The 57,671-nt window shown below is 46.8% G+C and carries 51 protein-coding genes (1 of these 51 running past the window's edge); 16 read left to right on the top strand and 35 right to left on the bottom strand.

Annotated features, from left to right (window positions below; all coding sequences use genetic code 11):
• The 6 genes from accC to BCT11_RS16765 all read right to left on the bottom strand — a co-directional run.
• On the bottom strand, positions 1 to 1,054 hold the 5' portion of the coding sequence (accC, locus tag BCT11_RS16790) for an acetyl-CoA carboxylase biotin carboxylase subunit (RefSeq protein ID WP_038870929.1). The gene continues 290 nt to the left of window position 1, outside the view; the window shows 1,054 of its 1,344 coding nt (coding positions 1–1,054); it begins with the start codon at positions 1,052 to 1,054; its stop codon lies off the left edge, out of view.
• 14 nt (positions 1,055 to 1,068) lie between these two features.
• A complete protein-coding gene (gene accB, locus BCT11_RS16785; RefSeq protein ID WP_039974237.1) occupies positions 1,069 to 1,533 on the bottom strand; it encodes an acetyl-CoA carboxylase biotin carboxyl carrier protein in 465 nt (154 codons plus the stop codon).
• Positions 1,534 to 1,593: 60 nt separating this feature from the next.
• Positions 1,594 to 2,043, bottom strand: a complete 450-nt coding sequence (gene aroQ / locus BCT11_RS16780; protein WP_038882011.1) for a type II 3-dehydroquinate dehydratase — start codon at positions 2,041 to 2,043, stop codon at positions 1,594 to 1,596.
• A 305-nt stretch (positions 2,044 to 2,348) separates the two neighbouring features.
• A complete protein-coding gene (acs, locus tag BCT11_RS16775) occupies positions 2,349 to 4,301 on the bottom strand; it encodes an acetate--CoA ligase (RefSeq protein ID WP_102388785.1) in 1,953 nt (650 codons plus the stop codon).
• Between the two features lie 218 nt (positions 4,302 to 4,519).
• The gene (locus tag BCT11_RS16770; protein ID WP_005440406.1) at positions 4,520 to 5,152 is read right to left on the bottom strand and encodes a 3'-5' exonuclease; all 633 of its coding nucleotides are present in this window, start codon (positions 5,150 to 5,152) and stop codon (positions 4,520 to 4,522) included.
• 35 nt (positions 5,153 to 5,187) lie between these two features.
• A complete protein-coding gene (locus tag BCT11_RS16765; RefSeq protein ID WP_038882009.1) occupies positions 5,188 to 7,014 on the bottom strand; it encodes a DUF294 nucleotidyltransferase-like domain-containing protein in 1,827 nt (608 codons plus the stop codon).
• 241 nt (positions 7,015 to 7,255) lie between these two features.
• Between BCT11_RS16765 and BCT11_RS16760 the strand changes: the two genes are divergently transcribed.
• On the top strand, positions 7,256 to 8,446 hold the full coding sequence (locus BCT11_RS16760; RefSeq protein WP_102388784.1) for a 3-phenylpropionate MFS transporter: 1,191 nt from the start codon (positions 7,256 to 7,258) through the stop codon (positions 8,444 to 8,446).
• 142 nt (positions 8,447 to 8,588) lie between these two features.
• Positions 8,589 to 12,020: a PAS domain-containing hybrid sensor histidine kinase/response regulator gene (locus BCT11_RS16755; protein ID WP_102388783.1), complete on the top strand. Its 3,432-nt coding sequence runs from the start codon at positions 8,589 to 8,591 to the stop codon at positions 12,018 to 12,020.
• 57 nt (positions 12,021 to 12,077) lie between these two features.
• On the opposite strand, the gene BCT11_RS16750 is transcribed toward BCT11_RS16755, so the two are convergent.
• From BCT11_RS16750 to aspA, 10 genes are all read right to left on the bottom strand, one after another.
• The gene (locus BCT11_RS16750) at positions 12,078 to 13,463 is read right to left on the bottom strand and encodes a class II fumarate hydratase (protein ID WP_102388782.1); all 1,386 of its coding nucleotides are present in this window, start codon (positions 13,461 to 13,463) and stop codon (positions 12,078 to 12,080) included.
• Between the two features lie 16 nt (positions 13,464 to 13,479).
• Positions 13,480 to 13,860, bottom strand: a complete 381-nt coding sequence (locus BCT11_RS16745) for a hypothetical protein (RefSeq protein ID WP_042602256.1) — start codon at positions 13,858 to 13,860, stop codon at positions 13,480 to 13,482.
• A gap of 215 nt (positions 13,861 to 14,075) precedes the next feature.
• Entirely contained in the window at positions 14,076 to 14,561 is a 486-nt protein-coding gene (locus BCT11_RS16740; RefSeq protein ID WP_102388781.1) for a hypothetical protein, read from the bottom strand.
• A 260-nt stretch (positions 14,562 to 14,821) separates the two neighbouring features.
• Entirely contained in the window at positions 14,822 to 16,549 is a 1,728-nt protein-coding gene (locus BCT11_RS16735) for a sodium:solute symporter family protein (RefSeq protein ID WP_102388780.1), read from the bottom strand.
• A gap of 12 nt (positions 16,550 to 16,561) precedes the next feature.
• On the bottom strand, positions 16,562 to 16,825 hold the full coding sequence (locus BCT11_RS16730) for a DUF4212 domain-containing protein (RefSeq protein ID WP_005448273.1): 264 nt from the start codon (positions 16,823 to 16,825) through the stop codon (positions 16,562 to 16,564).
• Between the two features lie 200 nt (positions 16,826 to 17,025).
• A complete protein-coding gene (locus BCT11_RS16725; protein ID WP_005448274.1) occupies positions 17,026 to 17,652 on the bottom strand; it encodes a MarC family protein in 627 nt (208 codons plus the stop codon).
• 290 nt (positions 17,653 to 17,942) lie between these two features.
• Positions 17,943 to 18,578, bottom strand: coding sequence for a response regulator transcription factor (locus BCT11_RS16720; RefSeq protein WP_038870959.1), 636 nt, complete (start codon positions 18,576 to 18,578; stop codon positions 17,943 to 17,945).
• 195 nt (positions 18,579 to 18,773) lie between these two features.
• Entirely contained in the window at positions 18,774 to 20,609 is a 1,836-nt protein-coding gene (locus tag BCT11_RS16715; RefSeq protein ID WP_102388779.1) for a protein-disulfide reductase DsbD, read from the bottom strand.
• A gap of 162 nt (positions 20,610 to 20,771) precedes the next feature.
• Entirely contained in the window at positions 20,772 to 22,079 is a 1,308-nt protein-coding gene (locus BCT11_RS16710; RefSeq protein WP_038870965.1) for an anaerobic C4-dicarboxylate transporter, read from the bottom strand.
• Positions 22,080 to 22,255: 176 nt separating this feature from the next.
• Positions 22,256 to 23,707: an aspartate ammonia-lyase gene (gene aspA / locus BCT11_RS16705; RefSeq protein ID WP_038870968.1), complete on the bottom strand. Its 1,452-nt coding sequence runs from the start codon at positions 23,705 to 23,707 to the stop codon at positions 22,256 to 22,258.
• A gap of 424 nt (positions 23,708 to 24,131) precedes the next feature.
• On the opposite strand from aspA, the gene BCT11_RS16700 reads away from it, so the two are divergent.
• Positions 24,132 to 24,650: an FxsA family protein gene (locus BCT11_RS16700; RefSeq protein ID WP_038870971.1), complete on the top strand. Its 519-nt coding sequence runs from the start codon at positions 24,132 to 24,134 to the stop codon at positions 24,648 to 24,650.
• Positions 24,651 to 24,720: 70 nt separating this feature from the next.
• Here the strand turns inward: BCT11_RS16700 and trmL are convergent, their stop codons facing one another.
• The 4 genes from trmL to BCT11_RS16680 all read right to left on the bottom strand — a co-directional run bounded on the left by trmL (position 24,721) and on the right by BCT11_RS16680 (position 28,109).
• Positions 24,721 to 25,200: a tRNA (uridine(34)/cytosine(34)/5-carboxymethylaminomethyluridine(34)-2'-O)-methyltransferase TrmL gene (trmL, locus tag BCT11_RS16695; protein ID WP_012126507.1), complete on the bottom strand. Its 480-nt coding sequence runs from the start codon at positions 25,198 to 25,200 to the stop codon at positions 24,721 to 24,723.
• A gap of 132 nt (positions 25,201 to 25,332) precedes the next feature.
• A complete protein-coding gene (locus BCT11_RS16690; protein WP_102388778.1) occupies positions 25,333 to 25,941 on the bottom strand; it encodes a superoxide dismutase in 609 nt (202 codons plus the stop codon).
• 72 nt (positions 25,942 to 26,013) lie between these two features.
• Positions 26,014 to 27,420 carry an envelope stress sensor histidine kinase CpxA gene (gene cpxA / locus BCT11_RS16685; protein WP_102388777.1) on the bottom strand — a complete coding sequence of 469 codons (1,407 nt, stop codon included), beginning with the start codon at positions 27,418 to 27,420 and terminating at the stop codon, positions 26,014 to 26,016.
• The gene (locus BCT11_RS16680; RefSeq protein WP_038870981.1) at positions 27,420 to 28,109 is read right to left on the bottom strand and encodes a response regulator; all 690 of its coding nucleotides are present in this window, start codon (positions 28,107 to 28,109) and stop codon (positions 27,420 to 27,422) included. Before BCT11_RS16680 ends, cpxA begins: the two co-directional genes overlap by 1 nt.
• 191 nt (positions 28,110 to 28,300) lie before the next feature.
• Between BCT11_RS16680 and BCT11_RS16675 the strand changes: the two genes are divergently transcribed.
• The 3 genes from BCT11_RS16675 (at position 28,301) to pfkA (ending at position 31,090) form a co-directional block, all read left to right on the top strand.
• Positions 28,301 to 28,810 carry a CpxP family protein gene (locus tag BCT11_RS16675; RefSeq protein WP_038870983.1) on the top strand — a complete coding sequence of 170 codons (510 nt, stop codon included), beginning with the start codon at positions 28,301 to 28,303 and terminating at the stop codon, positions 28,808 to 28,810.
• A 123-nt stretch (positions 28,811 to 28,933) separates the two neighbouring features.
• The gene (fieF, locus tag BCT11_RS16670; protein ID WP_038881483.1) at positions 28,934 to 29,842 is read left to right on the top strand and encodes a CDF family cation-efflux transporter FieF; all 909 of its coding nucleotides are present in this window, start codon (positions 28,934 to 28,936) and stop codon (positions 29,840 to 29,842) included.
• 285 nt (positions 29,843 to 30,127) lie between these two features.
• The gene (pfkA, locus tag BCT11_RS16665) at positions 30,128 to 31,090 is read left to right on the top strand and encodes a 6-phosphofructokinase (RefSeq protein ID WP_038870987.1); all 963 of its coding nucleotides are present in this window, start codon (positions 30,128 to 30,130) and stop codon (positions 31,088 to 31,090) included.
• Positions 31,091 to 31,153: 63 nt separating this feature from the next.
• Here pfkA and BCT11_RS16660 read toward each other — a convergent pair whose 3' ends face one another.
• Positions 31,154 to 32,536: an MATE family efflux transporter gene (locus tag BCT11_RS16660; protein WP_102388776.1), complete on the bottom strand. Its 1,383-nt coding sequence runs from the start codon at positions 32,534 to 32,536 to the stop codon at positions 31,154 to 31,156.
• A gap of 228 nt (positions 32,537 to 32,764) precedes the next feature.
• On the opposite strand from BCT11_RS16660, the gene BCT11_RS16655 reads away from it, so the two are divergent.
• From BCT11_RS16655 to BCT11_RS16645, 3 genes are all read left to right on the top strand, one after another.
• Positions 32,765 to 33,055, top strand: coding sequence for a co-chaperone GroES (locus BCT11_RS16655; protein WP_005381516.1), 291 nt, complete (start codon positions 32,765 to 32,767; stop codon positions 33,053 to 33,055).
• Positions 33,056 to 33,129: 74 nt separating this feature from the next.
• Entirely contained in the window at positions 33,130 to 34,776 is a 1,647-nt protein-coding gene (gene groL / locus BCT11_RS16650; protein ID WP_038870992.1) for a chaperonin GroEL, read from the top strand.
• Positions 34,777 to 35,251: 475 nt separating this feature from the next.
• Positions 35,252 to 35,815, top strand: a complete 564-nt coding sequence (locus BCT11_RS16645; protein WP_038870994.1) for a hypothetical protein — start codon at positions 35,252 to 35,254, stop codon at positions 35,813 to 35,815.
• 113 nt (positions 35,816 to 35,928) lie between these two features.
• Here BCT11_RS16645 and BCT11_RS16640 read toward each other — a convergent pair whose 3' ends face one another.
• Positions 35,929 to 36,426: an MgtC/SapB family protein gene (locus BCT11_RS16640; protein WP_038870997.1), complete on the bottom strand. Its 498-nt coding sequence runs from the start codon at positions 36,424 to 36,426 to the stop codon at positions 35,929 to 35,931.
• A 94-nt stretch (positions 36,427 to 36,520) separates the two neighbouring features.
• Positions 36,521 to 37,543 carry an EF-P beta-lysylation protein EpmB gene (gene epmB, locus BCT11_RS16635; RefSeq protein ID WP_102388775.1) on the bottom strand — a complete coding sequence of 341 codons (1,023 nt, stop codon included), beginning with the start codon at positions 37,541 to 37,543 and terminating at the stop codon, positions 36,521 to 36,523.
• A 32-nt stretch (positions 37,544 to 37,575) separates the two neighbouring features.
• On the opposite strand from epmB, the gene efp reads away from it, so the two are divergent.
• Positions 37,576 to 38,142: an elongation factor P gene (efp, locus tag BCT11_RS16630; RefSeq protein WP_005425036.1), complete on the top strand. Its 567-nt coding sequence runs from the start codon at positions 37,576 to 37,578 to the stop codon at positions 38,140 to 38,142.
• Between the two features lie 439 nt (positions 38,143 to 38,581).
• Positions 38,582 to 39,265, top strand: a complete 684-nt coding sequence (locus tag BCT11_RS16625) for a nitroreductase family protein (protein ID WP_039974255.1) — start codon at positions 38,582 to 38,584, stop codon at positions 39,263 to 39,265.
• A gap of 92 nt (positions 39,266 to 39,357) precedes the next feature.
• Here the strand turns inward: BCT11_RS16625 and frdD are convergent, their stop codons facing one another.
• The 4 genes from frdD to frdA are packed head-to-tail and all read right to left on the bottom strand — an operon-like array spanning position 39,358 to position 42,712.
• A complete protein-coding gene (gene frdD, locus BCT11_RS16620) occupies positions 39,358 to 39,735 on the bottom strand; it encodes a fumarate reductase subunit FrdD (protein WP_038871005.1) in 378 nt (125 codons plus the stop codon).
• Between the two features lie 12 nt (positions 39,736 to 39,747).
• Positions 39,748 to 40,131: a fumarate reductase subunit FrdC gene (gene frdC / locus BCT11_RS16615; protein WP_038871007.1), complete on the bottom strand. Its 384-nt coding sequence runs from the start codon at positions 40,129 to 40,131 to the stop codon at positions 39,748 to 39,750.
• Between the two features lie 2 nt (positions 40,132 to 40,133).
• Positions 40,134 to 40,892 carry a succinate dehydrogenase/fumarate reductase iron-sulfur subunit gene (locus BCT11_RS16610; RefSeq protein ID WP_038871009.1) on the bottom strand — a complete coding sequence of 253 codons (759 nt, stop codon included), beginning with the start codon at positions 40,890 to 40,892 and terminating at the stop codon, positions 40,134 to 40,136.
• A complete protein-coding gene (frdA, locus tag BCT11_RS16605; protein WP_038871011.1) occupies positions 40,892 to 42,712 on the bottom strand; it encodes a fumarate reductase (quinol) flavoprotein subunit in 1,821 nt (606 codons plus the stop codon). Before frdA ends, BCT11_RS16610 begins: the two co-directional genes overlap by 1 nt.
• A 450-nt stretch (positions 42,713 to 43,162) precedes the next feature.
• On the opposite strand from frdA, the gene epmA reads away from it, so the two are divergent.
• The 4 genes from epmA (at position 43,163) to BCT11_RS16585 (ending at position 46,318) form a co-directional block, all read left to right on the top strand.
• The gene (epmA, locus tag BCT11_RS16600) at positions 43,163 to 44,134 is read left to right on the top strand and encodes an elongation factor P--(R)-beta-lysine ligase (RefSeq protein WP_102388774.1); all 972 of its coding nucleotides are present in this window, start codon (positions 43,163 to 43,165) and stop codon (positions 44,132 to 44,134) included.
• A 9-nt stretch (positions 44,135 to 44,143) separates the two neighbouring features.
• Positions 44,144 to 44,518 carry a VanZ family protein gene (locus tag BCT11_RS16595; protein ID WP_042604426.1) on the top strand — a complete coding sequence of 125 codons (375 nt, stop codon included), beginning with the start codon at positions 44,144 to 44,146 and terminating at the stop codon, positions 44,516 to 44,518.
• A gap of 21 nt (positions 44,519 to 44,539) precedes the next feature.
• The gene (locus BCT11_RS16590) at positions 44,540 to 45,175 is read left to right on the top strand and encodes a TetR/AcrR family transcriptional regulator (protein ID WP_038871017.1); all 636 of its coding nucleotides are present in this window, start codon (positions 44,540 to 44,542) and stop codon (positions 45,173 to 45,175) included.
• A gap of 186 nt (positions 45,176 to 45,361) precedes the next feature.
• Positions 45,362 to 46,318, top strand: a complete 957-nt coding sequence (locus BCT11_RS16585; protein WP_102388773.1) for an acetyltransferase — start codon at positions 45,362 to 45,364, stop codon at positions 46,316 to 46,318.
• A 73-nt stretch (positions 46,319 to 46,391) separates the two neighbouring features.
• Here the strand turns inward: BCT11_RS16585 and BCT11_RS16580 are convergent, their stop codons facing one another.
• The 5 genes from BCT11_RS16580 to BCT11_RS16560 all read right to left on the bottom strand — a co-directional run bounded on the left by BCT11_RS16580 (position 46,392) and on the right by BCT11_RS16560 (position 50,807).
• Positions 46,392 to 47,537 (bottom strand): murein hydrolase activator EnvC, encoded by a 1,146-nt coding sequence (locus tag BCT11_RS16580; protein ID WP_042602243.1) that lies wholly within the window; start codon positions 47,535 to 47,537, stop codon positions 46,392 to 46,394.
• A 26-nt stretch (positions 47,538 to 47,563) separates the two neighbouring features.
• Entirely contained in the window at positions 47,564 to 48,385 is an 822-nt protein-coding gene (cysE, locus tag BCT11_RS16575; protein WP_038881492.1) for a serine O-acetyltransferase, read from the bottom strand.
• A gap of 78 nt (positions 48,386 to 48,463) precedes the next feature.
• Positions 48,464 to 49,501, bottom strand: a complete 1,038-nt coding sequence (gene gpsA, locus BCT11_RS16570; protein ID WP_102388772.1) for an NAD(P)H-dependent glycerol-3-phosphate dehydrogenase — start codon at positions 49,499 to 49,501, stop codon at positions 48,464 to 48,466.
• Positions 49,502 to 49,701: 200 nt separating this feature from the next.
• A complete protein-coding gene (secB, locus tag BCT11_RS16565) occupies positions 49,702 to 50,166 on the bottom strand; it encodes a protein-export chaperone SecB (protein ID WP_005530940.1) in 465 nt (154 codons plus the stop codon).
• Between the two features lie 206 nt (positions 50,167 to 50,372).
• The gene (locus tag BCT11_RS16560) at positions 50,373 to 50,807 is read right to left on the bottom strand and encodes a rhodanese-like domain-containing protein (RefSeq protein ID WP_038871024.1); all 435 of its coding nucleotides are present in this window, start codon (positions 50,805 to 50,807) and stop codon (positions 50,373 to 50,375) included.
• A 486-nt stretch (positions 50,808 to 51,293) separates the two neighbouring features.
• Between BCT11_RS16560 and gpmM the strand changes: the two genes are divergently transcribed.
• Entirely contained in the window at positions 51,294 to 52,826 is a 1,533-nt protein-coding gene (gpmM, locus tag BCT11_RS16555) for a 2,3-bisphosphoglycerate-independent phosphoglycerate mutase (protein ID WP_038871026.1), read from the top strand.
• 118 nt (positions 52,827 to 52,944) lie between these two features.
• On the opposite strand, the gene BCT11_RS16550 is transcribed toward gpmM, so the two are convergent.
• From BCT11_RS16550 to BCT11_RS16540, 3 genes are all read right to left on the bottom strand, one after another.
• Positions 52,945 to 53,832, bottom strand: coding sequence for a DMT family transporter (locus BCT11_RS16550; RefSeq protein WP_054824567.1), 888 nt, complete (start codon positions 53,830 to 53,832; stop codon positions 52,945 to 52,947).
• Between the two features lie 120 nt (positions 53,833 to 53,952).
• Complete coding sequence (locus BCT11_RS16545) at positions 53,953 to 55,833, bottom strand: methyl-accepting chemotaxis protein (RefSeq protein WP_102388771.1); 1,881 nt, start codon at positions 55,831 to 55,833, stop codon at positions 53,953 to 53,955.
• A 279-nt stretch (positions 55,834 to 56,112) separates the two neighbouring features.
• A complete protein-coding gene (locus BCT11_RS16540; protein WP_038871033.1) occupies positions 56,113 to 57,528 on the bottom strand; it encodes an SLC13 family permease in 1,416 nt (471 codons plus the stop codon).
• Positions 57,529 to 57,671 lie beyond the last annotated feature (143 nt).

The raw sequence follows: 57,671 nt of genomic DNA, 5'->3' as shown, positions 1-57,671 counted from the left end.
CTGGTGAAGGTAGGAAGCGCTCTGGGTCTTCTGCGTTGATACGACACTCAATCGCATGGCCGCGGATCTTGATGTCATCCTGAGTGAATGACAGTGGCTGACCTGCTGCAACGCGCAGCTGCTCTTTGATTAGGTCTACACCGGTAACCATTTCTGTTACTGGGTGCTCAACCTGAATACGAGTGTTCATTTCGATGAAGTAGAACTCACCGTTCTCGTATAGGAATTCGAACGTACCTGCGCCGCGGTAACCGATTTCTAGACATGCACGTGTACAACGTTCACCGATGTACTTACGCATCTCTTCAGTGATACCTGGTGCTGGAGCTTCTTCAACAACCTTCTGGTGACGACGCTGCATAGAGCAGTCACGTTCACCTAAGTGGATCGCGCCACCTTGGCCATCAGCAATTACCTGAACTTCAACGTGACGAGGGTTCTCTAGGAATTTCTCCATGTAAACCATGTCGTTGTTGAACGCCGCTTTTGCTTCTGCACGGGTCATTGCGATAGCTTCAATAAGATCGCCTTCTGAGCGAACAACGCGCATACCACGGCCACCGCCACCACCAGAAGCTTTGATGATTACCGGGTAGCCGATACGCTTAGCGTGGGCTTTATTTTTGTCTTCGTCGTTATCTAGTGGACCGTCAGAACCTGGTACACAAGGAACGCCAGCTTTTTTCATTGCGTTGATTGCTGACACTTTGTCACCCATTATGCGGATGGTGTCTGCTTTAGGACCAACGAAGATGAAACCGCTGCGCTCTACTTGTTCAGCAAAGTCTGCGTTCTCAGATAGGAAGCCGTAACCTGGGTGAATCGCAATCGCACCCGTCACTTCTGCTGCAGAAATGATGCGAGGGATGTTCAGATAGCTGTCGATACCACGAGCTGGACCGATACATACTGTTTCGTCTGCGAGTAGTACGTGCTTAAGATCGCGGTCAGCAGTCGAGTGTACTGCCACAGTCTTAATGCCTAATTCTTTACAAGCGCGAAGGATACGAAGTGCAATTTCACCTCGGTTCGCGATGACTACTTTATCTAGCATAAGGCAAGCCCCGCTTATTCGATTACAACTAGTGGTTGGTCGAATTCAACTGGCTGGCCGTCTTCAACTAGGATTGCAGTTACAACACCTGATTTGTCCGCTTCAATTTGGTTCATCATTTTCATCGCTTCAACGATACATAGTGTATCGCCAGCATTTACGCTCTGACCAACTTCAACGAATGACTTTGAATCTGGACTTGGAGAACGGTAGAAAGTACCAACCATTGGAGAAAGAACTTGGTGACCTGCAGGAACTGCTGCTGGTGCCTCTGCTGCCATCGCTGGAGCGTCAGCGACCGGTGCTGCCACTGGAGCAGGTGCTGCTACTGGAGCTGCTGCGTAATGAACTGGTGCTGGAGCAGCGGGTGCGCCGTGACGACTGATTCGCACCGACTCTTCACCTTCAGAAATCTCTAGCTCAGCAATGCCAGACTCTTCAACTAACTCAATTAGCTTTTTGATTTTACGAATATCCATCTTTTCTTTCTCTTTTATCTTGTGATTAAGACAACCCTAACGGGCTGCAGAGTGTTTGGTCTACTTTGCCTGCAATTTCGCAATTGCTGCAGACAGAGCAAATTCATAACCTTGCGCACCTAAACCGCAAATTACCCCTTCCGCTTTATCAGAGAGGTAAGAATGGTGACGGAACGTCTCACGGGCATGAACGTTCGATAGGTGCACCTCGATAAATGGGATGGCTACGCCAAGTAGTGCATCTCGCAGCGCAACACTGGTATGAGTGAAGGCTGCTGGATTGATAATGATGAAGTCCACCTTGCCGTACGCGGCATGAATCGCTTCAATCAGCTCGTACTCACGATTAGATTGCAGGTGTTCAAGTTCCACCCCAGACTTGTGAGCCTGTTCAGCTAAAGCGTCAACAATCTGTGCTAGGGTGTTGTTACCATAGTGTGTCGGTTCACGCAGGCCTAATAGATTAAGATTTGGCCCATTTAGAACAAGAATCCGTGACTTTGCAGACATTGTGTTGCTATCTTCCTTTATCGTGAGCAGAACGTTTATATTCTCAAATATACGATAAATCAGCACGATTTTTTTGTTAAAACCGCGCAAATTTTAAAAAATCGACCAAGATTATAGCTAATTCACAGCAATTAGCAGCAATTTACTGGTCTAATCTCCCAATAGCCCCCGCCATTTCTGTAACCCAGTTAACAAAAACAACATAATTGCCACGTTTCTTTTGTGGTTTATTTTGCATCCACACACAAAAAAGCCGCCATATGCAATGGCGGCTTTGAGACTAGCGTTTAAAACAGGGTTGGGTGTTATGCCAGTTCTGCTTTTTCTGCGATCAGCTTGTCTACTACGCTTGGATCGGCCAGTGTAGAAGTGTCTCCTAAGTTACTGGTATCACCCGTTGCAATCTTACGCAAGATACGACGCATGATCTTGCCGGAGCGAGTTTTCGGTAGCGAGTCTGTCCAGTGCAGCACGTCTGGTGTTGCGATTGGACCAATCTCTTTGCGCACCCAATTTTTTACTTCTTTATGTAATTCCGCTGATGGGAACTCACCATCATTAAGCGTGACATAAGCGTAAATTGCCTGACCTTTGATGTCATGAGGAATACCGACAATCGCCGCTTCTGCAATCTTATCGTGTGCAACCAGTGCTGATTCAATCTCTGCGGTACCCATGCGGTGACCCGACACATTCAATACGTCATCTACACGACCAGTGATCCAGTAGTAACCGTCTTCGTCACGACGAGCCCCATCACTGGTGAAGTACATGCCTTTGAAGGTAGAGAAGTAGGTTTGCTCAAAGCGCTCATGGTCGCCGTAAACGGTACGCATCTGACCTGGCCATGAATCAAGGATCACCAAGTTACCTTCTGCAGCGGTTTCTTCGATGATGTTACCCATGTTGTCCACTAACGCAGGTTGTACGCCGAAGAATGGGCGAGTTGCAGAGCCTGGTTTCAGGTCTGTGGCACCCGGTAGTGGCGCAATCAAGATACCGCCTGTTTCTGTTTGCCACCAAGTATCAACGATAGGTGAGTTCTCATTACCGATGGTCTTGTAGTACCACTCCCATGCTTCAGGGTTGATAGGTTCACCTACTGAGCCCATTACACGCAAGCTTGAACGAGATGTTCCGGCTACCGCTTCGTTACCTTTTGCCATTAGTGCACGAATCGCTGTTGGTGCAGTGTAGAGAATGTTTACTTGATGCTTATCAACCACTTCACTCATGCGAGCCGTGCTTGGGTAGTTTGGTACACCTTCGAAAAGAATAGTCTTCGCACCGTTCGCCAGTGGACCGTAAATTAAGTAAGTGTGACCTGTAATCCAACCCACATCCGCCGTACACCAGAACGTTTCACCTTCTTGGTAATCGAACACGTATTTGAAGGTCATGGTTGCGTATACTAGGTAACCACCTGTGGTGTGCAGCACGCCTTTTGGTTTACCTGTTGAGCCTGAAGTGTAAAGAATGAATAGAGGGTCTTCCGCTTTCATCTCTTCTGGTGGGCACACATCAGAAACGACAGCCGTTGCTTCGTGCCACCAAACGTCACGGTGCTCGTGCCAATCAATGTCGCCGCCCGTGCGTTTTAGAACGACAACTTTGTCGATGTTTTTTACTTCTGGGTTCGTCAGTGCTTCATCAACGTTTTTCTTCAGTGGTACTGCGCGACCACCACGAACGCCTTCGTCAGCAGTGATTACGATTTTCGCATCTGAGTCGATGATACGACCGGACAGGGCTTCTGGTGAGAAACCACCAAATACCACGGTATGAACTGCACCAATACGCGTACATGCCAGCATTGCGATAGCCGCTTCTGGCACCATTGGCATGTAAAGACAAACCACGTCGCCTTTGTGCACGCCTTGCTCTTTTAGTGCGTTAGAGAACTTACACACTTCTTTGTGTAGTTCATTGAATGTGAGGGTTTTGTCGTCAGCAGGATCATCGCCTTCCCAGATGATCGCGACTTCATCGCCACGCTCGGCAAGGTGGCGGTCAATACAGTTTGCAGATACGTTCAGCGTGCCGTCTTCGAACCAACGAATGTCGACGTGACCAGTATCGAAAGAGGTGTTTTTAACTTGAGTGAATGGCTTAATCCAATCGACAACTTTACCGTGTTCGCTCCAGAAGCCTTCAGGGTCGCTTACCGACTGCTGATACATGGCTAGGTAAGTGTCATTATCCGCATGCGTATGGTTTTTAATATTTTCTTTTACCGGATAAACGTGGGCTTCGCTCATGGCTTCTCTCCTTGTGCCTTTAATTCTCGACCTTCGTCTTTTGTAGGGCGGTTTCCGTTCTTTAGTCTGTGATTCATCAAGAACGTTGCTGTGCATATAACTGTCAGTCACAGCGCGTATTTCCACAATTAGACTTTAGGATGAGAGTGAGGAATGCGCCGCGATATTGCTGAAATAAAAGCGAATGTGGGAGGTGGACCGAAAGCTGAGTATTGAACCTATTGGGTATAAGGCACACTCAGGTTTGGTAAATCGCCTTTGGTTAGACGCACATACACCAAAGCCGCGGATTTTGCGTCTTGCAGGGCATCGTGTTTGTCTTGAATCGGCAGCTCGAGGTGCTTACAAATTGCATCAAGACTTAAGTCGAAGTAGGCGTTAGGCAAATGACGTTCGAGCTTGTCGTGATAAATCTGGCTCACTTCGATAAGCGGGTTAGGGAGTGGGAAGCCTAAATGCCTCAGACAAGCGAGGTCGAGGATCTTTTTGTCATAGCGAATGTGGTAGCCAACCAAAGGGCGATTACCGATAAAGTCGAGTAACTTGATGAGCGCTTCTTTTTCGCTGATACCATCCACCAAATCTTGGTGGCGGATATGGTGAATTTTTACCGAGCCTGAATCGAGTGATTGTGGGGCGCGCAGTCGAACTTCGAACGGTTTGCTGGTGATGATGCGATTGTCGATGATTTTTGTCGCAGCGATGGTGACCAGCTCGGCACGGTTGGGATCCAAGCTGGTGGTTTCGCAATCGAGAGAGACAAACTCGCCTTTTTGCGGCGAACAAAACAGTGGCTGATAAGGTGATCCTTTCAGCTTGTAATGCCAGTATTTCCTTTGTAGCCAATTCATCCCTGTTACCTCTCGTCTTATTTGCCTAAAAGACTCTAATCACGGATTTGATAATGGAAGCCTAAGAACTGCTTAAACTTTTTCACCACGTGTAAGCTGTGGCGTAGCAGGTCTCGTTCTGTCCTGTCTAACTGTTTGATGTCGATGTTGTTGAGTGCTTCCTGCTTACTCAATTGCTGGTTCAAACGGATCTTGAAGAACAGCTTCAGCGCCTCATTGAGGTTATCGGCGGTTTCTGGTTCTAAGATGCGTTTGTTTCTCAGTGCTTCGATACGCTCGAAGGTGTTCTTCTCTTCAATCGCGTATTCCAATGCCAAAGTGCGAATACCATGCACAATTGGGAAGATGCCGCCGCGCTTAATATCCAGCCCGTCCTTGGCACTTTTTACGTTGCCAAATAGAGTAAGAGGCACGGAAAACTGCAGAGCGGGGCGAGTGAAATCGGACAGAATCAACATGCGATCTTCCATGCTGTCTCTGAGGTGCTCGGCGATAGGTGTGAGCAACTCTCGATTGCCTGCGACCGCATGAGCGTCGCTGAAGATGGCTAAATCCATGATTTGTTCTGGCTGTGCTTTAGCAATCCAACCATCGAGCGTTTTAATCCAGTCTTGCTGCGTTCGGACCCACTTCGGATTGTTAACCATGACTTTGCCAGGGCAGAGTGGATAACCCAGTTGTTGCAAGGTATGGGTGAGGGTTTGCATCACTTCGGCGCAATGTTCCCATTCCAGCCCATCTTGGATGATCAATGCATTATCTTGATCCGTTTTAAGGATTTGCTCTCCACGACCTTCCGAGCCAAGCACAATCAGACAGCAGTGATCGTGTAGTGCTGGTGGCACCACAAGCTCAAACGCTTTTTCGATGATTTGTTCGTTTACGGCAGATATCAGCTCCATGATAAAGCGAGTACGGATGCCATTGGTTAGCAAGCTGTCCACCAACTGACGCTGTCGATTAGAAGCAAGGGCTAACTCTCCCACGCTGCTGGCTCGAGCAATACTGAGTGTCAGTACGTGTGAGTGAGTGGAAAACGCACTGAGGATTTGCGTCATGTCCAACATACCGACCGCTTGACTGCCTTCGCACACCATTAGACGCTTCATGCGATTGCGCGTCATGGTGATCATGGCGTTAAACAAGAAGTCACCATCATCCACGTGATAAACAGGGAAGGTGGCTATCTCACTTACTGGCGTATCGAGTGAGTGGTCGTCAAGCATTACGGCATGGAGCATATTGGTTCGCGTCACTATCGCGTAGGGATGCGCCGATGGATATTGCTCTAAGCGCGGGTCATCTTGGTTAAGCTGAACCAAAGCGGCATCAATGCCATTGTCTTTAAGTGTTTTGGTGACTTGATTAATTGGCATATCAGGTGCCAATAGCATCGGTGGATGATAGATGCTGCTATCTACTTTAGTCAGAATGAATTCCGCTAGGTTTTGCTGTTGTTGAGCGGCCTCAATGAGGGCTTGGCGTTTGGATAAGTTGTTATCGAAGTAGGCAGCGAACTGTCCGTTCTCGTTATACAGCTCAAGAAACACTTCTTTGGGCAGCAAGTACGAGAGGGTATCTTCCAGTGCCACATACTGATGGCGCACGCTTTCTTCAAACAAAGAGCGTACATCAAACATGTCGTCGTTAGCGTAGTGAGCAAACACTTCGTCTTGATCTTTTGAGCGCTCTTCTACAGCGCCTTTAATCAGCACGTGCAGGTGAGGGTTGTCTTGCCCACAAGCTAAGATGACATCTCGCGTTCGGTAGTACGCCACATCAAGAGACGAGCGCAGTCGATTTTGCTGTGCGTCAGTCAGGCGGTCGAACGGTGGAGATTGCATATTAAATTTGTCAGGCATGAGAGCACCTAAATTTGGTGGGAACACATTCTAAGTCTGACAAATTTCCCTGTCGAAGCCAGACGACTTTGGTCTAAATCGTCACAATCTAATTTTGCATTTCGAGACCCTGTGCCATTGAGGAAACGGTAAGTTGCCGATTCTTCCCTTTTTCTATTACGCATTGCGATCCATAATTCCGCGTCCCAAACGTTTACGTGGCGGAAGTCGTTAGTTTTTGTCGTTTTTTAGGATGTCAGTGATGTTGAAACCCTCTCCGTATGGCTGGATTTCCCAGTACTTTCTCGGATTCTTTTTTGCGTATGGCGTGTATCTGCCATTTTGGTCGTTGTGGTTTAAAGAGCAGGGCGTTTCTCCAACAGATATTGGTCTGTTAGTTGGTCTAGGTTTGGCGACGCGCTGTGTGGCGAACATGGTACTCACCCCACGTCTACATAAAGTCGAACACATCATGCCTGCCCTACGTTGGTTGAGCTTTGCTGCCCTCATTTTTGTTGGTTTCCACTTTTTCACTGGCGGCAACTTCTGGTTAATGGCGCTTGCCACCGTCTTGTTCAACTTGTGTTGTGGTCCTGTCGTGCCTCTGTCTGATGCGATGGCGAACTACTACGCTCGTTTGAAAATGCTTGATTACGGTCGTACCCGTTTGTGGGGCTCGGTTGCCTTTATTGCAGGCTCGACTGTGGTGGGTTACTTGGTGGCAGAGTTTGGCTCTGACATGATTTTGTACACGGCGATGGTCGGTGTGTTTATCTCGCTATTACTCGCGATGCGTAGCACTAACCCAATGCCTGTGACACGCGATGGTCAACATGCTGAACGTCCAAAACTTTCTACATTGCTTACGGATAAGCCGGTCGTGAAGTTCCTTGTGTTGATGGCGTTAATCCAAGGCAGCCACGCGGCGTACTACGGTTTTAGTGCGATTCACTGGAAAGCAGCGGGTCACTCAGAAGATGTGATTGGCTACTTATGGAGCTTGGGCGTGGCAGCTGAAGTTGCTGTGTTTGCTCTGAGTAAGCGTCTATTCGCTGGCTGGTCTTTACGCACTCTGTTTGTGGTTGCGGCTGGTGGTGTGATGCTACGTTGGGGCATGACTGCGTCTACGACCTCTATTTTGGCGTTGGTGGTAGTGCAAATGCTTCACGGCGTGACGTTTGCAATGGCGCACATTGCCGCGATTCAATACATCCAGAACTCAGCTGAGAACAAGATGGTGGCATTGCAGGCACTGTATAACGCAATCCCACTTGGTGCGTTTATCGCGTTGATGACGGTGATCAGTGGTTGGGGCTATGAGCACTGGGGGGCGAATATCTTCTGGTTGATGGCGGCGATGGGCTTTATTGCACTGTTTATCAAAGTTGAGCCTCAAAATGATGAAAGTAATGTGGTTGATCTCTCAGCTAATGCTCCCGAAGCACAGAATTAAGCTTCTGTGACAGAGATTAAAAACTAACCTTTGTCTCTGTTGTAAAAGCAGTGTTAAATGAAACCTCTCCATTATGGAGAGGTTTTTTATTCCTTGCTTTAAAAACAGCAAGAAAGGCAAGAAAAGTAAGAAAGGATATCGGATGCAAGGATGGCTAGTGATTCCCGTTTCTTTGGCGTATTTGGGAATCCTGTTTTTAATCGCTTGGTACGGTGACAAACAAAAGAGATGGTTAGCGCGTTGGCGACCATGGATCTACAGTTTGTCGATTGCGGTGTACTGTACGTCGTGGACCTTCTACGGCACGGTCGGGCAGGCGAGCAACAATCCTTGGTCCTTCCTACCCATTTATATTGCGCCTATAATCGTGTTTACCATCGGCTGGCGCGTCCTCGCTCGGCTTATCTTGATTGCCAAGCGCGAACACATCACTTCCATTGCCGATTTCATTGCCGCCCGCTATGGCAAATCGCAAGGCTTGGCGGTGGTTGTGACTTTAATCGCCGTGGCAGGCATCCTTCCATATATCGCTTTGCAACTGCGTGGCATCACCATGGGGTTGGAGATCATCGCGCCAGATTTAGCATCTGATCTCAGTTATCAAAACTACAGCGTGTCTTGGTTTGTGGTCGGGGCGATGGCGATCTTCACCATGCTGTTTGGTACGCGTCATATCGATAACACCGAACACCACCGCGGCATGATGATGGCGATTGCGTTTGAATCAGTGCTTAAGTTGGTGGCGTTTTTAGTGGTGGGCGTATTTATTGTTTGGCTCGCGATGGATACCGAAAGCTTCCACCTTGCCGATATTGCTGCTGAAACCTATGAGTCCCCCAACATTCCGACCTTGTTGATTCATACCATTCTGACCATGCTGGCGATTGTCTGTTTGCCACGTCAGTTTCACACCATGGTGGTCGAGAATGAACGCGCGCAAGACTTACACGTCGCTCGTTGGTTGTTCCCACTGTATCTGATTCTGATGGGCATTTTCGTTCTGCCAATCGCATGGGTAGGGCAAAGCCTACTGAGTGGCAGCCCTGCCGATACGTACGTGATCAGCGTGCCGATGGCGGTGGGCGCGAATGACATCGCCTTGCTGGCATTCTTGGGCGGTACTTCCGCGGCAAGTGGCATGGTTATCGTCTCGACCATTGCCTTAGCAATCATGGTATCTAACGATTTGGTGATGCCACTGATTCTGCGTCGGATGAAGTTATCAAAACGCAATCATCATCATTTTTCTACGCTGTTATTACGTATACGTCGCGGACTTATTCTGCTTCTTTTGATTGGAGCATGGGGCTTTTATCAGGCTTTAGATAGTATCCACTCACTCTCTGCGATAGGTTTTCTCTCGTTTGCAGCGATTACCCAGTTCGCTCCGTCTCTGCTTGGCGGTATGTACTGGCGTCAGGGCAACAAGAAAGGCGTGTATGTGGGTTTGCTGGTGGGTTTCACCATTTGGTTGATTACTTTGATGAGCCAAACCGACATGCTGGCGGGCGATGCAAGCAACAACTTGCTGATTTGGTTGATCACTCCGCCTGATTTATTGGCAGGCTTTGGTATTGCTGTTTCTGACTGGGGCATGATCCTCAGCGTGGTGGCGAATACCGCGTGTTTTGTTGCGGTATCACTAGCTACGCGCCCAAGCATAAGTGAACGCTTACAATCGGCGTCATTCGTTGGTACGCCGTTGCCTGAAAGTGAAAACATCAGCTTGTATCAGAGCCGTGTGACGGTCAGTGAACTGGAGATGTTAGCCTCTCGATTTGTCGGACGAACGCGAGTGAAATCTGCCTTCCAAACCTATTGGAGTCAGCAACGCGAAGAGCTGCTTCCCAATCAACAAGCTCCCTCTACCTTGATTCGACACACCGAGCGTGTCCTTGCTGGTGTGTTTGGTGCCTCTTCAGCTAAGTTAGTACTTACTTCTGCTTTGCAAGGCAGAAACATGCAGCTTGAGGAAGTGGCGACCATCGTTGATGAAGCCTCAGAGCTGTACGATTTCAGTCGTGGCTTATTGCAAGGTGCGATTGAACACATTGGGCAAGGCATCGCAGTGGTCGACAAGCAACTAAGGCTGGTGGCGTGGAACCAACGCTATCTGGAGTTATTTGTTTTCCCGCCGGGATTGATTCAGGTCGGGCGTCCGATTGCGGATGTGATTCGTCATAATGCTGAGCAAGGTTTATGTGGTCCGGGTGACCCTGAAGACCACGTTCGTCGCCGCGTTTATCACCTTGATCAAGGCACGCGACATACCTCTTCCCGTGTGCGTCCAGATGGTCGCGTAATTGAAGTGCAAGGTAACCCAATGCCTGGTGGTGGCTTCGTGATGAGCTTTACCGATATCACCGTGTTCCGCGATGCAGAGCAAGCTCTGAAAGACGCCAATGAGACACTAGAAGAACGCGTTCGTGCTCGTACTCGTGAGTTGGAACAATTGAACAAACAACTGGTGGCAGCGACCCAACGTTCTGAGCATGAGTCACAGTCCAAGTCGCGCTTCTTGGCTGCGGTAAGCCATGACTTGATGCAACCGTTGAACGCCGCTCGTCTGTTTGCCTCTTCGTTGTCGGAAGTTGCCAAAGACAGTGAAACCCAAAAGCTGTCGACTCACATCGAGAGTGCATTAGGCGCCGCGGAAGATTTGATTGGTGATTTGCTGGATATCTCACGTTTGGAATCGGGCAAGTTGGACGTCAATGTGCATGGCTTTGCGGTCAATGATGTATTAGCTAACTTGAATGCGGAATTCAGTGCGCTGGCGAAACAACAAGGCATTGAGTTCACCATGATCCCATCATCTTTGATGGTGAAATCTGACCCGAAATTGCTGCGCCGCGTGGTGCAGAACTTCCTTACCAATGCGTTCCGATATAGCCCGAATGGCAAAGTGGCGCTCGGTGTTCGTCGCGTACAAGGGCGAGTGCGTATTGATGTATGGGACAACGGCATGGGGATCGAAGAAGAGAAACAGCAAGAGATCTTCGAAGAGTTTAATCGTGGTACTCAAGTGCGTTCTGACCAAGGTTTAGGGTTAGGTTTGGCTATTTCGAAAGGTATTGCTCAAGTGCTAGGGCATGAAATCTCGATGCGTTCTTGGTTTGGTCAAGGCAGCGTGTTCTCGATTACCTTAGATAAAGCAGAGAAGGTGCACATTCCGGCAGTCAAAGCAGTGAAGAGTGCACAATCTGACTTGAGCCATATTCGTGTGCTGTGTGTCGATAATGAGCCAGATATTCTGGTCGGAATGGAAAATCTACTCTCACGTTGGGGCTGTGATATTCGCATTGCGACCGACATCGTTGAGAGTCTGAAAGCGATCGAAGACGATTGGCTGCCGGATGTGATTTTCTCCGATTATCGTTTAGACAATGGTCGAACAGGATTAGAAGTGTTGCAGCAATGCCGCTTGCGGCTGGGTAACCGTTTTGAAGGGGTGATCATCAGTGCCGATCGAACCGATGACATGATGGAAGGCATTAAAGCCAATGGGTTTAGTTTTATCGCCAAACCGGTGAAACCTTTGAAATTGCGTTCGGTACTCAATCGAGTCGCCTAGAAAAAAGACCTCCGTTTGGAGGTCTTTTGCTTTAAAAGGGGGTGATTAGTCGGTGGCTTATTCTGCAACGCCGCCTTGAGTCAGTTTGGCTGGATCGAGCAATCTTTCTAATGTGGCGCGATCTAAGTCCGTTTCTTCTTCCGCGACATCAATGATCGCGCGACCTTGTTTGTAGGCTTTCTTCGCAACTTCGGCAGCTTTTAGGTAGCCAATCACAGGGTTAAGTGCGGTGACCAGAATTGGGTTCTTCGCCAGTGCGACATCAAGGTTGTCTTGGCGCACTTCAAACGTCGCGATGGCTTTGTCTGCCAAAGCAACGGCGCTGTTCGACAGCAGTTCAATGCTTTCTAGTACATTGTGAGCAATCACTGGCAGCATCACGTTAAGTTGGAAGTTACCCGATTGACCTGCAACGGTAATTGTCGCGTCGTTACCAATCACTTGTGCCGACGCCATGGCCGCTGCTTCTGGAATCACAGGGTTCACTTTGCCCGGCATGATAGAAGAGCCCGGTTGTAAGCCTTGCAGTTCGATTTCACCTAAGCCGGCTAGTGGACCTGAGTTCATCCAGCGAAGATCGTTTGCGATCTTCATGATCGCAACTGCTGCTGTTTTGAGCTGTCCCGATAGGGCAACGATCGCATCCTGACTGCTGAGATTGAAGAAGAAGTTTTTGCTTGAAGCAAACTCGATGCGCGTTGATTGCGTTAGGTTGTCGGCAAAAAGATCGGCGAAGCGTGGATCGGCGTTGATCCCTGTCCCTACCGCTGTTCCGCCTTGGGCTAACGCTTTCACAACTGGCAGTGTTTGTTCGATGGCTTGTTTGGCGTGCTCGATTTGGAACTGCCAGCCACCAAGCTCTTGGGCGAAGGTAATTGGCATCGCATCCATGAGGTGCGTGCGGCCTGTTTTCACCACATCTTTTAGGGCTTGTTGCTTAGCCTCTAGTGTTTCACTTAGGTGGGACAGTGCAGGCAGTAGCTGCTTTTCAATCGCAATTGCAGAGCTGACTTGAATTGCGGTAGGCACTACGTCGTTACTGCTTTGACCCATGTTGACGTGATCATTTGGATTGACCGTTCCGCCTAGGTGCTCAGACGCCAATGTTGCAATCACTTCGTTGGCATTCATGTTTGAGCTGGTGCCCGAGCCGGTTTGGAATACATCGATAGGGAATTGATCGATGTGTTTACCATCAATGATTGCTTGCGCGGCATCGGCGATGGCATTGGCGATATCACCTTCCAGTAAGCCAAGTTGAGCATTGGTGAGCGCTGCGGTTTGTTTGATGTGAGCGAGTGCTTGGATAAAGCCCGTCGGCATGGTGTGTGTGCTGAAAGCAAAGTTATCGACAGCGCGTTGAGTTTGGGCTTGATACAAAGCGTTGGCTGGGACTTTGACTTCGCCCATGCTGTCCGCTTCGATACGGAATTCCGTGGTCATGGTAGGTTCCTTTTGTTTAATCGAGTGGCGTCTGTATCAGACGTAATTGTTGTTGTAATGAGAGAAATTTCACATCGCCATCCTCAAACTGGTAGTAGTAGCGTTTGAGACAAAGTAGCGGAGTGTGAATGGAATCGAGGCAAACTCGGCGGAAGATGCGACTACGAGTAGGGTCTTGAATCGCGTCGAGTAGATGGAAGTAGACTTGGCGCAAATACAGCTCGCACAGCAACAGATTTTCGTGCTCTGTATCGTGATCATAGATGGACGACAGCACCATGCCCCAATGGATGTAATCATGAATCACATCGGGTTCGAAGCCGCTTGGCGCATACACATGAAGGAATCGGTCTTGTGCTTTGAAAAAGGCGTTGTAGATGGCTTGGCTGCTGTCCATAGTTACCTCGATATTTAAGATAATGATAATTATTATCAATTAATTGTCGATTAGCAACCACAGCTTTTTTGAGGAAATAACACAACAAAAAAAGCCGATACTCGGACTCAGTATCGGCTGAAGTGGGTGAGCTCAATCCCTACAATTAAGCTCGGTATTCTTTCGCGAGATAAGGTTGGCTCAAATGCGTCTTCAAGCCTTATGGAGCAGGTAAGTTATTTGTCCGTAAACAGGGTTTCGTATTTCACAAATGCCGTTTGCGTTTCACCGTAGTAGAACGTGCCTTCAGATTGAATCGCAACACGCAACCAACTCTCTGCCGATGCAGGCTTAGGCAAAGTGATGGTCCAGTTTTGCCCGACTTGATCCGTAGGCGTCATATCGATTGGCTGTGCGTTTTGCTCTTGGCTATCCACCACTGAAAGCTTCACCCCTTCCAGTGGATAAGCAGCATGTAAAGACAACTCTAAGCTATCTGGCGTCAGCTTTTCTGAGCGAAACTTCACTTTAAAGTCGCCATTCTCCATATCACACAAGCCACTGGTGTAACGGCAATTCGACTTGCTGGCCAGCTTGTAGCTTTCCCCTTCTTTAGCGGCATGAGGTTTCTCACTCAGAGCCATGTCTGTACCGAAATAAGCGATTAAAGACAAAATTGGGGCGATCAACAGAGCGATAATAAAGTGCTTGTTTTTGAACATAAAATACTAATCCCATCAATTATCTGTTCATTTTTACTGGCTAAAATCGCTAATAACTTCGTTAAAGATTTTGAAGTTAGAGCAACTAGCTTGCTGCAATCTTTGCCTTGTTCTAAGCGATTTTTTCCGCGTAACCCCTGAACATATAATCAATGGCATTGGTATGCTTCCTTGCTACGGTTCAGGGAATATCTAATTATTAGAATAAGTTAAGTGAATAAAAAAGCCCCAAGCGGGGCTTTTGTGGTTTGCGTTATATTTTAGTGGTTTACCGCACCGCCAGCGCCTGCAGGTACACGTACGTGCTCGACTAGGTCTTTTACTTCTTGTGGTGTTTCTGCTGTCACTCTTGATACAGCGAACGCCACAATAAAGTTAAATACCGCACCAATTGCACCAAATGCGTTTGGCTCAATACCTAGGAACCAGTTCTGCCCCCAACTTTGTAGGTACGTCCAGTCAGCAACAAATAGGATGCCTTTATGCTGGAATACGTAGAATAGCGTGATACTGATACCTGCAATCATACCCGCGATTGCGCCTTCTTTGTTGATGCTCTTACTGAAGATACCCATCATCAACGCAGGGAAGATGGAGGATGCCGCCAGACCGAAGGCGAGGGCTACCGTTCCTGCTGCAAACCCTGGCGGATTCAAGCCCAAGTAGCCGGCGACTGCGATGGCGACCGCCATAGAGATTCGACTCGCAAGCAGCTCTTTCTTCTCGGATATATTTGGATTGATCACGCCTTTGATTAAGTCATGTGATATCGCGGACGAGATAGCCAATAGTAGACCCGCTGCCGTCGATAGTGCAGCTGCGAGACCACCTGCTGCAACCAACGCGATGACCCAATTTGGTAGTTTAGCAATCTCTGGGTTTGCTAATACCATGATGTCACGGTCAACTTTTAGCTCGTTAGTCGCTGGGCTTGATGTGTACTCAATCAGGCCATCGCCATTCTTATCATCAAAGCCTAGCAGGCCTGTTTTCTCCCAGTTCTTGAACCAGTCAGGGCGCTCGTCATAAGCAAGATGCTGACCAGGAGCTGGGTTAACCGTATCCATTAGGTTTAGACGTGCCATTGCAGATACTGCCGGCGCTGTTGTGTAAAGGATCGCAATGAAAAGTAATGCCCAACCTGCTGATGTACGTGCATCACGTACTTTAGGCACGGTAAAGAAGCGAATAATGACGTGTGGTAGACCCGCAGTACCGATCATCAGTGACATGGTGTAAACGAACATGTTTAACGTATCGCCACGAACTTGAGTAGTGTATTCACTAAAGCCGAGTTCGGTCACCACCTGGTCGAGCCGATCGAGCAGATAGACATCAGTGCCTTGGATGGTACTACCCAGACCGATCTGTGGTAGTGGGTGACCTGTTAGTTGCAGAGAGATAAAGATTGCAGGAATAGTGTAAGCCAAAATGAGTACGCAATACTGAGCAATCTGCGTGTAGGTAATGCCCTTCATACCGCCCATTACGGCGTACATGAATACGATACACATACCAATCAATAGACCGGTTGAGTAATCCACCTCAAGGAAGCGACCGAACGCCACGCCTACACCTTTCATCTGACCGATAACGTAAGTCACCGATGCGATGATAAGACATACAACCGCTACGATACGCGCTGCGTTAGAGTAGAAACGCTCACCTACGAATTCTGGCACGGTAAACTTACCGAACTTACGTAGGTATGGTGCAAGCAGAAGTGCAAGCAGTACGTAACCGCCAGTCCAGCCCATTAGGAATACCGAACCGCCGTAACCCATGAAGGCTATCAAGCCTGCCATTGAGATGAACGATGCTGCTGACATCCAGTCTGCTGCGGTTGCCATGCCATTAGCGATAGGGTTTACACCGCCGCCTGCTACATAGAATTCTTTGGTTGAGCCCGCACGTGCCCAAATCGCAATACCGATGTAGAGGACGAATGTCGCGCCAACTACAAGATAGGTAATAGTTTTCAAATCCATCTGAGTTACTCCTTACTCATCCACGCCGAATTCACGGTCGATTTGGCGCATCTTCCACGCGTAGTAGAAAATAATACCGAGGAAGGCATAGATGGAGCCTTGCTGAGCAAACCAGAAGCCCAGTTTGTATCCACCTAATTGAAATTGATTAAGTACGTCGACAAATAAGATGCCGCAGCCGAAAGACACTACGAACCAGATGACCATCAGGGTAATCATGAGCTTCACGTTCTTGTCCCAGTAGGCTTTGGCTCTTTCTTCGCTTTCAAATGCCATTGCCGTCTCCTTACGATTGGTATTGTTGTTAAAAAAATGTTTCAACATGTACATTAGCAAGGCACTGGCAAGAACTCTTTTCAACTTTAGTCGGGACGCTAAAAAGCAAAAACGCCCGTTTTTAGGGCGTTTGAGAGGAGGTGGGAATAAAAGTGTGATGTTAATTTGATGTTAAATTAGCCAAAGGTCTAAGAGTTTTATCAATTAACATAGAAATCTTTTATACCAAGCAGCAAATTATTCAGTGCAACAGCGGCAAGGATAAGCCCCATTACGCGGCTGATGATGGCTGCACCTACGTTACCAATCACTTTTTGAATCGTGTTTGCACCCAGTAACAAGAAGAGGGTAACCAGAAGTACCGCAATCATGACGCCTGCGGTCATTGCTTGGTCGACGAAAGAGTAGCGATTGTTATCGGTAAGCATCACGATGGCCATCATTGCCCCCGGCGACGCAATCGAAGGGATCGCAAGAGGGTAAACGGCTAAGTCAGCGAGATCCGAGTGGCTGACTTCTTCGCCCAGTTTTTGCTCTTGTTCTGGCTTGCTTTCACCAAAGATCATCGACAATGCAAACAGTAATAGCACTAAACCACCAGCGGCTTGGAAGGCGGGTAATGGGATTTGCATTGCTTCCAGTAACAACTGACCGGCAATAAGAAAGAACAGCAACACACCCATTGAAATGGCAATGGCTTTTAATGCGACGAGACGACGCTGTTTTGCCGTAAGGTGCTGAGTCTGTGATAGATAAACGGGTACTGAACCAATCGGGTCGATGACGGCCCAGAGTACGACGAATTGAGTGACGAGAATACTTAACAAAGTATGACCTCCCAGAGTTAGCGGTTTAACAGAGGGATGAAGAGGCTGTGTGTGACAGTCTATGCCGATCGTAGCCAGTAATTGCTTATTCTAGCTTGTGAAAACGCTCGATAACGGCGTTAAAAATTTCGATTGTAGGAGAACTACTTATCAAAAATTTTCGCCTTGTTCTCAAGCCTTTTTCCTACGCTATTTATAAGCTCTGACTCACTGTGATTGGCATTATCATTTTAACGTCTATTGTTCTTTTTGCGTCATATAAATGTGAATTGGTTATATTTATTAACACATTACTGCTCTGATTCCATTTGTTGCAGCAAAATAACGGCTTGAGTGCGATTCTTGACGCCTAATTTTCGGAATATGGCGGTCATGTGTGCTTTGATGGTGGCTTCTGAGACATTGAGCTCGTAAGCGATTTGCTTGTTGAGTAAGCCATCCGATAGCATGCCGAGCACCTTGTATTGTTGAGGTGTCAACGCAGCAATCTTTTCTGCTAAGTCATTACATGCTGCGTTATTGGTGATCAAGCCTTCAGGGAAGAATGGGTCGCCGTTCAGCACTTGGTTAAGGGCACTGACAAGTTCACGCATGTCGCTTGATTTAGGAATAAAGCCAAATGCGCCGTGGCTTTTTACTTGGCTAACCACTGCGGGTTCTTCGCTGGCAGAAACCACGACGATTGGTAGGTCTGGGTATTCTGCACGTAAGTGAATCAGACCGGACATGCCGTTTGCACCTGGCATTTTGAGATCCAGCAGCACTAGGTCGGGCTCTTCTTCTTTTTTAAGGAGTGTCAGGAGTGCATCTAAAGAGTCAGCTTCGAGGAGGTTAGCACCACTCACCGCCATATGTACCGATTGGAACAAGGCGTTGCGGAACAATGGGTGATCATCAGCGATGATAATGGTGTAGGTCGAATCCATGACGTTAAACACTTTTGACTATTTCGTTAATGGAATTATTGTCCACCTTTAACAGGGGGGACAATGTTTATGCGCTAAAAGTCTGAACCAAATCGACTTTTATTAGAAAAATTGCATATAAACGCAAGTTTCGAGATTTTATTGAGACAATAAAAAACGCCAGCGAGGTATCACTGGCGTTTGAATGATTCACAATCAAAATTGGTTGATGTGTGCCAAGAAAGGCTCGGCCTGCATAAAACCGGTCAAACGAGCGTTTGAAACATGTTTACCATTCGCATCCCAAAATTCAATCGTCGGTAAACCTAATACATTCATATGCTTAAGAAGTTCGATGTCTTGTACTTGGTTCTTGGTTACATCGGCCTGTAGCAGTACAAAATCTTGCAGTTTTACTTCGACACTTGGGTCATGGAAGGTGTACTTTTCAAACTCTTTACATGCGACACACCAATCAGCATAGAAGTCGAGCATCACGGGTTTACCGGCTTGCTTAGCCAATGCCAATTGTTGTTCGAGCTCTGTTACATTGGAGACGCGCGTAAAGCTTACTGTCACTTGTTGAGTTTGCGTTGTTGTGTGGCCACCAAACCAGTAATTAAGTGCTGGTTGAGCTGACGCAAACAAACCAAGCACAGCGATAATGCCTACTGCACTTTGTTTCCAACCACCAAACTCAAGGCTGTTCTTGATGTGGTATAGCCAACCAAATGCAGCGATACCTAGTGCTGACCACAGTGCCGTTGCCCATATTTCTGGCATGATGCGCTCAAGTAGGAAGATAGGCGCTGCCAGCAGAATGAAGCCGAATAGGGTCTTAACGCGATCCATCCAACCCCCTGCTTTTGGCAGAAGTTTGTTGCCGAATACAGCAACAAGAATGAGTGGAATTCCCATACCCGTCGCCAGTGCGTAAAGTGCGATACCACCAGTCAGCAAGTCACCGCTTTGTGCAACGTAAAGTAGCGCACCAGACAGTGGCGCCGTGGTACATGGTGAGCACACTAGACCTGAAATCGCGCCCATGGCGAATACGCCTGCGCTGCTGCCGCCTTGTTGTTTGTTGCTTAGGTTGTTTAACCACGTTTGTACGCCACTTGGCAGTTGCAGGTTATAAACGCCAAACATAGACAGTGCGAGTGTCACGAACAGCACACTCAAACCAATCAACACATAAGGGTGTTGCATCGCTGCTTGGAACTGCATGCCCGCAGATGCCACCACAAGGCCAAGTAGGGTGTAAGTCAGCGCCATGCCTTGCACGTAGACAAACGACAAGCCTAGCGCACGGCGTTGGCTTAGTTTGCCACTGCCAAGCACGATGCTGGTCAGAATTGGGTACATCGGCAGTACACATGGTGTAAACGCCAAACCCACACCAAGCGCTAAGAACAGAAGTGGTGTCCACCAGTTATCAGCAAGGTTGGCGGCAAGGCTATCTTGCTGTGTTACTGGAGCCGATGGTGTGTCGGTAGAAGTAGATGATTGCACCGCTGGTGGCGTTGCTGTTGGTACTTGTTCTGCTTTTGGTGCAGTCGTCGCCGCTGTTGAATCTGAGTTCGATGAAGTAAACGCGCTGATAGGAATTACGCGAGTTTCTGGCGGGTAACAGAAGCCAGCTTTGGCACAGCCTTGGTATTGCACCACCACGCGTGCACCGTCTTGCCAGTCATGCATTGGCACGTTAACAAACAGTGGCTGGGTGTAGATATGCACGTCACCAAAGAATTCATCTTTATGCGGCGTGCCGTCTTCCATTTGCAGTTCGCCTAGCGACACATTTTCGCCCGCAACGGATAAGCGCTCTTGATACAGGTAGTAACCATCACGTACCTGCCAGTCCAGCATGAGCTTACCGTCCTGCTGGTAATAGTTGAATTGGAAAGCCTGATCGACAGGCACAAACGTATCGTTGCTGTTGCCAAAAGTGTTGCTTTGGCTGTTCCCTAACTGATCATTGCCAAACAGAGCAAAAGAAGGCGCAGAAAAGGTAATAAGCCCTAAGAGTAAGACGGAGAGTAATGCACGCATAAAAGGTTCAATTCATCTTAGATAATTGCCGTTAGTGTAACTCAATCAGACCTGCTGGCTAGCCAATAAGTTTCATGGAAGTGAAGATTTGTTAACCGTTGTCCAATACAACAGGCAATAAAAAAGGGAGCCGAAGCTCCCCCGAGTAAGACTCTGTTTCTGCTAGATCAGTAGCCCACCGAACGCGAATCCAAGTGCAACTGCTGAAGCGATAGTTGCTACGCCTGGTACGAAGAATGGGTGGTTGAATACGTACTTACCGATACGAGTTGAACCCGTGTCGTCCATCTCAACCGCAGCCAGTAGCGTTGGGTAAGTTGGTAGTACGAATAGCGCACTTACTGCTGCGAAAGACGCAACTGCGGTAAGTGGTGCCACACCGATTGCTAGTGCTGCTGGCATCAGCGCAACGGTCGTTGCACCTTGAGAGTAAAGCAGCATTGAAGCGAAGAATAGAACAAGTGCTAGCATCCATGGGTAGTCTGCTAGTAGCGCACCAGCCACTTCTTTGATGCCGTCAACGTGCGCGTTAACGAACGTAGAACCTAGCCATGCCACACCAAGTACACACACACACGCTGTCATACCAGAGCGGAATGTTGCAGCAGCTGGGATTTTGCCTGCATCGATTTTACAGCTCAATACGATTGCTGCGGCTGCCGCTAGCATGACTGCCATGATCGCTTCGTTACGACCAAGTGCTGGGTTTTCGATAAGACCAATTGAACCAGAGATCGCTGCTGCGTAGCAGACTACGAATGCGATAGCGCCTAGGAAGATGAATGTTGCTTTCTTCGCTGTTGGCAAGATTTCGCGTTTCGATTCTGTGTTTAGCTTGATAAGGCCTTTTGCTAGACGGTCTTGGTATTCAGGATCATCTTTAAGCTCGCTGCCCATGAAGTTCGCAACAAATGCACCGATCATACAAGCGATGAAGGTGGTTGGGATACAAACCGCTAGTAGCGTTAGGTAATCAACGCCAAATGGATGCAACATTGCAGCAAATGCCACAACTGCCGCTGAGATAGGCGATGCTGTGATAGCGATTTGCGAGGCAACTACCGCGATAGACAGTGGACGAGAAGGACGAACACCTTGGCCTTTCGCTACTTCTGCAATAACTGGCAAAGTAGAGAATGCTGTGTGACCTGTACCTGCTAGTAGTGTCATCAAAAATGTCACGATAGGTGCGTAAAAGGTGATGCGTTCGGGATGTTTACGCAAAAAGTCTTCCGCAACCTGAACCATCCAATCTAAACCACCCGCTACCTGCATTGCAGCGATAGCAGTAATAACAGACATGATGATCAGGATTACATCGACAGGGATGAAAGACTGGCTTGTCGGGACGCCTAGGATTAAAGACAATGCAATTACCCCAGCACCACCGGCAAAGCCAATGCCGATACCACCGATTCTTGCCCCCAAATAAATGAAGAGCAGAACCACGAAGAGTTCGACCATTACCATATTGATACCTCTTTTAGTTTTTAATGATTCTGATTTTTTGAACACTCAGGAACAGGTGTAAATGCTCAGAAAATCAGAACCCGAGCGGCTTACGGCAATAAAAAGCGCATAAAAATTGTGGTTAACCGTATCAGAGCCTAAAAAAGGGCCCCGTTTGGGACCCCTTTCACCAGCGATTACTCGTAGCGTTTCGCTTTATAAGTCGGATGCATGAAGTTTTCAACCGATAAGATGTCATCTAGCTCTTCTGCGGTTAATAAACCACGTTCTAGAACCACATCACGTACGCTCTTACCTGTTTCAGCACAGATCTTACCAACAATGTCGCCCTCGTGGTGACCGATGTATGGGTTTAGATAAGTCACGATACCGATAGAGTTGTAAACGTAGTTTTCACAAACTTCTTTGTTCACCGTGATGCCATCGATACATTTGTCACGTAGGTTCACACATGCGTTGTGTAGTAGAGAAATAGACTCAAACACGCTTTGTGCGATTACTGGCTCCATTACGTTTAGCTGTAACTGACCGCCTTCTGCTGCGAAAGATACCGTGTTGTCGTTACCTAGAACCTTGAAGCAAACTTGGTTTACGACTTCTGGGATAACTGGGTTTACTTTAGCTGGCATGATAGAAGAGCCCGCTTGCATTTCTGGTAGGTTCAACTCGTTTAGACCAGAGCGAGGGCCAGAAGAAAGTAGGCGAAGGTCGTTACAGATCTTCGACAGTTTCACTGCTAGACGTTTGAGCGCGCCGTGCGTCATTACGTAAGCACCACAGTCAGATGTTGCTTCGATTAGATCTTCTGCTGCAACCACTTCTACACCCGTAACTTCTGCTAGGTGTTTTACGGCTAGTGCTTGGTAGCCTGTTGGTGCGTTTAGACCAGTACCGATAGCTGTTGCACCTAGGTTGATTTCTAGTAGTAGCTTAGACGTGTAGTCTAGGGCGCGAATCTCTTCGTTTAGTGTCACTGCCCATGCGTGGAACTCTTGACCCACAGTCATAGGAACCGCGTCTTGAAGCTGAGTACGACCCATCTTCAAGATGTCTTTGAATTCTTGTGCTTTAAGTTCGAATGCACCTTTTAGGTATTCGATCGCTTCCATCAACTGATGAACACTGTTGTAAACCGCGATTCGGAAACCGGTAGGGTACGCACAGTTTGTTGATTGGCTCTTGTTTACGTGATCGTTCGGGTTGATGAACTCATATTGGCCTTTTTCTTTGCCCATCAGTTCAAGCGCAACGTTCGCAATAACTTCGTTAGTGTTCATGTTCACTGACGTGCCTGCACCGCCTTGGAACACGTCTGAAGGGAACTGATCCATGCACTTACCTGTTTCAAGGATCAAATCACACGCTTCTAGAATGTAGTTAGCAACGTCTTTTGGAATTGCACCTAGCTCTTTGTTTGCTAGTGCAGCGGCTTTTTTCGTCATTACCATACCGCGTACAAACTCAGGTACGTCAGAAATGGTAGTGCTTGAAATATTAAAGTTTTCGATAGCGCGAAGGGTGTGGATGCCGTAGTAAGCATCAGCAGGAACATGACGTTGACCTAATAGATCTTCTTCAATACGAGTGGCTTGGTTTGCTGTCTTTGGAGCATCAGATAGTGTAGCCATAACAGGATCCTTAGATAATAATTCTGATATTTAAGTTATTTATTAGCCATTTCTGCAATCTAGAATCCGTTCATCAGAGTTTTTGGCTGGAAAAACCGTCCTGACTTATGTGGCACATCATACTGCACCTAGCGCATAAAAATAGTAAGTGGATCACCTTTTTCGCTTTTAATGCGTCAATAATTTGCAAAGTATGAACGGGATATTAATAACCCTTTATGGGTAGGTGTTTTTCCTCGACAAACATGGATTTTAAGAGTGCGAAAATAGCACTTTTCAACGATCAAATTTTATATATGCACCTTTATTCAAAGGGCGTTTTTTGTACAACGCATTATCCCTATGATGAACACGCTTTTTTACAACGATTCGTTTGAGCTTAGTAGGCTTTTGCCATTACACTGAAATCAACAAAGGAGGGCATGTGTTTCCTATCTTATTATTGGCGTTTATTTTCGTCCCGATCATCGAAATCGGCCTATTTATTCAGGTGGGAGGCTTTTTAGGTCTTTGGCCTACGATTGCTTTAGTTCTGATCACCGCATTTGTTGGCGCGTCTTTGGTACGCAGCCAAGGCATCCAGACGTTGATGTCAGTGCAAGGTCGCTTAGAGCAAGGTGAGCTTCCGGCTCAACAGATTTTTGAAGGTGTGATGCTGGCAGTTGCAGGCGTATTGCTGTTAACACCAGGTTTCATGACCGACGCATTGGGTATGTTGGTGTTGCTTCCCGCGCCACGCGCTGCGATTGCGAAATACTTAATGAGCAAGATGGTGGTGAAGACCATGAATGGTGGCGGCTTCCAAGGTGGCTTCTCAAATCAAGGTCCCTATGAACAAGACCCGTTTCGTCGTGACCCATTTGATTCTCAATCGGACAACGGCAATACCTTCGAAGGTGAGTACGAGCGTAAAGACGACAATGATCGTAACAAGCTCAACTGATTTAATCGGTAAGTAAGAAAAGCAAAAGGGCGCATTCAGCGCCCTTTTTAGTATCCGTGATTTGGTGCGCTTACATTGCGCCTTCAAAACCCATTTGACGCCATGCTTCAAACGCGATGATCGCAACGGCATTAGAAAGGTTCAGGCTACGGGCATCTGGCATCATCGGGATGCGGATGCGCTGCTCCATTGGCAAGCTATCAATCACATCTGCTGGTAGTCCGCGAGTTTCTGGACCAAACATCAATACATCGCCTTCTTGATACTTCGCATCCACATGATGACCTGTGGTTTTGGTCGTACACGCAAATAGGCGGTAGTTGCCTTGTTTCTCTTTCTCTAAGTATTCCAAGAATGCTTGATAATCTTTATGACGCGTTACACGAGCCAAGTCGTGGTAATCCAAACCTGCACGGCGGACTTTTTTCTCTTCTAGATCGAAACCCAGTGGCTCAATCAGGTGGAGATTCGCACCACAGTTAGCACACAGGCGAATGATGTTGCCGGTGTTCGGCGCGATTTCTGGTTCGTATAGAGCGATATCAAACATGGTATTGAATTAGGTTGGTCAAAAACAGACGGGCAGTATATACCCAAGTCACCTTGAGAAGCGAGATTCAACACAATGACTTGGGGGCATAAGGGCGTGTAGGTAAACCTTGTCGCCCAGATGTTGAAAGGTTTAACTGAGTGCGCGAGTGTAGTTCTCTTCCACTGCGCGCCAGTTGACCACATTCCACCATGCGTCGATGTATTCGGGACGACGGTTTTGGTAGCTGATGTAGTATGCGTGTTCCCACACATCCAATGCTAGGACTGGTTCACCTTGTACCGCGGCAACGTCCATTAGAGGGTTGTCTTGGTTGCTGGTGGAGGTAATGTGAATCTCACCATCTTTTACAACGAGCCAAGCAAAGCCTGAGCCGAAGGTATTGATAGCCGCTTGAGCAAACTCGTCTTTGAATTTTTCGAAGTCACCAAACTTATCGTTGATGGCTTGAGCGAGTGCACCTTGAGGCTCACCGCCACCATCCGGTGACATACAATTCCAATAAATGATGTGATTGTAGTATCCGCCACCGTTGTTTCGAATAGCTGGGCTGTGTTGAGAGATGCAAGCGAAGATGTCATCGAGGCTTTGGGTCTCGAGAGCGCTGCCTTTTGCGGCAGCCATAAATTTATCGTAATACGTTTTATGGTGTTTGCTGTAATGAACTTCCATGGTTTTCGCATCGATGTATGGTTCTAGTGCATCGTAGCGGTACGGAAGCTCTGGAAAAATATGCGACATTGTAAATCCTCCTTTATGAAGGATTTACTTTAATGTTAATAAAAATCATTATCAACTTTGATCTTTGTAAGGTTATTTGCCTACTTTGAGTAATGGAAGAGTAATCGTGACTCGTAACCCACCCAATGGGCTGCGACTTGCGATAATCGAACCGCTGTGTTGGCGGATGGCACTTTCGGTAATGGTTAAACCAAGACCGGTACCGCCAGAATGACGATCACGGGCTGTCGAGACTCGGTAAAATGGGCGGAAGATGGCTTCTAATTCTTCTTCAGGCACACCTTCACCATTGTCATCTACAATGATGCTCAAGGTGTCTGCGCTGTCTTGAATGTCGATCTTCACTTCATCTTTGCCATAGTAAATCGCATTACGAATGATGTTTTCTACCGCACTCATCAGTAGTTTTGGATTGCCAGAAATGCTGCGTTCAGGAAGGTTAGAGTAGTTCAGTACTTTGCCCATTTGTTCGGCTTCAAACTGCGCATCCTTAATAATCTCTTCCCACAAACTTACTATTGGCTGAGTCTCGCGCGTCATGTGACTGTTCACTTGCATGCGTGAAAGTTCGAGTAGTTCGGCGATCATCTGCTCTAAACGTTGCGCTTCGGTGTCGATTCGGGTCAGCTCTGGACTTTCCCCTTGCTTACGAGTCGCCAGCGCACTTGCCATACGCAAGCGAGTCAAAGGCGAACGTAACTCATGTGAAATGTCTGAGAGTAAACGCTGCTGGCCAGAAATCATCTGATTCACAGCCTCGACCATTTGGTTGAAGCTGGTTCCGGCTTGACGAAACTCGGTGGTGCCTTTCTCTAGGTTCGGATCGATGACAAACTCACCTTTCGCGACGCGTTGCGCTGCACTTTCCAAGCGTCGAGCGGGTTGGCTCAAAGCCCACGCTAACCAAAGCAATAACGGGGTACTCACGAGCATAACTGCAAGCAGCAATTGCAATGGGTGATCGAACAGGCGCAACATTATTGGTGGCGGCTCATTCCATTTAAAGCCGACGTACATCAACAGATCCGAATTGGCTATTTTGATTGGCACGGGGCCTGCGATCATGTAGCGACCGTAAAGTTTTTGCTTCGGTTGGGACTGATCTTCAATGCTAGTGACAAAGTTTTGTAGCGCACGTAGCTTGAAATCTCTGTGACCTGAAGAAGTTGTCAGTACGTTGCCTTCGTGATCGGAAAAGAAGATACGTGGACGCGGATCATGTTTACTGCGTCGCTGACCTTCGATGCTGAACAAAATCTTGCCGAGGTTATCTTGTTTGCGATACTTCTTCTCGATACCGTCACGTATTTCAATCATACGCTGATAGTGGTCTTGCGGGATGTCGCGTGCTTTCCGTGGGTCAAGGTGTGGTAATGACAGCACTGCCATCAGAACCAAAAACATGGTGAACCAAAAGATGGCAAAGATGCGTCCATACAAGCTGTTTATCTTCGGCAGTTTGAAGCGTGGTGCTCGCATTAATCCTCCTCAATCAGCATGTAGCCGCGCCCGCGTAGCGTCTTAATACGAGGCTTACCGTTACTTTGGTCTGGCAATTTTTTACGTAGGTTGGATACGTGCATATCGATCGCACGATCAAACGCGGCTAAGCGCTTGCCAAGTACATCTAAGCTCAAGGCTTCTTTAGTTAGCACTTGCCCAGGGTTTTGCACAAAGTGTGTCAGAAGAGCAAACTCTGTCGTCGTTAAATCTAACAATGTCTGTTCGCAGTATGCTTCTTGTTTGCCAGGGAAGAGTTTGATTTCTTGGTACTCAATGCAGTCACTGTTTTTCGCGCTCTTCTGGGTGCTGCTGGTACGGCGCAAAATCGCCCGGATCCGAGCGAGTAATTCGCGGTCGCTAAACGGTTTTGGCAGGTAATCATCTGCGCCCAGTTCTAGGCCGATAACGCGGTCTATCTCTTCGCCTTTCGCCGTTAGCATAAGCACTGGCGTCTCCCAGTTTTCGCGCAGGCGTTTTAGGGTTTCCATTCCATTGAGTTTTGGCATCATGACATCGAGCAAAATAAGGTCAATTTCATCAGTGACAGCCGCGAGGCCTGCTTCTCCATCGTTGGCTTCACTGACGTTAAAACCTTCAAAGCTCAGTACCTCTTTAAGCAGACTGGTTAGCTCGGTATCATCATCAATCAAAAGAATGTTCGCCATTTGAGTACCTATTTATGATTCGTGGTTGCTTTAATATTACATGGGAATGATAGGTAACGAAGAGTGTAAAAATCACTCTTTACGATTCTTTACGGTCTCTATACGTCGCTTTACCTAGTAGGTCGTATTCTACACTCAAGCGCTGTGAGAACAGCTCAGAAGAATCACTAACCTGTGTAAGGAATCAAATTATGAAAACTGCAAAGAAACTAGTACTGGCTGCTGTTGTTCTACCACTAACTCTAGGTACAGCGAGCGCATTCGCATTTGGTGGTAAAGATCATAAAGGCCATCGCGGTGAATGCGGCAAAGGTATGGACCGTGGCATCATGCGTCAACTAGACCTGACTGATGCACAGAAAGACCAGCTAAAAGAAATGCGTGAAGCGAACAAAGCGGCGATGAAAGCAAAATTCGCAGATGGTCACGAAGCACACATGGCAGAGCGTCAAGCGCACCACGATAAAGTTCAAGCACTTCTATTGGCTGATAACTTCGATGAAGCCGCAGCAAACGACCTAGCAAAAGAGATGGTTGAGAAGCAAACTGAGCGTCGCGTTAAGATGCTAGAGAAGAAACACCAAATGCTGAGCGTGCTGACTCCTGAGCAAAAAACAAAATATGTTGAGCTACAAAAAGAGCGTCACCAAGAGTGTGGCGAAAAAATGCAAAAACGCATGCACAAGCACCACAACAGCTAATCGCTGAAAGATAAAGTAAAAGAGGTAGCCTGAGTGCTGCCTCTTTTTGATCTTGGCGATTTCATACTCATTCAATAATTCTCAAGGTATACTCAAAGTACGGTTTGAGTTAACTCTTTGATTATGAAACACGAATATGCACGTTTAGTCACGACCGCTGCTTGGACGGCGACCATTGTTGCGACGATTCTTTTAATAGTAAAAGTCATTACTTGGTGGGTGACGGGCTCTGTCAGTCTGCTTGCTTCCTTGATTGACTCGATGCTGGATATCGCCGCATCGGTCGTGAACCTTATTGTTGTACGCTATTCACTACAACCCGCGGATAGAGAACATACTTTTGGCCATGGTAAAGCGGAGTCGCTAGCAGCACTGGCGCAGGCAATGTTTATTTCTGGTTCTGCTGTCTTCTTGATTCTTAATGGTATTGAGCGATTTTTCCGTCCACATGAGCTGAATTCACCTGAGCTAGGGGTTTATGTCTCTCTATTCGCTATGGTCGTTACTTTTGGACTCGTGATGTTCCAAAAGCATGTGGTACGTAAAACGGGTAGCCAAGCGATTGCTGCTGACTCACTGCATTATCAAACCGATTTATACATGAATGGCGCCATCATGGTGGCCTTAGGATTGAGCTATTTTGGGGTAACGCAAGCCGATGCTGTGTTTGCGGTGGGGATTGGTATCTTCATTTTGTACAGCGCATTCAAGATGGTCAGCGAAGCGATTCAGACATTGCTCGATAGAAAGCTACCAGATGAAGAACTGGAGCAGATCCGTGAAGCCTGCATCAATGTTGAAGGTGTGTTAGGAGTCCATCAGCTAAGAACTCGCATGTCTGGGCCGACGCGCTTTATTCAGTTGCATTTAGAGTTGGATGATCATCTACCTTTAATAAAAGCCCATCATATTGCCGATAAAGTTGAAGATAATTTGTTGGCGCTTTTCCCGGAAGCGGACGTCTTGATCCATCAGGATCCGTTGTCGGTCGTCTTTGGACCAGAGAAAGAACAAAAGGCGCAAGATTGGTAGCGGTCGAAAAATCAGACCAAGCGTAACGACAAATAGGCGCTTATTGGCTATCTTTCCATCACTACTTACTAAGAATCGTGATCCTGATGTGAATCAACGAAGTTGCAAAGAGAAACTGTAATACTCTTACATAAGTAGAAAAGTTACATAAAAAAGTGTGTTTTCATTGGTATTCCTGTAGAGGAAATGTAACATAACGCACAGTTCTGGATTATGCAGGTTGCTTGGTAACAAGGGGCCTAGAAGAAAATTAAATAAATTGATTGCCAAAGATCGAGGGTGAGCATGATTAAGAAGATCGGTGTTTTAACAAGTGGCGGTGACGCACCTGGTATGAACGCAGCAGTACGCGGCGTAGTTCGTACAGCACTATCTGAGGGATTGGAAGTTTACGGTGTTTACGATGGCTACCTAGGTCTTTACGAAGGCCGCATCGAGAAGCTAGATCGTTCTAGCGTTTCAGATGTGATCAACAAGGGTGGTACATTCCTAGGCTCTGCACGTTTCCCTGAATTCAAAGAAGTGGAAGTTCGTGAACAAGCGATTGAGAACCTGAAAAAGCACGGTATCGATGCACTTGTTGTTATCGGTGGTGACGGCTCTTACATGGGTGCTAAGAAACTGACTGAAATGGGCTACCCATGTATCGGTCTACCAGGCACAATCGATAACGATATCGCAGGTACGGATTACACAATCGGTTACCTAACTGCACTAAACACAGTTATCGATGCAATTGACCGTCTTCGTGACACGTCTTCTTCTCACCAACGTATTTCTATCGTAGAAATCATGGGTCGTCACTGTGGTGACCTTACTCTGATGTCTGCAATTGCTGGTGGTTGTGAATACATCATCACGCCAGAAACTGGCTTGGATAAAGACAAGCTAATCAGCAACATCCAAGATGGTATCTCAAAAGGTAAGAAGCATGCGATCATCGCACTTACTGAGCTGATGATGGATGCAAACGAACTAGCGAAAGAGATCGAAGCAGCGACAGGTCGTGAGACTCGTGCGACGGTTCTTGGTCACATCCAACGTGGTGGCCGCCCAACAGCGTTCGACCGTGTTTTAGCATCTCGCATGGGTAACTACGCGGTTCATCTACTAATGGAAGGCCATGGCGGTCGTTGTGTTGGTATCGTGAAGGAGCAGCTAGTTCACCACGACATCATCGATGCAATCGAGAACATGAAGCGTCCAGTACGTAACGACCTATACCAAGTTGCTGAAGAGCTATTCTAAGCAACTGGTTAAAGTCAGAATAAAAAAAACCGCGGTTATCCGCGGTTTTTTATTATCTAACGTTTACGCTGATGGTTGGTGTTCTGCCAATGTTATTCTTCGCTCATGCAGTGCAAACCAATACCCTAATAGTCCGCCCATTGTATTCCCCAGCGCAATACCAATAAACAAACCTTCAATGCCATAAACGTGGCTACCAATCCAAGCTGCAGGCAAGGTAAATACGAATAAACGCATGAAGCTCCATTGGAAGGCGCGCATTGGTTTGTGCATTGCGTTGTAGCCACTGACTAGCATCATCACAATCCCTTGGAAGCCATAACTAAATGGCACTACCAATAGGTAATGCCAAAGCAGATCTTTTACGGCGGCTTCCTGAGAGAACAAGGCTGCAAGAGGAATACTGAGTGGCACCATCATCAAGAAGATAAACCCTTGGAAGAGAACTGCGAACCGCATGCTGAGGAACCAACCGGAAAAGGCTCGAGCAGGATTATTTGCCCCAAAGTTTTGTGCCATAAATGGGGTGAGGGCGGAAGTGAGAGACATTAAAACCAACAACAGAATCGATTCAATTCGCTGAGCTGCGCCATAAGCTGCTACTGCAGCTGTCCCATGACTTGAAAGCAACATCATCAGGATTGCGCCCGATAATGGGTTCATTGCATTGGAGAGCGCTGCAGGAGTGCCGATTTTTAACGTTTGTTGCCAGTCTTGTTTGATGAATTGCCATTGCGGCGGGGCAAGTAGCTTCTCACGTTTGACGAGTAGGTAAAGCGAACCGCATAACGCGCCAAACCAACTGAAGGCACTAGCAATCGCCGCGCCTTGGATGCCCAATTCAGGGAAGGGCCCGTAACCAAAGATAAGCAATGGATCGAGAATACCGTTGATAAGCCCTGCCAGCATCATGATTTTAGCTGGAGTTTTGGTATCGCCGGTTGCGCGAATCGCACTATTGCCCGCCATTGGAATTACCAACAGAGGAATAGTGAGATACCAAACCTGCATATACTGTGCGATCAGCGGAATAGAATCTTCTTTCGCGCCCAAGAAGCTGAACAGCGGCTCGATAGTAAAAAAGCCTAGTGTTGAGGCGATCATCACCAGCACAACTGCCAGCAATAACCCGTGGCTGGTAAAGCGAGCAGCTTGAGGAGCATGGCCTTGACCTAACAGTCTACCAATATTGGTAGAAAGCCCCATGCCGATGCCCATGGTGATGCAGTTCACTGCAAAGGTGACGGGAAAGGTGTAACTGATTGCTGCTAGGGCTTCTGTACCCAGCAACGAGATAAAAAAAGTATCGACCAAGTTAAACATCAAAATGGCAATCATGCCCATCGTCATCGGGATGGTCATTTTGCGTAAGGTGTCAGGAATGGGCGCGGTCAACAAACCATGCTTATCTTCGGCCTGATTGTCCGGCTTGTTTTTTTCCAACATTTTTGATGTCTATCTGGTGAGGGAAACGCAAGGATACAAGAAAGCGAGATAGTGGGCGAGTGAGCATTTCGCACGCAAACCGTTGCCTAGCTGCTGGTTATTTTAACTAAGTCACAAAAAATTCACGTCTACCCCTTGGGATCGTTAGGTTTGCCCCTTATATAGTGATCACGTGCCCTACGCGGGCAATTATCAAATAAACATGAAAACTTTCAGGAGAGACGACCGATGAACATTCGTCCATTACATGACCGAGTTATCGTAGAACGTAAAGAAGTTGAATCAAAGTCAGCGGGTGGCATCGTTCTAACTGGTTCTGCTGCGGAAAAATCGACACGTGGTGTTGTTCTAGCTGTAGGTAAAGGCCGCATTCTAGAAAACGGCACAGTGTTACCGTTGGACGTTAAAGTTGGTGATACCGTTATCTTCGCTGAAGGTTACGGCACAAAGACTGAAAAAATCGACGGCAAAGAAGTGCTAGTAATGTCTGAAAACGACATCATGGCAATCGTTGAGTAATAGCAATCATTGAGTAATTTTTTGCTCTGATTCAAAAACGAAATCGAAAACAGAATTTAGAAAGGAAATCAAAGATGGCTGCTAAAGACGTTAAATTTGGTAATGACGCACGAGTTAAAATGCTAGAAGGCGTAAACGTTCTAGCGGACGCAGTAAAAGTAACACTGGGTCCTAAAGGTCGTAACGTTGTTCTAGACAAATCTTTTGGTGCACCAACGATCACTAAAGATGGTGTATCAGTAGCGCGTGAAATTGAACTGGAAGATAAATTCCAGAACATGGGCGCACAAATGGTTAAAGAAGTTGCGTCTAAAGCAAACGACGCAGCGGGTGACGGTACTACAACAGCAACGGTTCTTGCTCAAGCTATCATTACCGAAGGGTTAAAAGCGGTTGCTGCTGGTATGAACCCAATGGACCTTAAGCGTGGTATCGATAAAGCAGTTATCGCAGCGGTTGAGCAACTAAAAGAACTATCTGTTGAATGTAACGACACCAAAGCTATCGCACAGGTAGGTACTATCTCTGCAAACTCCGATGCAACAGTGGGTAACATCATTGCTGAAGCGATGGAAAAAGTAGGCCGTGATGGCGTGATTACCGTTGAAGAAGGTCAGGCTCTACAAGATGAGCTAGACGTAGTAGAAGGCATGCAGTTCGACCGCGGTTACCTATCTCCTTACTTCATCAACAACCAAGAAGCAGGCTCTGTTGATCTAGAAAGCCCATTCATCCTTCTAGTTGATAAGAAAATCTCGAACATTCGTGAGCTTCTTCCAACGCTAGAAGCCGTTGCTAAAGCGTCTCGTCCACTGCTTATCATCGCTGAAGATGTAGAAGGCGAAGCACTAGCAACGCTAGTAGTAAACAACATGCGTGGTATCGTGAAAGTCGCTGCTGTTAAAGCTCCTGGTTTCGGCGACCGTCGTAAAGCAATGCTGCAAGACATCGCTATCCTAACTGGCGGTATCGTGATTTCTGAAGAGATTGGTCTAGAGCTTGAAAAAGTAACGCTAGAAGATCTAGGTCAAGCTAAACGTGTAACTATCACTAAAGAAAACTCAACCATCATCGATGGTGCGGGTGAAGAAGCGATGATCCAAGGTCGCGTTGCTCAAATTCGTCAACAAATCGAAGACGCAACATCAGACTACGACAAAGAAAAGCTTCAAGAACGTGTTGCTAAGCTAGCAGGCGGCGTTGCAGTCATCAAAGTTGGTGCAGCAACTGAAGTTGAAATGAAAGAGAAGAAAGACCGTGTAGAAGATGCACTTCACGCAACTCGCGCAGCGGTTGAAGAAGGTGTCGTTGCTGGTGGTGGTGTTGCACTTATCCGCGCTGCATCTAAAGTTGCTGGTCTTGAAGGCGACAATGAAGAGCAAAACGTAGGTATCCGTGTTGCACTACGTGCAATGGAAGCGCCTATCCGTCAAATCACTAAGAACGCGGGTGATGAAGAATCTGTGGTTGCTAACAATGTTCGTGCTGGCGAAGGTAACTACGGTTACAACGCAGCAACGGGTGAATACGGCGACATGATTGCAATGGGTATCCTAGACCCAACTAAGGTTACTCGTTCTGCACTACAATTCGCTGCATCAGTTGCTGGCCTAATGATCACGACTGAAGCGATGGTGACTGACCTACCACAAAAAGAAAGCGCAGGCATGCCTGACATGGGTGGTATGGGCGGTATGGGTGGTATGGGCGGCATGATGTAAGCCAGCCTATCTCTTTGCTCTAAGGCTTGATAACAGCGTCGAGCATGCTCATTTACTAGCGTAAACTGCGCGTGCTCTCCTTGTTCTAAAACCTTATAGCGGTGAGCTAGACTACCGATAAAGTTCGATAAGCCGAGGTGAATGCCTCGGTTTTTTTGTGCCGGTAACTTCGGTATTGAGCCTTTCTTGCGTCAGTTTGTAGGTCTATTCTTACTTTTTCTTTTTAATCTGATAGTTAGCCAGTACTTATTACGCTTAATTTTTATCAGATTAACTGGTTTAAAAATGCGCAACTGTGCGGGTATTGTGCGTAATTCGTCAGGGAAAATGCAGATAAATAACTATGATGAATCAATTGCTTTATTTGTCAGACAGTTAAATATGACTTCCAGCTAACATTTATTGATTCAAAATGGCGCAAAATTTGTACATTACACTATGTTGTAAAACAACTATTCCCTCCATGGAGATGAAAATGAAAAAGCTTATGACGTCTTTGGCTGTTGCAGCCGTAATCGCTTCACCTGTTGCTCTTGCTGATAGCTCGCCAGTTATGTTCTCTACCATCGACAACACTAACGCGCCTTCTAACTCTTCTGTTGGTGGTGTTCGCCTTGCGGTATTACATGGCCAAGTAAACGAAGTAAAAGGTGTCGACTTTTCGGTTCTGGGTATGTCTGAAACAGACCGCACAACAGGTGTGAACTTCGGTTTGTTCTTTGGTGCTTCTAAAGTTAATCAAGAAATGACGGGGGCATCACTCGGTCTTCTTAACTGGAACGAAGGCCAAACTAATGGTGTTAACTTAGGTGCAGTGAACATCACGAACAATGTAAAAGGTCTAAACTGGAGTGCAGTGAACTACTCAGAAGGTTACACAATGGCAGACATCGGTTTGGCGAGCATCTCTAAAAAATCTAACTTCCAGTTAGGTTTCTTCAATATGACTGACCAAATCGACGGTGTTCAAATTGGTCTACTAAACTGTGCGGATAACGGCTTCTTCAAGTGTTTTCCTATCGTGAACTTCGCTAAATAAGTTAAGTTGTCGCCACGAACACACGGATAAAAAAGACCCCGAGGAATATCGGGGTCTTTTTTTGTCTGTGGATCTCATTCTGAAATGTGTTTAGGCATTTAGGACGAACAAGGCTACTTCATGATCCTGGTTGAGGTTTTTCGCTGCTGCATCCTTTGATGCACACCGCGGCGTAGAGCTTTAACGCGATTTTCTGCTCTATCCACGCCAAGCAAGACCGTCAATGCCAAAACAGTAATTACGACGGATTGCGTCAGATAGCCAAGGCCTATCATCAAGCCGAGACCTGCCAATACCCAAATCACTGCAGCGGATGTCACCCCATGGATCTTGCCGTCTTGTGTCATCATCACCCCTGCACCTAAAAAGCCCACACCAGTGATTATCTGGCCAAGTACACGCGCTTGGTCGAGCGTATTAGGTGAAAGCGAGACGGCCATCGACATAAATAAGTAAGTGCCAGAGATAACTAAAATAGCGGTACGAATACCAACAGGTTTACCCCGCGTTTGGCGCTCTATACCGATCATTAAGCCGTTGATGGCGCAACAGGCTAATGCAGGCCAACTGAATGGGCCAAGATCGAAAATGTGTTCAAAAGTTGCTTGCATCTTAACCTCCAAATTTGCGGAGTATGCATAGATAAGACCGCCTGAGCGAACAAAAGCTTTTACTCGTAACGACAATCTTTATACGGAAAGCAACTTACTCTAGATGCAGATCCAGTGGCGTTTTACTTGGTCGGCCGCCAATTTCACGAGTCAATTTAGGCACTAGGTAGCCCGAGACGCGAGTAATCAAGCCACGCATGATTTCTTTTGCTTCTTCATCAGAGACGAAGAAATGTGCCGCGCCTTGGACTTTATCTAACACGTGTAGGTAATAAGGTAATATTCCTGAGTCAAACAGGGCTTCATTGAGAGTAACTTGTGCTTCTATGCTGTCATTGACGCCTTTTAATAGCACGCCTTGGTTAAGCAAAGTAACGCCGGATTGCTTCAGTTTTGCCATTTGAGCAGTAAATTCAGCATTGATCTCGTTGGCGTGGTTGATATGCGTTACCAAGATGATTTGCAAGCGAGATGCTCGCAGTAACTGACACAACTCATCAGTAATACGTGCAGGGATTACCACAGGTAAACGGCTGTGAATACGCAGGCGCTTGATGTGAGGGATTTGTGCGATGTGTTCTAGTAGCCAGTGGATCTCATCGTCTTTTGCCATCAGAGGATCACCACCTGAGAAGATAACTTCATTCAGTTCTGGCTGCTTCGCCATGTATTCTAAGCACTGAGTCCAAGCTTGTTTACCGCTCTTGTTCTCTTGATAAGGAAAATGACGGCGGAAGCAATAACGGCAGTTCACGGCACAGCCACCTTTTACAATCATCAATGCGCGATTGCGGTATTTGTGTAACAGCCCAGGCACTTCGTTGTCTTGCTCTTCCAGAGGATCATTGGAGTAACCTTCGTGAACCTCGAACTCCTCGTTCAAAGGTAATACTTGGCGTAAAAGTGGATCGTAAGGATTGCCTTTTTCCATCCTATCGACAAAACTTTGCGGTACACGCTGTGCAAACAGCTTGCGCGCAGCAAACCCGTCTTGCCACGGCGAAGGATCAATTTCCAAACTTTCCAGCAACTTTGCAGGATCAGAGATCCCATTCGCTAACTGTTTGAGCCAGTTTTGCTCAACAGATTCGACTTTTCGGGTTATTATGTGCGGCATTGAATTTAGCTCTAAGAATGTAAGAGGAAAAAATGGCTACAGTTAGCACCAATGAATTTAAAGGCGGCCTTAAGTTAATGCTTGATAACGAGCCTTGTGTAATTCTGGAAAACGAATACGTTAAACCAGGTAAAGGCCAAGCGTTCAACCGCGTTAAAATTCGTAAACTTCTTTCTGGTAAAGTGCTAGAGAAAACATTCAAGTCTGGTGACACTTGTGAAGTGGCAGACGTAATGGATATCGACCTAGATTATCTATATTCAGACGGCGAATTCTACCACTTTATGAACAACGAAACTTTCGAGCAGATCGCTGCAGACGCGAAAGCGGTTGGTGACAACGCTAAGTGGTTGGTAGAAAACAACACTTGTATGATCACGCTTTGGAACGGTAACCCAATCACAGTTACTCCACCAAACTTCGTTGAACTAGAAGTTACTGACACAGACCCAGGTCTAAAAGGTGACACTCAAGGTACAGGTGGTAAGCCAGCAACACTATCAACTGGCGCTGTAGTACGTGTACCACTATTCATCGCAATTGGCGAAGTGATCAAAGTTGACACTCGTACTGCTGAATATGTAGGTCGTGTGAAGTAATTCACCTCAGACTTTCTGATTGAAAAGGTCGCTTCGGCGGCCTTTTTTATTATCTGTTGTTTTATCCTAACAGCTTCAAGCTCTAGCGTGATAGATACCAACAACAAACGTGATAGCTCATCAGCCGAGAAAGGGCGGTGATTGGCTTTAGTACTGCGGCTTAATGAACCAAGTAAGAAGATAAAACAGTAATAAGATCATGGGTGGTCAAAAGCTTAAAAAGCAAAAAGATCATAGGTAACCCAAAGCTCTGGTAGCTGTACAAATCAGAGTAATGCAGAGGCTGATACGTGTTATCAGCCTCTCTTTTTTGTTGGTGAAACACGGCTGAATATTTGCGCTTTATCTCAATATCACATTGATTTTATGAAGATAAAAACGCAGATGGTGAAATTTGTGGCTATAGTAAATCGACACCCAACAAGCGCAAGGAAGCACTATGTCGACTCAAGAGCAACATCACCCACTCAATGATTTTGTGGAATACTCTCCGCAAGAAATGGCAGCAAGAGCTGTACAGAATCTTGAGCAACTTCAGCGCCGTCATTCCATTCGTAGCTTCTCTGATCGTCCTGTGGCGAAAGAAGTGATTGAGCACTGCATTCGAGCAGCAGGTACAGCTCCGAGTGGTGCAAATCATCAGCCTTGGCATTTTGTTGCGATTAATAGTGCGGAAGTGAAAGGGCAGATCCGCCAAGCCGCTGAAGAACTAGAACAGTCTTTCTATGAAGGGAGAGCAGGGCAAGAATGGTTAGATGCACTGAAGCCACTCGGTACCAATGCCAGTAAGCCTTATCTAGAAAAAGCACCGTGGTTGATTGCGGTGTTTTCACAAAAGAAAGGTGGCACGAGCAATGATGGAGAGCAAACCAATTACTATGTGCACGAGTCGGTAGGGATTGCCACAGGTTTTTTGCTTCAAGCATTGCATAACGCCGGTTTGGGTACGCTGACTCATACACCAAAACCAATGAGTTTCTTAAGTAAGATTTGCGGGCGAGACAATGATGTCGATCGTCCATATATGTTGATTGTGACCGGTTATCCGGAAGAGGATGCGACCATTCCGGAACATGCGATGCACAAAAAATCTTTGGATGACATCGCGACCTTTATTGAATAGCGGTTGTATTGATCTGCACTCGTTGAGAAAACATAAATAACAGGCAATAAAAAAGCTGGCGAGTTGCCAGCTTTTTCATTTTCGTCAGCGTCTTAAATCATAAAGATAAAGACAACGGCCAGCGCAGTGATTAAACCTGCAAACGCGTAACATGCGATTTTACCAATCAAGCCTGTGTGGAACTTAAGGTCGTGCATGCCGTGGTGTAGACGGTGCATCGCATGCCACATTGGCAATGCTAGCGTACCTATGATGAATAGCGCACCGATGATGCTGGTTGCGAATTCAGATACGCGTTCGTAACTCATTGCTTCTGCATCAATCACGCCAAGCGGTACCAAGATGCCCATAACCAGCACGGTAATCGGTGTGATCATCGCAAACCAAGTACCACCGGCACCAAATAGACCCCACCAGATTGGCTCATCAGAACGCTTCGGGGCTGTGTTAACACTATAATTCGGTTTCATTACTAAAGCTCCTTACACCACGATGAGAACGATCAGTGAGATGAACGCAACTGCGGCCCACTGAGTCAGAACGATGATTTTCTTATCCACTGGTTTGCCTTTCAAACGAATTGGCATTACTTGTGGCATCATGCTGAAGAAGGTTTGTGCATGGAACAAACTGCCTAGTAGAGCAACAATGTTGATTGCTACTACGATAGGGTTTGCCATGAACTCTAACCAACCTTGCCAAGCTTCTGGGCCTTTTACTAATGAACCTAGACCGAAAGTCAGGAAGATAGTGAATAGGATCAGAGGAAGCACAGTTGCTTCACGTACCATGTAGAAGCGGTAGAAAGGATGGTTCTTCCACCATGTGCGTTTTATTTCACGAACGTAAGGTTTACGGTTGCTCATCCTTATGCCTCCACTTTCTTTGGTGAACCATCAGGTTTCAACATCGCAATCACGAAGTCCATAGAAGACTCCACTTTGCCTTGGTTTACTGCCGCTGCTGGATCGACGCTCTTCGGACAAACTTCAGAACAGTAACCTACAAAGGTACAGCCCCAAGCGCCGTTTTCACCATTGATCAGCTTCATGCGCTCAGCTTTACCGTTGTCACGGCTATCTAGGTTGTAACGGTGTGCCAGTGTTAGTGCCGCCGGACCGATGAACTCAGGGTTCAAACCGAACTGAGGACATGCCGCGTAGCAAAGACCACAGTTGATACAACCAGCAAACTGTTTGTACTTCGCCATTTGCTCTGGCGTTTGCAGGTTTGTGCCGTCTTCTGGCTTGCGATCGTTACCAATGATGTAAGGTTTGATTGCTTCTAGGCGCTCGATGAACGGCGTCATATCAACGATCAAGTCTTTCTCGATTGGGAAGTTTGCTAGTGGTTCGATAGTCACGCCATTCGGGTAATCACGTAGGAAGCTCTTACAAGCGAGCTTAGGCACGTTGTTTACCATGATGCCGCAAGAACCACAGATCGCCATACGACAAGACCAGCGGTAAGACAGATCTTTATCTAGGTGATCTTTGATGTAGCCAAGTGCATCAAGTACGGACATGGTTTCATCAAATGGGACTTCGAATGTTTGCGTGTATGGTTCCGCGTCCTTCTCAGGGTCGTAACGCAGAATGTCTACTTTTTGAATGCGGTTTGCTGACATTATGCTTGCTCCTCTGCGCTCTTCGCTTCTGCTTCAGCGGCTTTTTCTGCTGCTGCTGCTTTCTCTGCTGCTTCACCGTATAGACGTGCTTTAGGCTGAGACTTAGTGATCTTCACGCCGCTGTAGTCAATACTTGGTGCTGCATCTTCTTTGAAGAAAGCAAGTGAGTGTTTCAGGAAGTTCACATCGTCACGTTCAGTACAACCATCGTCTAGACGCTGGTGCGCACCACGAGATTCTTTACGTAGGATGGCAGAGTGAACCATCGCTTCTGCGACTTCTAGGCCGTAACCAACTTCGATTGCGTATAAAAGATCAGTGTTGAACACTTTGCCTTTATCTTTGATGCTGATCTGTTTGTAACGAGCTTTAAGTTCAGTGATCTTATCAATCGTTGCTTGCATCAAATCTTCTTGGCGGTAGATACCACAACCTGCTTCCATGGTGTGACCCATTTCAGTACGGATATCTGCCCAGTTTTCTTCGCCTTCTTGGTTCATCAGAGCAGCAATGCGGTCTTCAACTGCTTTCACTTGAGTCGCGATAGACTCTTCGTTCCAGCCTTTGAATTCTGCTGCGCGTTTCACCGCTTGTTCACCCGCAACGCGACCGAATACAACGAACTCAGCCAGCGAGTTAGAACCTAGACGGTTTGCGCCGTGAAGACCAACTGATGCACATTCGCCAACCGCGAATAGACCTTTAATGCGAGTTTCACATTCGCCGTTGGTTTCAATGCCACCCATGGTGTAGTGAACCGTAGGACGAATTGGAATTGGCTCTTTTGCAGGGTCTACGTTCACATAAGCTTTCGCTAGTTCACAGATGAACGGTAAACGCTCTTGTAGGTATTCTTCACCAAGGTGGCGAAGGTCTAGGTGCACCACGTCACCAAGAGGGTGTTTGATGGTGTTGCCTTTCTGCTGTTCATGCCAGAACGCTTGAGAAACTTTGTCACGAGGACCCAGTTCCATGTATTTGTTTTTCGGCTCGCCCACTGGGGTTTCTGGGCCCATGCCGTAATCTTGCAGGTAACGGTAACCATCTTTGTTAACGATGATACCGCCTTCACCACGACAACCTTCGGTCATCAGGATACCTGTGCCAGGAAGACCTGTTGGGTGGTATTGAACGAATTCCATATCACGTAGAGGAACGCCGTGACGGTAAGCCATCGCCATGCCGTCGCCCGTTACGATACCGCCGTTGGTGTTACAGTGATAAACACGACCAGCACCACCTGTTGCTAACACAACCGATTTCGCTTTAATCGTAACCAACTCACCTTCAGACATGTGGATTGCAATCAGACCTTGTACTTCACCTTCATCAACAAGCAAATCGACAACAAAGTACTCATCAAAGCGTTTGATGTTGTCGTACTTCATTGACGTCTGGAATAGCGTGTGAAGCATGTGGAAGCCAGTTTTATCTGCAGCGAACCAAGTACGTTCAACCTTCATACCGCCAAAGCGGCGTACGTTGACTTCACCGTTCTCTTTACGACTCCATGGGCAACCCCATTGCTCCATTTGGATCATTTCGCGAGTCGCGTTCTCTACAAAGTATTCAACAACGTCCTGTTCACATAGCCAGTCACCACCGCCAACGGTATCGTTGAAGTGATTGTCTAAGCTATCTTCATCCTTGATAACTGCTGCTGAGCCACCTTCTGCAGCAACCGTGTGGGAGCGCATTGGGTAAACTTTAGAAATAAGTGCTACTTCTAAGTCCGGGTTTGCTTCAGCCGCTGCAATAGCAGTACGAAGACCAGCGCCGCCTGCGCCGATGACTGCGATATCTGTGGTGATAATTTGCACAGTTATCCTCCAGTGTGTGATTGCGGAAATCCGCTTGTTATTGTGAGTGTGAGGGCACCGTTTTAAGGCAATCCCTCAAAAGTAGTAGGGTTAGTGTAGGGGAGGCTTATGGCAGAAAAATTGATGTATTTGGGGTTTTTCTCCGGTAATGCACATGTGAGCATAGAAATTCTAGGTTATGTGACTGCTATCACGGCACGAAACGTTTGGTGCACAAACGTAATCGCTGTCAATGTTACATGACTGTTGCGCGACATTACCCTCATTGATAATAGGGTAAGTTGTGAGTGTTTTTTGTACTGTGGAACGTCAAATGCTTGCTTCAGTTTTAATCGATTTTTATTCGCGTTTGGGCGGCAAAAATTGGAGCCGATTCCCCCCTCGCTGAACTAGGCAAATCATGCCAAAATTGCTATTTTTCCTGCTCATCAACCTTTTAAGAGTTTTGTTATGCAAACGAACTGGCAACCTACCGCTTCTATGGAACAACTACGTCAACGTGCGATGTTGATTACCGCTATTCGTCAATTCTTCGCCGAGCGACAGGTGATGGAAGTCGACACGCCAGCGATGAGTCACGCGACGGTGACAGACATTCATTTGCATACCTTCCAGACTGAATTTGTAGGACCAGGCTATGCCGGTGGCAGCAAACTGTTCTTTATGACCAGTCCTGAATTCCATATGAAGCGCCTACTGGCTGCGGGCAGTGGTTGTATTTACCAAATCAACAAAGCTTTTCGTAATGAAGAGAATGGTCGTCACCACAACCCTGAATTCACCATGTTGGAGTGGTACCGTATTGGTTTTGATCATCATAAGCTGATGGACGAAATGGATGACCTGCTACAACTGGTATTGAAGTGCGGCGCTGCTGAGCGAATGACTTACCAGCAAGCTTTTATAAACGTACTTGGTGCGTGCCCATTAGAAGGCTCGATGCAAGAGCTAAAAGCAGTCGCGGCAAAGCTGGGTTTGAGTGACATTGCAGAGCCAGAAGAAGATCGTGATACCTTGCTGCAACTGTTGTTCAGCATCGGTGTGGAAGCCAAGATTGGTCAGCAAGTCCCTGCGTTTGTTTATGACTTCCCAGCTTCACAAGCCGCGCTGGCAAAGATTAACCCACAAGATACCCGTGTCGCGGATCGCTTTGAGGTGTACTTCAAAGGTATTGAGCTTGCGAACGGCTTCCATGAACTCGATAACCCGAAAGAGCAATTAGCACGTTTCGAACAAGATAACGCTAAGCGTCTAGAAATGGGCTTGAAGCCACAACCTATCGATTTCCATCTTATTGGTGCATTAGAGGCGGGCTTGCCAGATTGTGCTGGTGTGGCATTAGGCATTGATCGTTTGATTATGTTGGCATTAGGTTGCGACCATATTGATCAAGTGACCGCTTTCCCATTCCCAATTGCTTAAGGATTGATGATGAACCTAATCGCTGCCCGTTTCGTTCTACTGAGCTATGCCGCCCTCATTGCTTATCTTTCTTTGAGTTCGGGTGAGTTGCAAGATTGGGGTGACATTGCGTACTTGGATAAGATGCAGCATGCGATGGCGTACAGTGGTTTTGGTTTCTTAGGTTGCTTTTGTGTTTCAAAGTGGCGTCAGCGTTGGACGATAGCAGTGAGTATTTTGTTATTTAGTGCCGTGATTGAAGTTCTGCAAGGGTATGTGGGTCGACAAACGTCATGGCATGATCTGATTGCAAACACCATTGGTATCGTAACTGGTCTGCTATGTTACCGTATTTGGAGCCTCTATCGACCTAGGTTGGTGAAGTCGTTATACTCAATTCGTTAATGAAGAGGGAATACGATAACCATGAAAACGCGCGACAAAATTGTCTATGCCGCACTGGAGTTGTTTAACCAACATGGTGAGCGCAATATCACAACCAATCACATTGCTGACCATATTGAAATTAGCCCAGGCAACCTTTACTACCACTTTCGTAATAAGCAAGAAATCGTGCGTGAGATCTTCGCACTTTACTCTGCGGAGTTGCTAGAAAGATTCACTCCAATTCAAGGTTCTCAAGAGAGCCTGACCATGCTGAAAAGCTACCTAGATTCCATTTTTACGCTAATGTGGAAGTACCGTTTCTTTTACGCAAACTTACCGGAAATCTTATCGCGCGATGAAAAGCTGCATGATGAGTACATTGATGTTCAGGAAAAGCTTCAAGCGAACCTGATTGCCATCATGCAAGAGTTTGTGTCGTTGAAGTTGTTGAACGTTGACCAAACACAATTGAAGCCTTTGGTTTGTACTCTGCATTTGATTGCGTGTAGCTGGCTAGCGTATCAATCAGCGATGTCTCCAAAAACAGAAATCACCGAAACAATGGTAAAACAAGGCATGCTACAAATGCTAAATGTGGTGAAGCCTGTTGCGACAGAGCAAGGTATGGAGCAGTTACTGCTACTCGAAGAGGCTTTAAGCACACTACACAGTTAGTACTATTTTCCCTCCTTATTAACATTAGAAAATGAGAGTATGGCTCAATGCTTAAGGTTTAGAGCGCAGCTCTCATTTTCAGTCCCTCCCTTGAGTTGACTTGCTGTGCTCATTTCGCACAATAGGATTCATACACCCCCCAATTATCTGTTGGGATATGACTCTCGATAAAGGAACTATCGTTCAATGAACTACGACATTTTTAATGGCGATGCCGATGGCATCATCGCATTGTTGCAATTGCGTTTGGCGGATCCCATCGAAGCTAAGTTGGTGACTGGTGTTAAACGTGATATTAAGCTGGTGGAAAAGGTCGATCTGCAAGCTGGCGATGAGCTGACGGTATTAGACATTTCAATGGAAAAGAACATGGTAGGTCTAGAGCAAGCATTGGCTCAAGGCGCACATGTGTTTTACGCTGATCACCACAAAGCGGGTGAGATTCCTCAACATGGTAACTTAGATGCGCACATCGATCTTGATGCTAATATGTGTACCGCTTTGATTGTCGATAAACTGCTTGATGGCCGTTTTCATACATGGGCGATCACCGCTGCTTATGGTGATAACTTGATTGCTAAAGCGGATACGTTGGCGGACAAAATCAAACTCAATGAAGAGCAAAAAGCGCAGTTAAAAGAGCTAGGTACACTGATTAACTACAATGGCTACGGCTCGAAAGTTGATGATCTTCACTTCCATCCGGCGGATTTGTATCGTGCACTTCTTCACTACACCTCTCCATTTGATGCTATTGAAGATAAAGCGTCACCTTACTACCAATTACAATCGGCTTATCAGCAAGATATGGATGCGGCACTAGCTGTCCCTGCAACTCACGAAAGCTCAAAGCTCAAGCTGTTTGAACTACCGAATAATGCAGCATCACGCCGAATTAGTGGTGTTTATGGCAACTGGCTTGCGAACCAAAATCCAGACTCTGCGCATGCGGTATTAACTGAAAATACAGATGGCACATACACGGTTTCTCTTCGTGCTCCGTTGAATAACAAGCAAGGTGCCGTGGCTGTGTGTGGGCAGTTCCCAACTGGTGGTGGAAGAGAAGCGGCTGCGGGTATTAATGCGTTAAGTAAAGATGATGTAAGTGCCTTTATTGATGCGGTAGAGACCTATTACGCATAGCGCTTTCCCAAATATACATACAAAAAAGGAGCCGAGTGGCTCCTTTTTTATTGCGAAACAATAAGTTGAGTAGTTAACGTTTCAGCCAAGATTTCGGGTTTTGCGCTTCACTGTTACGGCGGATCTCGAAGTAGAGCGAGGCACGGTCTTGACCACCAGTATCCCCCGCGAGTGCAATGACTTCACCTGCTGTCACCTTATCGCCTTCTTTCTTAGTTAACGCTTGGTTGTAGCCATAAAGCGTCATATCGCCCTTACCATGGTCAAGCAAAACGACTAGACCATAACCACGTAAGTACTCCGCAAATACAACGGTACCTGGGTAAACCGCCTTCACTTGCTGGCCATAATTAGCTGAGAGCACCATGCCTTTCCAGTTTACTTGGCCGGTTTGTCTTGTGCCAAAGTTATGTAGGACGCGACCTTTTAATGGCCATGGCAATTTACCGCGCTGTTTCGCAATACCATCCATCGGCACTGCGTTACGTTTCGCGGCTTTCGCGATCTCGGCTTTTAGACGGGTTTCGTTGCGTTGTAGTTCAGAAAGGTAACGCTTGTCGTCTTTGATGCTTTTTTGAATCTTGCTCAGTGTCCCTTTACGTTTCGACTGGGTATTTGCCAACGAAGAACGTTTTTCGGATTGCTGTTTGAGCAGGGTTTCAATTTGTGCTTTTTCGAGCTCGAGTTGGTTCTTATTATGTGCCAACTCCTGCGTGGTCTTGGTGATGTCATCAATCACTTTTGCCCGTGCTTTTGCCAAATGCTGGAAGTACTGACTAATGCGATCTTCTTCTACACCTTGATTCAAAAGGTGACCATTGGCTTTGGCTCTTTCTGTCACGTAGTAGGTCTGAAGCAGCTGCTTTAGCTCTTCTTCCTGCGCCTGACGCTGACCTTCTTGCAGAGCAATCTTCTCTTCTAACTTATTAATGTTTTGATCAGCCTGCGCTAAGTCTGCTTTGGTTTGCTTGATTTCTCTTTCTAATTTAGAAATACCAAGCTCTTGGTTTTTTAGCGACTTTTGTAGATCGTTCAGTTGTTTTTCTTGAGAGGTGAGTGACTTACGCTGGCGGTTAATTTCGCTGGAAACGCCTTTCAGCTCTTGCTGGCTAGCAGCGGAAGAGGTGATGGGATATGTGGCAGATAAAGCACAAGTTAATAAAATAGCCGAGCGTAGCACTGGGTGATTTTGTTTTCGCACTTGAGAGTTACCTACCACATTATTGTCAAAAGATTAAATGACGATTAAATACCATCCCCGTGGATAAAGCTTTGCGATTTGCCATTAAAGCCTTGATCCATATCGAGAGAAGGTTTGTCCGTTTTTGGACGACCAACAATTTTCGCAGGCACTCCCGCCACAGTTGTGTGCGGTGGCACTGCTTGCAATACCACAGAGCAAGAGCCAATTTTCGCGCCTTCACCTACTTCGATATTGCCAAGAATTTTTGCACCGGCGCCGATCATGACGCCTTCGCGAATTTTCGGGTGACGGTCACCGCATTCTTTGCCAGTACCACCAAGGGTGACATCCTGCAAAATAGACACATCGTTTTCTACGACTGCCGTTTCACCGATCACGATGCCTGTCGCATGGTCTAGCATGATACCACTACCGATGCGTGCCGCAGGGTGAATATCCACCTGACATGCCACAGAGATCTGGTTTTGTAGATAAGTCGCAAGTGCGTGACGCCCTTGCTTCCAGAGCCAGTTTGCTACGCGGTAGCCTTGCAGAGCATGATAGCCCTTTAGATAAAGCAGTGGCATTGAGTACATCGAAACCGCGGGGTCACGATTCACCGTTGCACAAATATCGCAGGCCGCGCCGTCCGTGATGGTTGGATCGGCCGCGAAGGCTTCTTCAACCACTTCACGTACTGCCATTGCAGGCATGGAAGCGGTGTTCAATTTGTTTGCCAGAATGTAGCTTAACGCAGCACACAAGCTTTCATGCTTGATGATAGTCGCATGGTAAAAGCTCGCCAACATGGGCTCTTGCTCTGACATCTCACGGGCTTCTGAGACAATTTTGTCCCAGACTTTTTGTTTTTCGCAGTGTTTCATTCTCAATGTCCTGAGTGGTTCTTCCGTGACCCGACAACTTCTATTCTTCTCAGATGAGGTGCAAAGGGGCGTAGAGTGCTACTTTCCTTCGGCTTTTTTGTCACGAGCAAGTAAATCTTGCGCTGCCAGGCGTGCATCCTTCCCTTGATACAATACTTGATAAATTTGGTCAACAATTGGCATTTCAACGTCCATGCGTTGAGAAAGCATCCACACTTCCTTCGTGTTACGGTAGCCTTCCACCACTTGGCCGATCTCTTCTTGAGCGGTGTCGACATCTTTACCTTTACCTAGTGCCAAACCAAAACGGCGGTTACGTGATTGGTTATCGGTACAAGTCAATACAAGATCACCCAAACCAGCCATGCCCATAAAGGTCTCTGGTTGTGCGCCCAGTGCAGCGCCAAGGCGGCTCATTTCCGCAAGGCCACGCGTGATGAGTGCCGTACGTGCGTTCGCACCAAAACCAATGCCGTCAGACATACCTGCACCAATGGCGATAACGTTTTTCACGGCGCCGCCAAGTTGCATGCCGATGAAGTCGTTGTTTGCGTAAACACGGAAAGTTTTACTGCAATGGATTTTTTCTTGCAGATCAGCAACGAAATCTGAGTCTGGAGAGGCAACGGAGATGGCTGTTGGCATGCCCATCGCAAGTTCTTTTGCGAAAGTAGGACCTGAAAGTACCGCGAGAGAGTAACTCTCACCAATAATGTCGAAAGCCACTTCTTTAAGTAGACGACCTGTTTCTGGTTCTAGGCCTTTGGTTGCCCAGCAAATACGAGAATCTTCACGTAGGAAAGGCTTGCAGCTATTCAGTACGATGCCAAAGACATGGCTAGGAACGACGACTAACAAGTCACGGCTTGCTTGAACGGCTTTTTCTAAATCCGATTCAATAATCAAGCTCTCAGGGAAATCAATACCAGGTAAGAATTCATGGTTGGCACGAGCTGCCTCAAGGCGAGCCATGTGTGTTGGCTCATGACCCCAAAGAACCACGTTCGCACCGTTGCGAGCAAGGGAAATCGCCAAAGAAGTGCCGTATGAACCTGCGCCAATCACCGTCATTGCGATGTCTTTACCGTAAGCATTGTTGGTATTTGCTTGTGTCATGCTACCGCCTAATTGTCTTTCTACTAATAGAATCTAGTTCATAATCGCCAGATTTTACGCTCTCTAGCGGCTAGGAACTAGGATCTTTCAGAAATAAAAAATGCACATTGCATCACTGGTTAGACGCGTTGTGCATTTTCTTAAGGTATATGCCGTGTCGAATTAGAATCTACTATGACACGTCACTTACAAAACGTGAATTACGCTTCAGCTTCGCCTTGTTGAGCTTGCTGTTGTAGGTAGTTCATGAACAGCGCGTCGAAGTTAACTGGCGCTAGGTTCAGTTGAGGGAACGTACCTTTAACCACTAGGCTTGAGATAGTTTCACGAGCGTAAGGGAATAGGATGTTCGGGCAGAATGCGCCTAGGCAATGTGCTAGTTGGCCTGCTTCCATTTGCTCAGCTGTGAAGATACCACCTTGTTGAACTTCACATAGGAACGCTGTTTCTTCTTCGTTCTTTACAGTAACTGTTAGACGTAGAACTACTTCGTAAACGCCTTCACCAAGCTCACGGCTTTGAGTGTCTAGGTCTAGTTTAACGTCTGGGTTCCACTCTTTTTGGAACATTACTGGAGAGTTAGGCGCTTCAAAAGAAACGTCTTTTAGGAAGATGCGTTGAATTGCGAAGTTTTGTTGTGCGTCTTGTGGTGCTGCTTCAGCCATTTTTAAATCCTTAATAAACATTTGTTGAGCCTAGAACGATCTAAACCCAGAAATATGGTTTGTCCTGAGACTAACTGAGCAAATCTACATTGACTAGATGAAGCGCGTATTACGTGCAAAGCGTCACAACTTAGTGCTTCAACTGCTTTCTATTTGCTCAGTTTATATAAACGAGGCTTGGCAAAATTGGATTTTTACCGCGAACCTTATTTTTTACCACGTACTAGCGGTAGGTTCGCTTCGCTCCATGCAATCAAGCCATTTTTCAGTAGGCTTACGTTTTCGAAGCCTGCTTTAGCTAGTAGGTTTGCACTTTCTTGAGCAGTTTGGCCTGTCTTGCATACCACAATGATTGGGTCTGATTTACGGTTTTCAAGGCTACCAAAGTTACCAGCTTTGATATCTGACGGTAAAATGTGAAGTGCGTCGGTGATATGGCCTTGTTTGAACTCATCTTTAGAGCGGATATCGACCACAACGCCGTTTTCACGGTTCATTAGGTGAGTCAGTTGGTTTACGTTAATCTCTTTGTATGCGGCTGTCGCTGACTTCACGATGTTCATGATGAATGCGACAAGAAGACCTACCCAAACCAAAGATAGAATCATGTTCTGTTGGAAAAAATCAATGTACTCTTGCATGTCTTGAGCTCTTGCAATGTTGGCGGAAAAATAAAGCAGGAGTATAGCGGGGTTAGTCGCCTTAGGCGAGAGGGTTAAAATTTTCTAACGAATAATTGAGATCTACGCGCTTGCCTCAAGCCTTTTCTAATGTGCTATTCGTGCAATCTTAGTATCACTTCTTCCTATCAATCTAATTGGTGTAATTGACTTCACTTCTACATTGAAAAGCGCAAAATAGTTATCAACAAAAAGTTTTTCACCAAAGTATTTCGGTGGTCGTACAAAGCATCTTGAAAGTGACTATGCTTGTGAAACACGTTTGCTGACTAGGTCGGATTGCTTGCTAACTTGTAAGATAGCAACAATAAATCGCAAACATTATTTGATCTTAACCTACAGTTTTGGTTAAAAAGTGTAGTAAAATTACGCTAGTTTTGTTTCAAGGTTAGATGGAGCAATGAAGCTCTACGCCGAAAGTTACTTAAATTTGATGAGGTCATCACTATGTCTGCTAAGAAGCCATTGGCTCTAGTTATCCTTGACGGTTACGGTTACCGTGAAGACACAGCAAGTAACGCAATTGCAAATGCTAAAACACCAGTAATGGATGCACTGATTGCGAATAACCCTAACACTCTAATCTCTGCTTCAGGTATGGACGTTGGTCTTCCTGATGGTCAAATGGGTAACTCAGAAGTTGGTCATACCAACATCGGTGCAGGTCGCGTTGTATACCAAGATCTAACTCGTATCACTAAGTCTATCGCTGATGGTGAGTTTGCTGAGACAGCTGCGTTAGTCGAAGCTATCGATTCTGCAGTTGAAGCTGGTAAAGCGGTACACCTAATGGGCCTTATGTCTCCAGGTGGTGTTCACTCTCACGAAGATCACATCTACGCAGCAGTTGAAATGGCAGCCGCTCGTGGCGCTGAGAAAATTTACCTACACTGCTTCCTAGACGGCCGTGACACGCCACCACGCAGTGCTGAAAACTCACTACAACGTTTCCAAGACCTATTTGCGAAACTAGGTAAAGGCCGTGTTGCTTCTCTCGTAGGTCGTTACTACGCAATGGACCGTGACAACAACTGGGATCGCGTTCAAGTTGCATACGATCTTCTGACTCAAGCAAAAGCTGAGTTCACAGCAGAAACAGCAGTTGCTGGTCTAGAAGCGGCTTACGCTCGTGAAGAAAACGACGAGTTTGTTAAAGCTACAGCGATCAAAGCTGAAGGCCAAGAAGATGCAATCATGCAAGATGGCGACGCTGTTATCTTCATGAACTACCGTGCTGACCGTGCACGTCAAATCACTCGTGCATTCGTTCCTGCATTTGATGGCTTCGAGCGTGCGGCGTTCCCAGCGATCAACTTCGTGATGCTGACTCAATACGCAGCTGATATCCCGCTAGCTATTGCTTTCCCACCTGCGTCTCTAGAAAACACGTACGGTGAGTGGCTATCTAAGCAAGGTCAAACTCAGCTACGTATTTCTGAAACAGAGAAATACGCACACGTTACATTCTTCTTCAACGGTGGTGTTGAGAATGAATTTGAAGGTGAAGAGCGTCAACTTGTTGCTTCTCCAAAAGTAGCAACTTACGACATGCAACCAGAGATGAGCTCTCCAGAGCTAACTGAGAAAATGGTTGCAGCGATCAAATCTGGCAAATTCGACACTATCATTTGTAACTACCCTAACGCAGATATGGTTGGTCACACTGGCGTTTACGAAGCGGCTGAGCAAGCTATCGAAGCACTAGATGAAAGCGTAGGTAAAGTGGTTGAAGCAATCAAAGAAGTTGGCGGTCAGCTACTGATCACTGCGGACCACGGTAACGCGGAAATGATGATTGACCCAACAACGGGCGGCATTCACACTGCACACACTAACCTACCTGTACCTCTAATCTACGTAGGTGACAAAGCGGTTGAGTTCAAAGAAGGCGGTAAACTGTCTGACCTTGCACCAACCATGCTTTCTCTAGCGGGTCTAGAAATTCCTGCAGAAATGTCTGGTCAAATCCTAGTTAAGTAATTAACTAAGATTCAGAATGATAAAAGCCCGAGTTCGACTCGGGCTTTTTTGTGTCTGCGATTCTGTGTTTGATAAGGCGGTGAGTTACTAAGCTCAACAGGCCCTAATTGAACCTGCTCTATTGTACTAAGATACCAGTACCAATCACGGCTAAGGCCGCGCCAAACCAGGCAAAGCGATTTGGACGTTTCTTGGTGTAAACCCACAACAGCGGCAGTAACATGATTGGTGTTGTTGAAGAAAGCAGAGCCACCATCCCGACATTTCCCTCACGTAGGGCATAGAGAATCAACGTCATACCTACTGCCATGGCCAAGAAACCGTTTAATGCAGTGATGCCAAAAACTTTCCAGGTGATAGTTTGAGTCGCACGGGCTACCTTCGCGCCAATCAACCAAAGCGCGCAATGCGCGACGAAGGCACTGATCATACGAATCGCAGAAGCGGCGACTGGATCGACACTGGTTTGCATGACAGGTTTAGCAATAATACCGCCCAGAGCCTGACACATAGCGGCAGTTAAACCGAGTCCGACGCCAATCCAAACGTTGCCTTTGATCTCTTCTAGCGTGTTACTGGCTTGTCCGCGTCGGCCGTAGAAAATAGCCATGACGACACCGCTAAAAACTAAGGCGGCTCCAATCAGCTCCATACCAGTCATGCTTTCGCTAAATAGAAAGTAACCTAAAATGGCAGAGAAGACGGCGTGACAAGAAAACAGTAAACCTGCTTGGCGTGGCCCCATGCGGTTCAAACAAGCGAACAACGCGGTATCGCCAATAAAGATACCAATCAAACCGGACGCCATCATCGGCGTAATGTGTTCCGCCGAGACACTCAGCCAACCACCCGTTATCCACGCCATCGTGGAGAGGATTACCGCGGTACAGCCCATACGCCATCGGCTATAGGCAAACGCACCAAGATGCTGAGCGGGAACAACAGAAATTAAGCTAGAAACAGCCCATAGGAAAGCAGCGCATAGCGCCAGCCATTCATAACCCATGATTGCGAGACATCCTTGTAGAGCAGGGTAAGGCTCTAATATGCATCAATTTATAGATATGTAAAAGAGCATCTTATCGCTAATAAAAAAGCAGCTCGTTGAGCTGCTTTTGAGGGCGCGTTACACTTTAAAGCGACTGATGTTCTCACGCATCGTATTGGCGGTATCGTACATCTGGCGTGCGCCTTCACTGCTCTTAAGCGATTGTTCGGCAATCATGTCGGCATCGTCTTTAATGCCTTGTGTGTTGCGGCTGATGTCTTCGCTCACCGCACGTTGCTCTTCTGCTGCGCTTGCGATTTGCATTGCCATGTCGTTGATCTCAGTGATGGAGTTGGTGATGCTGGTTAGGCTATCGTGCGCCTGCTGAGCATAATCCACGCTGGTATCCGCCAAACTGGTGCTGGTTTGCATGCTATTGACTGCCAGTTTGGTGTTGTTTTGCAGTGTTTCGATCATGGTGCGGATTTCTTCCGTTGACCCATGAGTGCGTTGGCTCAATACTCGTACTTCATCAGCAACCACGGCAAAGCCACGACCTTGTTCACCAGCACGCGCGGCTTCAATTGCGGCATTGAGTGCCAACAAGTTGGTTTGCTCTGCAATGCCTTGGATGGTCGATAGGATTTGGTTGATGCTTTGCGTATTCGCTTCCAACTCAGAAATCACGTTGGCGGCATCACTGACTTGTTCTGCTAACTCGACAATCGCTTCACGGTTCTTCTGGATAACATTTTGTCCATCCATACAAGCTGATGCAGAGTTTTGTGAAGCGCTGGCAGTCAATTCTGCATGGCTTGCGACTTCTGCTGCGGTTGCTGACATCTCATGAATCGCTGTGGCAATTTGGTTAACATCGTTCTGCTGATGCTCAACGCGACCTGCCGCCATCGCTGACAGTTCATTCGCTTGATTCGCTTGCGCCGATAGTTGCTCACTGTTTTCAACGATGCCTTTTAGCATGGTTTGCATTTGTGCGAGGAATTGGTTTACATGCGTTGCAAGTTCGCCAATCTCATCCATGCGTTCAATCTTGATGCGTTGGGTTAAGTCTCCCTCTCCTTGCGATAGCTCAGAAAGGGCATCTGAGAGCGTTTGAAGTGGTTGGAGTAAGCGCGTGATGATGTAAGTGCTGATCGCTGCAATAATCAAGTACAACACGATAGAGGCAATCGCGGTGAATGTTACCTGCTCAGAGACAGAAGCAAACGCCATTTGCTTGTCTTGCACGATTCCTAAAGACCAGTCGGTATTGGGTACGTTGGCTACGTAAATTAGCTTATCACCCTGATTTGGCCATTGAATGGTATCTAACTTTGCATCGCCTGCGAGATTCATCATCACGCTGTGCGTTAATGTAGGGTTAAGTTCAGTCAGTGGTTTTTGACTTAATTTCTCATCTTTGTAAGCCACTAAGTTGTTATTGCCATCCACCAAAAATGCAAAGCCATCATTATCCAATTGGATATTCAGTACTTCTTTGATGATATCGGTTACTGCTAAGTCTGCGGCAAGAACACCACGATTGCTTTGGTTGAATGCTTTAGCGAAGCTGACAACAATGCTGCCATCAAAGTCTTGGTATGGCTCTGTAATAATTAGGCCTGACTTACTCATCGCATCTTGATACCAAGGGCGAGTTCGAGGGTCGTAATCGGCTGGCCATGATTCACTTTTATCGCCATACGCGATAGAACCATCAGAAAATCCAGCATAAACCGATAAGAACTTACCGGCACGCTTGGTAAGTAGCATCTCTCGGTCTGCATCGTCAGAGCTTGCAATAATATCTTCGTTCGCCAGCATCATATCGCTACGAATCGAGAGCCAGTCACTAATGTAACGGTTGGTTGATTGAGAAATATTTTGAATTTCTCGGTTAAGAGTAGACGTGGTTTCTTCGCGCAATTGATTGACGGAAACCCAAGCTTGAACGCCACTAACAATGGCGATAATGACTGCAATCGCAATCTGGATTTTTAACTTAATTGTATTTCTCATTGCCTTACCTTCATAAAACAGACAAAAAGATCAACGTCACAAGTGGTGACACCAATGGGTATGAGACGATTCAAGCACGGAAAGTTACATGAAAGGCTGCAGATAATTTATCGACATATAGCCGATAAACTTAAGCTAAATAGTGTAATTTTTATTCAACATATTGTTTATAGGTATGAATTTATTGTGGTGAAATAAGAGTTAATTTGAATGTTGTTGGGCCTGTGGGGAAAGAGCAGGGGACTCTGCGGCAGATTGCACTACCGCAGAGTGTGATGATCAAAAGATAATAAGTACCGCACCATAAACGATAAAGAGCCCAATCACCCCGATGATTAAACCGACTTTCGCCATGTCTTTACTCTCAATTAAACCAGTAGAGTAGGCGAGAGAATTTGGTGGTGTAGAGACGGGCAAAATCATACCGAGTGAAGCAGAGAAAGCGACCACAACTAATAGCCCTTGCAAACCACCGATAGCAACAAGACTTGGCATGGAGGCGCCAATGGCGGCTGCGATTGGCATCAGTAAGTTCGCTGTCGCGGTATTGGACATAAAGTTCGCCATTAACCAACACACAATCGATAGTGCGATGACGACAGAGAATGGAGAAAGGGACTCATAGTCAATGGCGTGAGCTAGCGCTTCTGCCAAGCCAGTTTTGTCTAGGGCAATACCAATGGCGATACCACCGGCAACCAACCACAGCACATCCCAGTTTATTAGCTTAAGTTCTTCTTTGCCCATGATGCCCGTTAAAGTGAATACCGCGAGTGGAATAATGGCGACCACATACGTATTCATGCCATGCACTTTAGTCGTCATCCACAGCAGGATAGTCATGGCGAAGGTGACGTAAACCACGATCGCACGCCAACTCTTCTTGAACTTTCCATCCAGACGCAGCTTCATCTCTGGTTCACTAGAAGGGAAGAGCTTTTGTAATAAGAACCAGGCCAGCGTTAGTTGCACCAAGACGAAAGGTAATCCCATCATCATCCAAGATAGGAAGTCGATGCTGTTTTCTCCGGTTAAGTATTGCAAGGCAATCGCGTTGGGCGGTGTACCGATTGGCGTTGCAATACCACCAGTATTCGCGGCAATTGGAATGCACAATACGAGGGCTTTAATGCCTAAATCGCCTTTCGGTGCCGATGCTACAATTGGGCCTAATAATGCGAGCATCATGACAGTGGTCGCCGTATTAGACATGAACATCGAGAACACGGCGGTAATCAGCATTAAGCCCAGCATGATGAACTTAGGCTGAGTGCCAAACGGCTTTAGCAGTACACGAGCAAGGTTGTTATCAAGCTCGTATTTAGAGGCAGCAATAGCGAGTGCGAAGCCCCCCATGAAAAGGATGATGATAGGAGAAGAGAAAGCGGAGAAGATGTCCGTGTAAGCGATCAAGTCCCCCAAATCATGCCCCGCTGGTGGGTTACGAAATAAGTGTAAGCCTTTATCCGATATCATGATCAATTCCAGTGCGATGATAAGAATTGAAGTGGCAAAAACGGGGACAGGCTCTAAAACCCATAGCAGCGCAGCGAGAAGGAAAATCGCCAGTAGACGGTGCTGAATTAACGTGAGGTCGTCTATTGGTATAGCATCAATCGGCATCATTAAAACACCGAGCGGAATCAAAAAACACACCAGTAACTTGACCAGTGTATTCGCACTCATCTTTGGCATTGGTTGCCCCTTCAAATAATCATCCCTAACCACAGAATAATTGATTGTGTTTTTAGGGTCTTAGAGGCAAGTATGAGTTTGAAAAAATGAGACTAAATTTCGAACAGAGTTTTGCTTTTCGTCAATAAAAAAGGTTCATCGCG

Source organism: Vibrio sp. 10N.222.52.B12 (genome assembly GCF_002875385.1).
Taxonomy (GTDB): domain Bacteria; phylum Pseudomonadota; class Gammaproteobacteria; order Enterobacterales; family Vibrionaceae; genus Vibrio; species Vibrio jasicida.
Note: the sequence above shows the minus strand (reverse complement) of the source record. Positions and strands in the feature narration are given on the sequence as shown.

What these genes read in the sequence shown, in the direction of transcription:
- fieF (WP_038881483.1), top strand. Translation starts at nt 28,934, where the DNA reads ATGAAACACGAATATGCACGTTTAGTCACGACCGCTGCTTGGACGGCG.
- BCT11_RS16550 (WP_054824567.1), bottom strand. Translation starts at nt 53,832, where the DNA reads ATGGGTTATGAATGGCTGGCGCTATGCGCTGCTTTCCTATGGGCTGTT.
- BCT11_RS16680 (WP_038870981.1), bottom strand. Translation starts at nt 28,109, where the DNA reads ATGGCGAACATTCTTTTGATTGATGATGATACCGAGCTAACCAGTCTG.
- BCT11_RS16730 (WP_005448273.1), bottom strand. Translation starts at nt 16,825, where the DNA reads ATGGCATTTGAAAGCGAAGAAAGAGCCAAAGCCTACTGGGACAAGAAC.
- efp (WP_005425036.1), top strand. Translation starts at nt 37,576, where the DNA reads ATGGCTACAGTTAGCACCAATGAATTTAAAGGCGGCCTTAAGTTAATG.
- BCT11_RS16585 (WP_102388773.1), top strand. Translation starts at nt 45,362, where the DNA reads ATGAACTACGACATTTTTAATGGCGATGCCGATGGCATCATCGCATTG.
- frdC (WP_038871007.1), bottom strand. Translation starts at nt 40,131, where the DNA reads ATGAGCAACCGTAAACCTTACGTTCGTGAAATAAAACGCACATGGTGG.
- frdD (WP_038871005.1), bottom strand. Translation starts at nt 39,735, where the DNA reads ATGAAACCGAATTATAGTGTTAACACAGCCCCGAAGCGTTCTGATGAG.
- accB (WP_039974237.1), bottom strand. Translation starts at nt 1,533, where the DNA reads ATGGATATTCGTAAAATCAAAAAGCTAATTGAGTTAGTTGAAGAGTCT.
- gpmM (WP_038871026.1), top strand. Translation starts at nt 51,294, where the DNA reads ATGTCTGCTAAGAAGCCATTGGCTCTAGTTATCCTTGACGGTTACGGT.
- BCT11_RS16765 (WP_038882009.1), bottom strand. Translation starts at nt 7,014, where the DNA reads ATGCCTGACAAATTTAATATGCAATCTCCACCGTTCGACCGCCTGACT.
- secB (WP_005530940.1), bottom strand. Translation starts at nt 50,166, where the DNA reads ATGGCTGAAGCAGCACCACAAGACGCACAACAAAACTTCGCAATTCAA.
- BCT11_RS16645 (WP_038870994.1), top strand. Translation starts at nt 35,252, where the DNA reads ATGAAAAAGCTTATGACGTCTTTGGCTGTTGCAGCCGTAATCGCTTCA.
- BCT11_RS16660 (WP_102388776.1), bottom strand. Translation starts at nt 32,536, where the DNA reads ATGTTGGAAAAAAACAAGCCGGACAATCAGGCCGAAGATAAGCATGGT.
- cpxA (WP_102388777.1), bottom strand. Translation starts at nt 27,420, where the DNA reads ATGCGAGCACCACGCTTCAAACTGCCGAAGATAAACAGCTTGTATGGA.
- BCT11_RS16675 (WP_038870983.1), top strand. Translation starts at nt 28,301, where the DNA reads ATGAAAACTGCAAAGAAACTAGTACTGGCTGCTGTTGTTCTACCACTA.
- BCT11_RS16610 (WP_038871009.1), bottom strand. Translation starts at nt 40,892, where the DNA reads ATGTCAGCAAACCGCATTCAAAAAGTAGACATTCTGCGTTACGACCCT.
- BCT11_RS16625 (WP_039974255.1), top strand. Translation starts at nt 38,582, where the DNA reads ATGTCGACTCAAGAGCAACATCACCCACTCAATGATTTTGTGGAATAC.
- acs (WP_102388785.1), bottom strand. Translation starts at nt 4,301, where the DNA reads ATGAGCGAAGCCCACGTTTATCCGGTAAAAGAAAATATTAAAAACCAT.
- BCT11_RS16710 (WP_038870965.1), bottom strand. Translation starts at nt 22,079, where the DNA reads ATGGTAATGGTCGAACTCTTCGTGGTTCTGCTCTTCATTTATTTGGGG.
- BCT11_RS16540 (WP_038871033.1), bottom strand. Translation starts at nt 57,528, where the DNA reads ATGCCAAAGATGAGTGCGAATACACTGGTCAAGTTACTGGTGTGTTTT.
- BCT11_RS16690 (WP_102388778.1), bottom strand. Translation starts at nt 25,941, where the DNA reads ATGTCGCATATTTTTCCAGAGCTTCCGTACCGCTACGATGCACTAGAA.
- cysE (WP_038881492.1), bottom strand. Translation starts at nt 48,385, where the DNA reads ATGAAACACTGCGAAAAACAAAAAGTCTGGGACAAAATTGTCTCAGAA.
- epmB (WP_102388775.1), bottom strand. Translation starts at nt 37,543, where the DNA reads ATGCCGCACATAATAACCCGAAAAGTCGAATCTGTTGAGCAAAACTGG.
- BCT11_RS16715 (WP_102388779.1), bottom strand. Translation starts at nt 20,609, where the DNA reads ATGCGTGCATTACTCTCCGTCTTACTCTTAGGGCTTATTACCTTTTCT.
- BCT11_RS16750 (WP_102388782.1), bottom strand. Translation starts at nt 13,463, where the DNA reads ATGACCACGGAATTCCGTATCGAAGCGGACAGCATGGGCGAAGTCAAA.
- BCT11_RS16740 (WP_102388781.1), bottom strand. Translation starts at nt 14,561, where the DNA reads ATGTTCAAAAACAAGCACTTTATTATCGCTCTGTTGATCGCCCCAATT.
- BCT11_RS16595 (WP_042604426.1), top strand. Translation starts at nt 44,144, where the DNA reads ATGAACCTAATCGCTGCCCGTTTCGTTCTACTGAGCTATGCCGCCCTC.
- BCT11_RS16590 (WP_038871017.1), top strand. Translation starts at nt 44,540, where the DNA reads ATGAAAACGCGCGACAAAATTGTCTATGCCGCACTGGAGTTGTTTAAC.
- BCT11_RS16720 (WP_038870959.1), bottom strand. Translation starts at nt 18,578, where the DNA reads ATGGATTCGACCTACACCATTATCATCGCTGATGATCACCCATTGTTC.
- trmL (WP_012126507.1), bottom strand. Translation starts at nt 25,200, where the DNA reads ATGTTTGATATCGCTCTATACGAACCAGAAATCGCGCCGAACACCGGC.
- BCT11_RS16560 (WP_038871024.1), bottom strand. Translation starts at nt 50,807, where the DNA reads ATGCAAGAGTACATTGATTTTTTCCAACAGAACATGATTCTATCTTTG.
- BCT11_RS16770 (WP_005440406.1), bottom strand. Translation starts at nt 5,152, where the DNA reads ATGAATTGGCTACAAAGGAAATACTGGCATTACAAGCTGAAAGGATCA.
- BCT11_RS16760 (WP_102388784.1), top strand. Translation starts at nt 7,256, where the DNA reads ATGTTGAAACCCTCTCCGTATGGCTGGATTTCCCAGTACTTTCTCGGA.
- groL (WP_038870992.1), top strand. Translation starts at nt 33,130, where the DNA reads ATGGCTGCTAAAGACGTTAAATTTGGTAATGACGCACGAGTTAAAATG.
- epmA (WP_102388774.1), top strand. Translation starts at nt 43,163, where the DNA reads ATGCAAACGAACTGGCAACCTACCGCTTCTATGGAACAACTACGTCAA.
- pfkA (WP_038870987.1), top strand. Translation starts at nt 30,128, where the DNA reads ATGATTAAGAAGATCGGTGTTTTAACAAGTGGCGGTGACGCACCTGGT.
- gpsA (WP_102388772.1), bottom strand. Translation starts at nt 49,501, where the DNA reads ATGACACAAGCAAATACCAACAATGCTTACGGTAAAGACATCGCAATG.
- BCT11_RS16655 (WP_005381516.1), top strand. Translation starts at nt 32,765, where the DNA reads ATGAACATTCGTCCATTACATGACCGAGTTATCGTAGAACGTAAAGAA.
- aspA (WP_038870968.1), bottom strand. Translation starts at nt 23,707, where the DNA reads ATGGCTACACTATCTGATGCTCCAAAGACAGCAAACCAAGCCACTCGT.
- BCT11_RS16735 (WP_102388780.1), bottom strand. Translation starts at nt 16,549, where the DNA reads ATGGATTTGAAAACTATTACCTATCTTGTAGTTGGCGCGACATTCGTC.
- BCT11_RS16755 (WP_102388783.1), top strand. Translation starts at nt 8,589, where the DNA reads ATGCAAGGATGGCTAGTGATTCCCGTTTCTTTGGCGTATTTGGGAATC.
- BCT11_RS16745 (WP_042602256.1), bottom strand. Translation starts at nt 13,860, where the DNA reads ATGGACAGCAGCCAAGCCATCTACAACGCCTTTTTCAAAGCACAAGAC.
- aroQ (WP_038882011.1), bottom strand. Translation starts at nt 2,043, where the DNA reads ATGTCTGCAAAGTCACGGATTCTTGTTCTAAATGGGCCAAATCTTAAT.
- BCT11_RS16545 (WP_102388771.1), bottom strand. Translation starts at nt 55,833, where the DNA reads ATGAGAAATACAATTAAGTTAAAAATCCAGATTGCGATTGCAGTCATT.
- BCT11_RS16640 (WP_038870997.1), bottom strand. Translation starts at nt 36,426, where the DNA reads ATGCAAGCAACTTTTGAACACATTTTCGATCTTGGCCCATTCAGTTGG.